This is a genomic window from Paenibacillus sp. FSL R7-0297 (assembly GCF_038009025.1).
In the GTDB taxonomy this organism is placed as follows: domain Bacteria; phylum Bacillota; class Bacilli; order Paenibacillales; family Paenibacillaceae; genus Paenibacillus_AQ.
This window is the reverse complement of sequence record NZ_JBBPAQ010000001.1, coordinates 4,896,490-4,954,160: the sequence shown is the minus strand read 5'-3', so window position 1 is coordinate 4,954,160 and position 57,671 is coordinate 4,896,490. Positions and strand designations below refer to the sequence as shown.

Sequence of the window (57,671 nt, the reverse complement as noted above, 5' to 3'; positions counted from 1 at the left end):
CAATGGATTCAGGTTGATCTGGGTGGACTCACCAGTATTGATCAGCTCGTGCTGAAGATACCTGCAGGCTGGGAAACACGCACGCAGACGCTGGCGGTACAAGGGAGTACGAACGGTTCCACCTTTACAGATATCGTGGCTTCGGCAGCTTATGTGTTTAATCCATCGGCTGCGGGCAACAGTGTTACGATAAACTTTGCAGCAACCAGTACGCGTTATGTGCGCCTGCTCGTAACCGCGAACACCGGATGGCCGGCAGCCCAGTTCTCTGAGCTTGAAATTTACGGTTCCAGCACTCCAACGGCCACCCCTGCAGTCACTCCTACTGCAACACCGGTTCCAGCAGGTACCTATGAAGCAGAATCTGCCGCACTCTCCGGCGGGGCGAAAGTGAATACAGATCATGCGGGTTACTCCGGCACGGGATTTGTTGACGGTTATCTGACCCAAGGACCGGCATCCACCTTCACGGTGAACGTAGCCGCAGCGGGTTCGCGGAATGTTACGCTGAAGTACGCCAATGCGAGCGGAAGCGATAAGACCCTCAGCATCTATGTTAATGGAAACAAAATTCGCCAGTCCAGCTTACCTAATCTGGCGAACTGGGATACCTGGAGCACGAAGGCCGAGCTCCTGACGCTGAACTCCGGCAGTAATACCATCGCTTATAAATATGATGCAGGTGATACGGGGAACGTTAATCTGGATCAGATTGTTGTAGCGGCAGCAGTGACCGCTACGCCGACACCTTCACCTACAACGGCACCTACAACGGCACCTACAACGGCTCCATCACAAACACCGGTGCCTACGGCTACGGTGGCGCCTACTTCCACAACTACACCTGCGCCAACCGCAACCCCAGTTCCGACGGCATCTCCAACGCCGACCGCCACACCGGTTCCAACGCCAACGGCTTCCCCTGGAGGGAACATCGCCATTGGTAAGGCAATCAGCGCATCCTCCAGCACACAGAATTTCGTTGCCGGTAATGCCAACGACAACAATACGGCTACTTACTGGGAAGGAAGCGGTAATCCAAGCTCGCTCACGCTTGATCTCGGTGCCAATCATAACATCACTTCGATTGTACTGAAGCTGAACCCGGCCACGGAATGGGGGACACGGACTCAGAATATTCAAGTACTAGGACATAATCAGAGCACCTCAACCTTCAGCAATCTGGTCTCCGCTCAGGCGTATACGTTCGACCCAGCCAGCGGAAATACGGTGACGATTCCCGTTACGGCAACCGTCAAGCGTGTCCAGATCAATATTGCTTCCAATTCAGGTGCCCCTGCGGGACAGATAGCCGAGTTCCAGGTCTATGGAACACCTGCACCGAACCCGGACCTGACGATTACAGGCATGTCATGGACTCCGGCTTCTCCCGTTGAAACGAATGAGATTACATTGAATGCCATCGTGAAGAATAGCGGCAGTGCCGCAGCAGCGGCCTCAACAGTTAATTTCTATCTGAACAACGAGCTGGCAGGCTCGGCCCCGGTAGCAGCTCTGGCAGCGGGTGCTTCGGCAACCGTGTCATTGAATGCCGGTACCCGAACAGCTGCCACCTACCCGCTCAGTGCGAAGGTAGATGAGACTAATCTGATCATTGAACAGAATGACAGCAACAACAGCTACAGCAGTCCTTCATCACTTGTTGTTGCTCCTGTATCAAGCTCCGACCTTGTAGGTACGACATCCTGGACACCGGGCAATCCGGTAGCAGGTAATAGCGTATCCTTTGCAGTCAATCTCAAGAATCAAGGAACAACTGCTTCCGCAGGAGGTGCTCATGGAATCACCGTAGTATTGAAGAACTCAGCTGGTTCCACCGTACAGACATTCAACGGCTCCTACAGCGGAGCGATTGCTGCAGGGGCTTCTGTGAATGTCTCCATCCCGGGAACATGGAGCGCAGTCAACGGCAATTATACCGTCACCACAACAATTGCTGCAGATGCGAATGAAGTAACGACCAAGCAGGTTAATAATGTAAATACCGTTAATCTAGTTGTATATGCCCTGCGCGGGGCCAGCGTCCCATACAGCCGGTATGATACACAGGATGCAACCCGTGGCGGATCTGCTACACTGAAATCGGCTCCAAACTTCGACCAGATGCTGATTGCTTCAGAAGCATCGGGCCAGAGTTACGTAGCCCTGCCTTCGAATGGCTCTTATGCCCAGTGGACCGTCCGTTCAGGTCAAGGCGGTGCCGGGGTCACAATGCGATTCACAATGCCGGATTCGGCAGACGGAATGGGTCTTACCGGAGCGCTGGATGTATACGTAAACGGCACCAAAGCCAAAACCATCCCGCTTACTTCCTATTACTCCTGGCAATATTTCTCCGGCGACCAGCCTGGTGATGCACCAGGTGCCGGACGCCCATTGTTCCGCTTCGATGAAGTACACTGGAAGATGGATACACCGCTCCAGCCCGGTGATACGATCCGTATTCAGAAGAATAACGGGGACAGTCTGGAATATGGTGTGGATTTCCTGGAAATCGAGCCTGTCCCGGCAGCGATTGCCCGCCCGGCCAACTCGGTATCGGTAACCGATTACGGTGCAGTTGCGGGTGACGGCCAGGATGATCTTGCAGCCTTCAACAGCGCGGTTACAGCAGCCGTGGCCGGCAACAAATCACTCTATATTCCAGCCGGAACCTTCAATCTCAGCAGCATGTGGGTGATTGGCTCCGTCAGCAATATGATCAATAACTTTACGGTTACAGGGGCTGGTTACTGGCATACTAACCTGCAATTCACCAATCCTAATGCTGCGGGCGGCGGGATCTCGCTCCGCATCCTGGGTAAACTGGATTTCAGCAATGTCTACATGAATTCCAATCTCAGATCACGTTATAACCAGAATGCCATCTACAAGGGAATGATGGATAATTTCGGCAACAATTCAGTCATTCATGATGTCTGGATTGAGCATTTTGAATGCGGCATGTGGGTAGGCGATTATGCACGGACTCCGGCAATCTTCGCTAACAATCTGCTAGTGGAGAACAGCCGTATCCGCAACAACCTGGCTGACGGCATCAACTACTCCCAGGGTACCAGCAACTCGACCGTCCGTAACACCAATGTGCGCAATAACGGAGACGATGGTCTGGCCGTATGGCCGAGCAACACTTTCGGTGCTCCGGATGGGGTGAATAATACCTTCTCGTACAATACAATCGAGAATAACTGGCGTGCCGGCGGGATTGCCTTCTTCGGAGGCAGCGGCCACAAAGCGGATCATAACTACATTATCGACACGGTAGGCGGTTCCGGCATCCGACTGAACACGACCTTCCCGGGTGCGCATTTCAACAACAACACGGGCATTCTTTTCTCGGATACCACGATTATTAACAGCGGCACCAGCCGTGACTTGTATGACGGGGAACGCGGCGCGATTGACCTCGAAGCTTCGAGTGACCCGATCAAGAACGTAACGTTCACTAACATCGATATCATCAACACCCAGCGTGATGCGATTCAGTTCGGATACGGGGGCGGATTCTCCAATATCGTATTCAACAACATCAATATTAACGGCACAGGACTCGATGGAGTAACCACCTCACGCTTCTCCGGCGCCCATAAGGGAGCTGCGATCTATACGTATACCGGCAACGGCTCGGCTACATTCAACAACCTGACTACCAGCAATATTGCTTATCCAAGCCTGTATTATATCCAGACCGGCTTTGGGCTGCTGATACAGTAGACAGAATAGTAAGGGGAGGGGCTCAAGCGGGCTCCTCTTATTTTACATGGAATATTAATATTGATCTTCGATAAATTCCGACAGCGTAATATCTGCCCCCCATGCTATCCTATTCCTAATACATAATGGCTTTACAAAGGGGAAACGTTGATGAAAAGGTTGCTTCATGTCATTTTGGCAATAGGTTTAATGTTGAGTGTAACGCTCACGGGAGGGACGGGCAATTCATCTGCTGCACAAGCTAATACTGTATTGCGTATTGGTCTGGGAAGTCTTCCAGAGGTACTTGACCCGGCAGTAATTGCAGATGACAGTTCAGTTACGGTTGTTAAGGGGTTGTTTGAAGGACTGTTCCGCCTGAATGCTGCCGGCCAGGCTGTTCCGGCAATCGCAAAATCATGGACCCTATCGAATGATGGCCTAATCTATACCTTCACCCTTCGTTCGAATGCGAAATGGAGCAATGGGCAGCAGGTGCTGGCCTCGGACTTCGAGTATGCCTGGAAGCGGGCGCTCGCTCCGGAAGCAAAGCATGTCTACGCTTTTAATATGTATATGATTAATAATGCGCAGAACTACAACGAGGGAATTCTCAAGGATGCTGCCAAAATCGGCGTAAAGGCGTTGGATACAACCACTCTTCAGGTCACATTAAAGGAGAAGACCTCCTATTTCATTCAGTTGCTTGCGGAGAGCATCTATCTGCCGGTGTACCCGAAGAACGCAAAAGCCAACAGCCAATGGGCATCAGATATTAAATCTATGGTAACCAATGGTCCCTTTAAGCTGAAGCAGTGGTCCTATAAAGAAATTGTTCTAGGCAAGAATCCGGATTATTATGCGGCCAAAGAAATCAAGCTGTCTGAGGTACGCTTGCTTCTGCCAAAAGCCGGAACAGCAAATCCGACGGCTGCTTTCGTCAATAAAGAGGTGGATTGGGTTGGAGGCGGAGGACAAGAGCTTCTGGATTCATCTTCTTTAGATTACAGAACATCCAAGCTTACTTATGGAGCGCCATATGCAACTAATTATTACTATCAATTCAATCTGAATAAGGCTCCATTCAAGAATCTGAAAATACGTAAGGCATTGGCTATGGCCGTTGACCGCGAAGGTCTGCGTTACGGTACTCCTGCATTTGGAGTTGTTCCCCCAAGCATTCATGGAGCGAAGCTGAATTTCAGGTTAGAGGTCTCCGACAAAGCCTACTTAAAAGAAGACGCTGCAATGGCGAAGGTGCTGCTGGAGGAAGGGCTGCGTGAAGAAGGATTGACCACTCTTCCAGAATTTACAATTATTATGAATGATGAGGGCAACCATGATTCCATCGCAGAATCTGTCATTTCGGATTGGAAAGAGAAGCTTGGCATTCAGGCAAGTCTTGAGGTGCAGAGCTGGCCGGAGCTGATGGATAACCGGGCGAATCAGAATTTCTCGGTGGCTAGAGCAGGTTGGGGAGCAGATTTCAATGATCCGGCATCTATGCTGGAGCTGTTCACCTCATGGAGTCCGGATAATGATACAGGCTGGAGCGATGAAGGGTATGACGCTTATCTAAAGGAAGCCCGGCAAACGGCAGATCCTGTTATACGCATGCAAATCTATACGAAAGCCGAAAAAATGCTTATCGACCAAATGGTAATTCTCCCGCTGTTTTATTGTGTTTCCGGTGTACTGCATAATCCTTCAATCCAAAATGTACACGTTGACTATGACGGGTCTATAGCGTTTACAAGAGGGTTTTGGATGTGAATCTATACAGGAGCTCGGTATCTTACCGCAGCTCCTTTTTTGCACCTAAACGCATCGCAAGACAAGGTATGAATAGAAGTGGTAAAATTTACTCAACTGATTTCACAGGAGGCAAAAGATGATGCGGATTGAACCCAGAGAGCTCAGCTACAAAGCATTCCCTGCATCGGAAGCGACAGCGGTGGGGATGAAAGTCCTGCCTATGAATCCTGACGCGGTCTATTGCAAGGTGCTGCACAATCATACCTATTGCGAGAGAGACGGCCGGCCCCTGCATATGCATCTGATATTACCGTCACAGCATGAACGTCCGGATGCAACCTGGCCGCTGCTGGTGTTCGTGCAAGGTTCGGCATGGAGACAGCAGCAGCTGGATGCGAATCTCGCACCGCTGTCATGGATATCCAGACAAGGCTATGCAGTTGCAATCGTGGAATACCGCCCGTCAGACCTAGCGCCGTTCCCCGCGCAGATCCAGGATGCTAAGACAGCTATACGGTATCTCCGGAAGAATGCCGGGCAGTTTAATATTGATCCGGAGCAAATCGTAATTTGGGGAGACTCCTCCGGCGGTCATACGGCAGTGATGACGGGGATAACTCCGCAGGACAAGACGCTCGATACGGATGTGTACAACGGATTTTCCTGCGAAGTGAAGGGAATCATCGACTACTACGGTCCTGCAGATATTACCCGGATGAATGAGGCGCACTCAACGATGGACCATGCCGGAGCAGATTCTCCCGAAGGCCTGCTGATCGGAGGTCTGAATGTACTGGTGAATCCGGAGCAGGCGGAACCAACCATTATTATGAATCATATTTCGCAGGAAGTGGACATTCCGCCCATCCTAATCATCCATGGCAATAAGGATCGTCTGGTCCCTTTTGAGCAAAGTGTGCTGCTGTATAACGACCTGAAGCAAAAAGGTAAGGATGTTGAGTTCTACAAAATAGAGGGAGCCGATCATGGCGGCCCGGACTTCTGGTCTGATGATGTGCTCGGTATTGTTCAAGCTTTTATTATACGGGGAGGGTGAGGTCATAAGCGGATAACGCTTGTGGCCTTTTTGCAGGTCTTCACTAATCGTTCAAGATCAAGCTGTATCCGGCCAGACAACGAAGCATAACTATGTTATTATATGCAATGAATGAATATATTTATATTCATTCACAAAAACAAGTCCAAAATATAATTATGATCTCATCACTACTCTGGAGGGACAGTCATGAAGAAAGTCACCGCAATCATTGGTAATCAGCAAAAGCATGCGACGTACAGAGCAGTCTGCGAATTTGAAGCTCAGCTAAGGACATACGGGGAGATTGAGTTTGAGTACATTTTCCTGAAGGATTACAGGCTAGAGTTCTGCCGGGGCTGCAAGGTCTGCTTCAGTAAAGGCGAAGAATTGTGCCCGCTCAAAGATGACCGGGATGTACTGATCAGGAAGATGGAGCGCTCCGATGGTGTTATTATGGCCACTCCGAATTATGCATTCCATGTATCGGCAACGATGAAGAATCTGCTGGACCGGCTGGCTTATGTATTCCATCGGCCGCAGTTCTTCGGCAAGACTTATATAGCGGTCGTCAACCAGGGCATTTACGGCGGCAAGGGTATCGTCAAATATCTTAGCAGTATGGGAGAGAATCTGGGCTTTCAGGTGACCCCGGGCTGTGTGCTTCATACGATGGAGCCGATAACACAAGCTGCCCAAGAGAAAAATTCACAGCAAATCCGCAAGGCCGCCGCCAGATTCCACAAAGGGCTTATGCGTCCGTCACCTCCAGCGCCCACGTTATTTAGACTGATGCTGTTCCGCTTGTCCCGGACCAGTATTCATAATATGCTGGATGACAAGTCCAAAGATTACCGGCATTACAAGGACAACGGCTGGTTTGAGTCGGCTTATTATGTTAAAGTTCCGCTGGGGCCCTTCAAAAGACTGGCCGGACGCCTATTTGATCTGATCGGTCGAAGAATGGCTAAGAATGCTAAACAATGAATGAGTATAATTATATTCATTCACGGAAAATGGGGGTGCGTTGGATACGCTGACTTGGCTGAGGCTACTTCAATAGCACAATTAAAAAAGAGCTATGCCTCCTGCAATAGCAGAGGTCATAGCTCTTCAAGACTCACGCAAGAAATCAGCTGTTCAGCAGCTCAGATTTCTTGCGGTCGAATTCCTCTTGCGAAATTACGCCCATATCCAGCAGCTGTTTGAACTTCAGCAGTTCATCCGCGGCACTAAATTTCTCCGGTTTCGCAGCAGCTGTTGTTGCCGGTTCTGGTTTGGAATCAAACCCTAAGTCAAAGAATTCGCCTTCAATTACATTAATCTCCGAATCTGCAACCGCACGCTGCACCTTATCCCTATCCTGCGCCAGCTGAGCTTCTGAATAATGATCGCAAGCATCGTACAAAGCTTCCCGCAGGCGGTGTCCCATAGGTTTCATGGAGAAATAGGTCATCCCACCGGAGAGAAGTCCGCCCAGAACAGGTATGAACTTGGATGCGCCTTGGGCGAAGGTTTTCTTGGTAATTTTAATCCCGATATAAGAAGAGATTTTCTTCAGCAGCGGGTAATACATCGTTTGGGCGAAGTCTTGCCGGGTCTGCTCATTCAGTAGCTGCCGGGAATTAGGTGCGTTCAGAATGCGCAGCATCGGAGCAGAGCCGGCCACTCCAAACATAACTCCCAGATATAATGTAAGCTCACGGCTAACCTGCTCCGAATCCGGGTTGTTGCCTTGCCACAGAGCTGCGCCCCCATAAAGGTAGGCTAATTCCTGGGACAAGCGCATGGCTACGCCAAAAAACTGCAGGGTGTCTGCCGGAATGGTCGCTGCCATGGCTAATCCGCCCGGAAGGCCTGCTGCTGTGGAAGCTGCTGTACTCAAGATAGTACGCTTTTCAATTAGCGTCTTGGCTAGTTTGTCAATGACCGATAGGCTGATCCCGGCTTCAAGCGGTCCCCGCTCCAGTATGGTACTCATATTTCCATAAGTATCATATTTGGCAAACTGCTGTGCAAGGAATTCACTCCGGTCAACCTGTACCCCGGGAAGCTTCACTGCTCCAGCCAAAATCATCTCCATCGTCCCTTGTCCAGATTGCTGTTCGTTGGTCATCTCAGATCTCCTTAGAATCGGTATGTTGAATTATTTACTCTACAATATTCTGCACCGCCCTGCGGATCACCTCCTAAATGATGCCATCCATCACCTCATCTTAATGCAATCTTAATGCCACAGCCAATTCCATAATGTCATGCTGATTGTGCACATGATATACTGACGCTATCATAAAGAGTACGAACGCACGGCATGATGCTTATATAGGAAGGAACCATTCGAATGGCAGGATACACACCGGCTGAGAATCAGCGGGGCAGGCTGAAAATATTCTTCGGCTACGCACCCGGTGCAGGCAAGACATGTGCTATGCTCTATGCCGCGCATGAAGAACAAAAGGAAGGTCTTCAGGTGGCCGCAGGCTTTATTGAATCTCATAACAGAGCAGATACGCAGGAGCTGCTGAACGGGCTGGAGCTTCTGCCACCGCTGGACATATCTATTCACGGGGAAAGGGTCCGGGAGTTTGACATTGACCTCGCGATCCGCAGAAGGCCGCAGCTGATCCTGGTCGATGATCTCGCCCACACCAATGCTCCGGGAGGCCGCCACAAAAGAAGATATCAGGATGTGGAGGAGCTGCTGCGGGCTGGAATTCACGTATACACCACGGTAAATGTTGAGCATATAGAGAGTCTGACTGATGTCGTGACCTCCATTACAGGTATTCCTGTGCTGGAGCGTATTCCGGACAGCGTATTTGACCGTGCAGATCTGGTGGAGTTTGTGGATGTCGGACCCGGCGAGCTGATTGAACGTTTCCAGAAAGGCCGGATATACCCGGATGAAGAGCTGCAGCAGAGACATGCAGGTTTGTTCATCCCCGAAAAACTGCTTGCCCTGCGGGAAATTGCACTGCGCTATACAGCTGACCAGCTGAACAGGATCGCCGTACAGCTTGGGGAGAAGGCGGTCAGTGCTACCTTTTATACGAAGGATCATATACTGGTCTGCCTGTCCTCGGCAATCTCCAGCAAGAAGGTGATCCGCACTGCAGCCAGAATGGCCGATGCCCTGCATGGAACGTTCACGGCACTGTATGTGGAAACGTCTAGGACGAAAGAATTAACAGTCAAGAACAAGGCAGAGCTGCGAGAGAATCTGAGATTGGCAGAACAGCTTGGAGCACAGGTCGCGACAGTCTATGGGGAGGATGTTCCCGGACAAATTGCCGAATACGCCAAAACAAGCCGGGTCTCCAAGATCGTTCTGGGGCGTTCTCAGCACAAAACCCGCTGGCCGGCCAAATATACCATTGTCGACAAGCTGTCGGCGTCCGCTCCGAATATTGATATTTACATTATTCCGGATAATGGGCCTTCCTTGTACAAAAAGTTCCCGCAATATGCCAAATCTCCGCTTCTGACGCTGGCTGATACCGGTAAAACGATAGGCATCCTGCTGGTCTGTACATTGATCGGGTTATGGTTCAAGTATCTCGGCTTCAGTGAAGCGAATATTATCAACGTGTATATCCTGGGTGTTCTGCTGGATGCGATGGTTACGAAAGGGCGGCTGTACAGCGCAGCTACTTCGATTTTGAGTGTGCTTGTATTTAATTATTTGTTTACTGAGCCTTTATTCTCTCTGCAAGCCTATGATTCCGGTTACCCAGTGACTTTTCTGGTCATGCTGTCAGCCTCGTTTATCACGAGCACACTGACCTTGCGGGTGAAGGAACAAGCCAGGGAATCCGCACAAAAGGCTTACCGGACTGAGGTTCTGCTGGAGACCAGCCGGAAGCTGCAGCAGGCCAAGGATACCCCGGCGATTATCAACGAAACGGCATTGCAAATGCTCAAGCTGCTGGACCGGAGCATTATTATTTATGGGGTAGTGGAGGGTGAGCTTGCCGAACCACTGATTTTTGCCAAGGAGGAAGCCGCAGTTGATCCGCAGAGCTGTATCTTCGATGATGAACGCAGAGTTGCGGAGTGGGTGCTGCAAAATAACAAACGGGCAGGAGCTTCAACAGATACTTTCTCAGCCGCTCATTGTCTGTATCATGCGGTGCGCGGAGGGGATACGGTCTTTGCGGTGGCGGGCATCGTAATGGAGCAGGAAGAACCGCTGGAGGTTTTTGAGAAAAGCCTGATGATTGCCATGCTGGGTGAATGTGCCCTTGCCCTGGAGAAAGATAAGCTGAATGAGAAGCAAAAGGAAATCTCTCTGCAAATCCAGCAGGAACAGCTGCGTACCAATCTGCTGCGGGGCATTTCACATGATCTGCGCACACCGCTTACGAGTATTTCCGGCAATGCGGGCATACTGATCGGCAACTCGATGGTCCTGAATGAAGAGCAGAAGAAGGAACTGTATAACGATATCTACGATGATTCCATGTGGCTGATCAATCTGGTGGAGAATCTGCTGTCCATTACCCGGATCGATAACGGCGCTCTTCACCTGAATTTTCAGGCGGAGCTGCTGGAGGAAGTGATTGCCGAGGCGCTGCTGCATGTAAACCGCAATAAGGATGAGCATCATATTGAGATCCGGCTGGAGGATGAGCTGCTCATGGCCAGAATGGATTCACGGCTGATTATTCAGGTCATCATCAATCTGGTGGATAACGCGATTAAATATACTCCGCCCGCGTCACAGATAACGGTATCCGCCAGACGCGAGGCGGGCTGGGTGGTAGTGGAGGTCGCTGATGATGGCCCCGGCATTTCACCTGAAGCCAAAGCCAAGGTGTTCGAGATGTTCTACACGGCAGACAACGTGCGCGGAGACGGCAGGCGCGGATTAGGCCTAGGACTGGCACTCTGCAAGTCGATTATCCACGCCCATGGCGGTAATATTGAATTACGAGATCATGCACCGCAGGGGACGGTATTCAGCTTCACCCTGCAGGCAGAAGAGGTGAATGTCCATGAATAAACCTTTGATACTTGTGGTAGAGGATGACAAACCTATCCGCAAGCTGATTACGACAACACTGGAGACCCAAGGCTATAAATATCATACCGCAGAGACAGGGGAAGCTTCGATTCTAGAGGCCGTGTCCAGTCAGCCGGATATCATGATTCTGGATTTGGGGCTGCCCGATATGGATGGTGTTGATATTATCCGAAAGGTCCGGGCCTGGTCCAATATTCCGATTATTGTGGTCAGTGCGCGCAGTGAAGACCGGGACAAAATTGAAGCGCTCGATGCGGGGGCTGATGATTATCTGACTAAGCCGTTTAGCGTGGAGGAGCTGCTGGCCAGGCTGCGGGTTAGTCTACGCCGGATCCGGGGAGACAGCGAGAAGCTGATGAAGGATTCGTCTGTTTTTACCAACGGGAATTTGCGAATCGATTACTCGGCAGGCTGTGTCTGGATGGAGGATGAAGAAATCCATCTGACGCCGATAGAATATAAGCTGCTGTGCCTGCTGGCCAAGAATGTGGGTAAGGTATTAACCCATAATTACATCCTGCATGAAATCTGGGGCAGCCCTACGTATGATATTCCGGCACTGCGTGTATTTATGGCTACACTCCGGAAGAAGATCGAGAGTACACCCTCACAGCCGAAGATTATCCAGACGCATATTGGTGTCGGTTACCGGATGCTTCAGGCAGGAGACGACAGCAAGGTGATCTGAACCGGCTGGCGGAATTCGCACAGCTGCGGTCCCCAATAACATTCTTAACCATGTCCTTAACAGACATGGTTATTTGTCGTTCCAGCTATGGAGGCGCTAACTGGAGCGGTTGTGCTACCGGCATTTTAACGAAATCTTAATTCGCTGAAGCAAACCCTAACCCTGAATTAATGGCATGAGTGGTACGCTGAAGCGGAAGTGATACACAGAAGAAGGAAGGCAATGTAAATGGATCTGATGTTTAGAAATATTGGTCTGCTCACGGTCATAACAACATTACTGGTTCTGATCAAAAAGAGATACGACTGGATCGGTCTGCAGCAGGAAGGCTGCTATGAGAACTGTGATGTATATAAAGCAGCGGACCGGTTCGCTAATGGAGCGTCTCCAGAGGAGGTCAGGGCGATTCTCGTTGACAGCTTCGAGTTCGATCTAAAGGGGCCGGAACAGATTCTTGCCCGGGCGTTGCCCCGCAGAATGGAACCGGACGGAGGACATCGGGCTTTTATCCAGGCGGTCAATCAGGAGCTGGGTGAGGAAATTTACCGCTCATAATTCAGAAGAATGCACACGGATAGTCATGGTCCATTCGCAGAAAAGCCCCTGTAGGAGAAGCAATCATCGGCCAGTCGCGCACACCTCTATGGCGTGCGTTGTGGAATGAAGAAGATCCGCTGGGCCTGGGCCCAAGCTTATTAATAGACAATCACCTGCACTATGTTCATAAATGTACAGACATGCCCGCATTGGCAATTGCGCATCATCCCCTCTGCTGATAATCTAATGAACAGATGTTCAGAAAAGAACAAATGTTTGAAGATGAGAGGGGATTAATGATGCGGATATTAGTTATTGGAGCAGGTGTACTCGGCAGTTATTTGGCACATGTGCTGGTGCGTGGCGGGAATGACGTAACGGTGCTCGCCCGGGCGAAGAGAGCGGCCCAGCTGCAGCAGGACGGGCTGGTGATCCGGCATTATTTTCAGCGTAAAACGACTGTAGACCAGGTGAAGGTTATTACCGGACTCCGGACGGAGGATGTCTATGATCTGATCTTCGTGGTGATGAAGTACAATGACTTCCCGGCGGTGCTGCCGCTTCTGGCGGACAACCAGAGTACCAATATTGTTCTGGTCGGCAATAACGGAGATACTCACGGCATGCAGCGGTTCTTCAAGGAGAACAGCCGAATTCCACAGAATATCGTGTTCGGGTTTCAGCTTAGCGGAGGGATCCGGGAGAAGAACGGCCGTGTGATCAGCATTCGTATGGGTGTTCAAATGGTGCTGGGCAGCCTGGAAGGGGAGGTTCCCTTCAAGTCCGAGCTTGCGCAGGCCTTCCGGCAGACGAAATACAAGCTTGATTATCCGGAGGATATTACCGCATGGTTGCTGAGCCATATTGTTCCAATTGTAGCTATCACTTCAGTCAGTTATCTTCATAACGGCGATTTGGCAAAAGCAACAAAGGATAACGCCCGCTGGAAACAAGCCGTTGCGTTGATAGATGAAGGATTCAGTGTGCTTGACAAGCTTGGCATTAAGACGAATCCGGCAGCACTCGTGAAAGGGGTTAAGCGGCATCCACGGCTGGTCTATCAAGGAATGAAAATGGTCCACAAGCTGCCATTCATGAAGCTGGTGGACGGCTCCTTCAGCGAGATTTCCGCACTTTATCAAGCGTTTGAACCGCTTAAACAGCAAGCGGGTCTGCCTACTCCGGCCTGGGATGATTTCAAGCAGCAAACGTTCACGAAATATGCCCTGGAGCAGAAATGACAAACTAACCAGAAACAACTCATGAAGAGACCGCTGCTGCGGAGCTTTATGAGTTGTTTTGTTATGCGGCTTGACAATTCCCTGAATAAGGGTATACAAATGTATACAACTGAAGGAGTGAACATAAACCATGACAATCATTGATACCATCCAGACCCGCAGAACAATTAAAGTCTTCAAACCGGAGCCAATCCAGGAGAACGATGTGAACTCTTGGCTGGAGGCGGCAAGCTATGCCCCGAATCACCGGATGAACGAGCCCTGGGAGCTGCTGTTTATTGGACCGGAGACAAGAGCAGCGCTGAACCATAAGACAGATTTCGGCGGAGCTCCATTGTTAATTGGCATTCTCTCCAAGCCTGCCGCCAGCCAGATGGAACGCGATGAGAACGTTATGGCCGTCTCCTGCTATATCCAGAATTTCATGTTGGCTGCCCATGAAGCAGGTGCAGGTGTGTTCTGGTCGTCCCTGGGCGCTTCAGTCCGGGGCCGTGAGATTCTTGGCGTTCCGCAGGAGCATGATGTGATAGCTGTACTCGCTGTGGGCTATCCGGCGGAAATCCCTGCTGCCAAGCAGAGAACGCCAATCGCTGATAAAATCACATACTTGCCGTAAACGGACGACTGATGAGATGAAGGTGACCTGAATGTGGAAACTCAGGGGGTTCATGAAGCCGTATGTACTCTGGTGCGTGCTCGCCCCGCTGTTAATGGTAGTTGAGGTAGTTATGGACCTGCTGCAGCCGGCACTGATGGCCAGCATCGTGGACAAGGGCCTGATGATGAATGATCTGCCGCATATTATTTCGACAGGCGGGATCATGCTTGGGGTTGCAATCATAGGTATGGTCGGCGGTGTAGGCTGTACTGTTTTTTCAAGTATCGCTTCACAGAATTTCGGGAATGATCTGCGGATCAAGCTATTTGAGCATATCCAGACCTTCTCTAACCGGAATCTGGACCGGCTCAAGACCGGATCACTGATCACCCGTTTAACGAATGATGTGGTACAGCTGCAGACTTTCATGCAGATGATATTACGGATGTTTGTTCGATCTCCACTGCTGCTGATCGGCAGTCTGGTGATGGCGATCCGGATCAGTCCGTCGCTGGCGCTAATCCTGCTGGCTGCGGTCCCGCTGCTGTTCATTCTGCTATACGTGCTGATCCGTCTATCTTTTCCTTTGTTTGCTAGAATGCAGGAGAAGCTGGATGGGGTAAGCAATGTGCTGCAGGAGAACCTATCCGGCATCCGCGTGATCAAAGCTTTTGTCCGCGCGGGACATGAGCAGAAGCGGTTCGATACCGCTAACACAGACTATACCAATACCGGAATTAGAGCCATTCGCCTAATGGCGCTCAACATGCCTCTGATGATGGCTATCCTGAACGCAAGTATTATTGCCGTCCTCTGGTTCGGCGGGCTGCAGAACTGGAGCGGCAAGCTGCCGGTGGGTGAACTGATCGCATTCATTAACTATGTAACCCAGCTGCTGATGTCCATGATGATGCTGAGCAACATGCTCGCGTTTGTATCACGGGCTAAGGTGTCAGGAGACCGGGTGAATGAAGTGTTCGCAACCACAAGCGAGATTACAGAAGCACCTTCGGCGAATAGTGATGTAATTACGTATGGACGGATCGAATTCAACCAAGTCTCGTTCGCCTATAACCGGGCAGATGAGAATCTTGTGCTGGAAGATATCAGCTTTGTTGCGAACCCCGGCGAGACAGTTGCTATTCTGGGGGCTACCGGTGCCGGCAAATCCACGCTGGTCAGCCTGATTCCACGGTTCTACGAGGTGTTGTCCGGAGCTATTGCCATTGACGGAACAGACATCCGGCAGATTGGCATTGATCATCTGCGCAGCCGGATCGGCTTCGTTATGCAGCAGTCGCTGCTGTTCAGCGGCAGCATTAGGGACAATATCCGCTACGGCCGTCCGGAAGCCACAAATGCAGAGGTAGAGCAGGCAGCTATAGCCGCCGAAGCACATGGGTTTATTAATACACTGCCGGATGGTTATGACACCTTGCTCGGGCAGCGTGGGGTTAATCTGTCCGGCGGACAGAAGCAGCGGCTGTCCATCGCGCGTGCGCTGCTGATTCAGCCCGTAGTTCTGATTATGGACGACAGCACCAGTGCGCTGGATGCGGTAACGGATGCGCGGATTCGTCTGCTTTTGAAGACTCAGCTGCGGAACTGCACCATAGTTATGATAGCTCAGCGTGTATCGTCGATCATCGATGCGGACCGGATCCTGATCCTGGAGAATGGCCGGATTGCTGCCCAGGGCACCCATAAACAACTGATGGCAGGCAGCGAGATTTACCGGGATATCCGGGAGTCGCAGCTGAAGGGAGAGGAGGAACCTTATGTCCAGTCATCCTAATCAGACACAGGCACCCGTCCGCCCAGGCGGGTTCGGCGGGGGGCCTCCCGGCGGACGAGGAGCTGTGGTGCCGAAGGTTCGCGCGAAGAACCGCATGGCTACGATCAAGCGCATCTGGTCTTATCTGAACCGTCAGCGTACGGGACTTATTATGGTCTATGTATTTACAATACTTAACGCCGTAGTAGCACTGATCGGGCCTTATCTGCTCGGAAAAGCGATAGACTCGGCAATCATTCCCCATGATTATGGGCGGCTCGTCCGGTTCTGTATCATGCTGGGCGGTGTTTACCTGCTTGGCAGCGCCGTCTCCTGGGTGCAGGCCTACGTAATGACTTCCGTGTCCCAGAGAACGGTGTACGAGCTGCGGCGTGATCTGTTCGCTAAATATCAGGAGCTACCTATAGGCTTCTTCGATACGCGTGCCAATGGTGAGCTGATGAGCCGGGCAACCAATGACATCGACAACGTGTCGAACTCATTGAATCAAAGTGTGACCCAGCTGCTGAACAGTCTCATCACATTAAGCGGTTCGCTGGTCATAATGCTGATGCTGAATGTTCCTCTGACGGTTATCGCTTTGGTGACGATCCCGCTGGTCCTGCTGGCCAGCCGTAAGATTACTGGCCTCAGCCGGATCTATTTCAAGAACCAGCAGCAGCATCTGGGTGAACTCAACGGCTTCATTGAAGAAGCGATCAGCGGCCAGAAGGTGATCAAGCAGTACCGCAGAGAAGAAGCTGAAACGGCAAGGTTCCGCGGAATGAGCGGTGAACTTAATAAGGTCAGCATTAAGGCGCAGATTGTATCCGGGCTGGTCGGTCCGGTCATGAACCTGATTAACAACCTGGATTTCGCGCTGATTGCCAGTGTGGGCGGATGGATGGCATTCAAAGGCCTGGCTACAGTCGGAGTAATTGTCAGTATGCTGAACTACGCCAAGCAGTTCAGCCGGCCGATATCCGAGCTTGCGAACCAATACAATCTGATCCAGTCGGCAATTGCCGGAGCGGAGCGTGTATTCGAAGTGATGGATATGCCTTCGGAGTACATCGGCGAGCAGCCGCAAGAGCTGCCCCGGGTGCACGGGGAAGTGATATTCCGTGATGTCGTCTTCGGCTATCAGGCGGATGCTCCGATCCTGAGCGGTGTAAGCTTCGTAGCTAAGCCTGGCGAGAAGATCGCACTCGTCGGCCCGACCGGGGCAGGGAAGACTACTATTGTTAACCTGCTGACCCGCTTCTACGAAATGAACAGCGGAGAGCTGCTGATCGACGGAAGAGATATCCGCGAACTGAACAAAAATGAGCTGCGCAGCCAGTTAGGTATGGTACTGCAGGACGCGCATGTATTCTCTGGAACAATTCGTGAGAATATCCGGTTCGGCCGCCTGGACGCTACTGACAGTGAGGTTGAAGAGGCCGCAAGCCTGGCTAACGTCAGCGGGTTCATCGCAAGATTGCCGCATGGATACGATACGATGCTTGGCACGGACGGAACATCGCTCAGCCACGGCCAGCGCCAGCTGTTGACGATTGCCCGTGCCATCCTTGCCGATCCGGCTATCCTTATTCTCGATGAGGCAACCAGCAGCGTGGATACCCGGACTGAAATGCATATCCAGCAGGCGATGCGGACCCTGATGCAGGGCCGGACCAGCTTTGTGATTGCCCATAGGCTAAGCACGATCCAGGATGCGGACAGGATTCTCGTCATCCAGGGCGGTCAGATCGCCGAGCAGGGCAGCCACGAGCAGCTGCTTGCTCTAAAAGGTGTGTACCATGAGCTGTATAGCAGCCAGTTCAAGCATGCGGTTCAGGCAGGCTAAGGCAGCAACAGTACATTTGAATAGTTACATTTCAGGAGGGCAGCGCAATGCGCTGCTTCTTTTTCTTAGAAAATTTGAATCAGGGCACATAAAGGACATACAACTCGACTATGCTGAGTGGTATAAACGGGGGGAAAGCGGGGACTACATTGAAGAAGAAATTGCTGCTCGTCGAGGATGAGCTGCGTATCCGTGAACTGGTATCGGATTATTTCATCCAGAACGGCTGGGAAGTGCGCGAAGCCGACAACGGACAGGATGCGCTCCTCTGGTTCGATTCACTTCTGCCGGATCTGCTGATTCTGGATATCATGATGCCCAAGATGAATGGTTTTGAAGTCTGCCGGGAAATCCGCAAGCAATCAGCGATCCCCATTATTCTGCTGACCGCCAAGTCTGCAGATGACGACAAAATATACGGCTTTGAATTAGGTGCAGATGATTATGTAACCAAGCCCTTCAGTCCCAAGGTACTGGTGGCCCGGGCAAATGCGCTTATGAAACGGGCCCAAGGCACACATCTGCCGGATTCGGGCATTGTGAAGTTTGGGTCGGCGATCTTCAATACGCCGGCCCACCGTCTGGAGTTAGAGGGTGCAGAAGTCGAGCTTACCCCGAAGGAATATGATCTATTAACGCTGCTGATCCGGAACAAAGGGATGGTGATTTCCCGGGATACGATCCTCAGCCGGGTCTGGGGAATTGAATTTGAGGGAGACTCCCGTGTCGTGGATAGCCATATCAAGAAACTGCGCAGCAAGCTGGGTTATGAATCCCGGTTTATCCGTACGGTCATCGGTACAGGGTACAGGTTCGAGGTTGAGGAATGAGAAGACGCGGAATTACCTTTAAGCTGTTTGTGATGACTGTAATCTTTTTTGTATGTTTTTACGGGATGGTGATCTTGAGCCAGCTGCTGTTCTTCGACAGCTTCTACCAGAGCCAGAAGGAGAACAGGGTGGAGAAGCATCTTAAGAGCTTCGGGACGGGCTATACGGAAGAATCCTGGGGGCGTAGCCGTACGTCCCGCGAACTGGTCCGCTTCATGCTGCGCAATAAGACTCAAATGGTCATTCTGAAGCTGGATGGCCGAATGAAGTCAGAGGACCCGTTCCGGATGAAGCTGACGGATGAGGCGGGCAAGATTCAGGTAATTCCGATGTCCCTGTTCATGAACGAGTACGGGGATACGCTTAGGGCAGCCAATCTGAAGGAAAATGATCAAGTCACTGTCCAGGGAGAACGTCTTGAGGAAGACAATGACTCTGGGAATCTGATCTATCCGCTCACAATTACAAAGCAAGGCGGACCGCAGATAGGCGAGGAGCCCGACGACGGGATGAGCACTATTTCCGGGACAATCACTGAACTTGTATTACCGGATCTGAAGGTCTGGAATCCGCGGCAGGGCATCCTCTTCGAGGCCTTGGAGGACTGGTTTCCTCTGACTCTTGAGCAGAATGAAGAGCTCCGTAATCTGAACATACTGAAAGAGGAGTGGACCGCTCCCTGGAGCGGCATCCGGAATTCAGTCATCATTCTTCCGGTCAAGCAGGCGGACGGGGAGATTGAACTCTTATTTACGGTCACCTCCCTGCAGGATGTTAAGGATTCGAATGTAGCGCTGCGCTGGTTCTTTTTATATCTGGGGATCGGCGGGTTTGTTCTGATACTGGTCCTGTCACTGTTCTATTCCAAGATGGTTACCCGTCCGCTGATTAAGCTCAATAATATCGCGAAACGGATGGTATCGCTGGATTTCACAGGTCATTCTTCGATCCGTCAAAAGGATGAGCTGGGCAGCTTGTCCAAAAGTATGTTCACTTTGTCGCAAAGTCTGGATGCTGCACTGGGTGACCTTCGTGAGGCGAATCAGCAACTGGTTGAAGACATGGAGCAGAAGAAGAAAATGGAGCAGATGCAGCAGGACTTTTTTGCGAGCGCCTCTCACGAATTGAAGACTCCGCTCAGTATTATCAAGGGATTCGCCGAAGGTCTGGAGGATGGGGTAAGCGCCGGCAAACAGGATCATTATATCAAGGTCATTATCGAGGAAGCCGACAAGATGGAGTTTCTCGTCAAAGATATGCTCGATTTAGCCAAGCTGGAGTCCGGGACCATCAAACTCCGCAAAAGCTCCTTTATGCTGAGTGAAATGACGGAGAAGGTGACGGACAAGCTGATCCATTCACTCGGTGACAAGCAGCTGAATGTGGTTATTATTCCGGCGAATGAGCGGCCGCTTTATGCAGATGTGTCATGGATTGAGCAGGTAATCAGCAACCTGCTGACCAATGCGATCAGACATGCGGAGCATGATAGTACAATAACAGTAGCTGTGGAGGGTCATGAGAAATCACTCTCATTCAACATACACAATAAGGGTGAGAACATCCCCGAAGATCAGCTGGAGCAGATCTGGGAGCGCTTCTACCGGGCGGAGGCTTCACGCAGCCGTCTGACAGGAGGAACCGGACTCGGGCTTTCGATTACGAAGCAGATACTCGATATGCACGGCTGCCGGTATGCAGTGATAAACACAACGGACGGCGTCTGTTTTAGTGTGACCTTTGAAGGCTGAACGGACTCCTTACAACCTGTCAAGAATTCTTATATTTTGAGAAAGGAGTGAAACAGCATGAAATGGAACTGGCTGCCTTCAATGTGCACACTGGGAAACCTGGGACTTGGATCAGTTTCCTTGCTTTTCACCATTCAAGAACGTTATAATCTCGCCTTATTAATGATACTGCTCGCGGCAATATGTGATGTCATGGACGGATTGCTGGCAAGAATGCTCCATTGTACCAGCGATTTCGGCAAACAACTGGATTCCCTGGCAGATATTATTTCCTTTGGGCTTGCTCCAACCTTCCTCATATTGTTGTACAGACTGGAGAATATGCAGTGGCTTGGACCTGTTGCTGCGATTACCTTCCTGATCTGCGGGGCGCTGCGCCTGGCCAGATTTAATCTGTCTGCACCTTCGAAGGGGTTCACTGGGATGCCGATTACAGCTGCAGGCGTTATTTTATCGATGATTACATTGGTGGATGAACGGATGAAGCCGGAGCTGGTCATCGCCGTAATGGGACTGCTGTCACTGCTCATGGTAAGCCGGATTCCATTCCCGTCGTTCAAAAAATACGTCAACAGGAAGTGATGCCTTATGCCCTGGATCATGGAGATGATCTCGCAATACGGATATATAGCTATATTTGCACTGCTCGCGCTGGGACTTCTTGGACTCCCGGTTCCCGACGAGCTGCTGATGCTGTTCGTGGGCTATCTGTCTTCGACAATGGTGCTTGATTTCTCAGTTTCGGTGCTGGTGTGCTTCATCGGCTCCATAACAGGTATGCTGATCAGCTATACGATCGGTCTGAGACTCGGGCAACCGGTGGTGGATAAATACGGGAAGTGGATAGGACTTACGCCGAAGCGGTTCGCGAGTGTGAAACGATGGTTCTTCCGGTTCGGAAACTGGACGGTCTTCATCGCTTATTTCGTCCCGGGCCTCAGACATGTTACGAGCTATATCTCCGGGATCAGCGCAATGTCTTTCAGGAAATATCTGGTTGTCACCGTTGCCGGTGCATTTATCTGGTCGCTTCTGTTTGTCTCTATCGGGTATCTGGTGGGTGCAAGGTTATCCTTTGCATAGCTTGTTCATAGTTTTGCAATGACCGGAGCGGGCACGGTATGATGATAGCTATAGGTAATAATCTTTTATAATCAAAGAAGATATTACTATGGTTAAACCTTCTATTATATACTGTAAAAAACATCCACTTTTTGCCGTGTGTGTACATTGCATTAGGTGAGAAGCTATAGTGATCTGAGGAGGGAATATCGTAATGCCGGAAACACAAGACATCGTCATTGAAGAATACGTGCCTGCCAAACATGCCGCATCCATTGCCGAGATGTGGAATCGGAGCTTTGAGAGCTGGGGCGGGGATAATACTTACCGGACAGAGGAAAGTGTGCTCCGTGAACACGAGAACAGCACGCTGCTCAAGGTATTTCTGGCCGTTGCGGGCGGAGAGGTTATCGGATATTGCAGCTTCTCCCACTACAAAGAGGATACAGGCGCGCTTTATATACCACTGCTTAATGTCAGACCGGATTTCCATGGACGTAAGGTTGGCAAGAGACTGGTGAGACATGCTGTCGAGGAGACGATTCGGCTTGGCTGGGCGCGGCTGGATTTGTACACCTGGCCGGGCAACGTCAAAGCGGTTCCTACCTATAAGAAAAGCGGCTTTTTCTGGGAGAAACGGGACGATACCACCCACCTGATGAACTTCATCCCTTCAGTGCTGCAGACCGGAGCGGTGAAGTCTTATTTCGGGAAGATCGACTGGTATAACGACAGCATCCGCGAAATCAACGTTCAGCCTGACGGGCAGGGAGACAACGGATTTGACTATTTTACATATGAATGGCTGAAAGACGGCCTGCGGCTGACAATGCAGTTTGAGCGGAGCGGCCGCGGCCTGCGCCTGATTGAGACGGAGGATTACCGGATACAGGCAACGATTCCTGAACGGCATGAGCTGCCTTTCGGAGCCCGATACCCCATTGTCTATGAAGCTGTGAATAAAAGCGGAAAGCCGTTGGCTCTGGAGATTAAGGGCATAAGCAATCCGCAAATCAGCTTTGAGCTGAACGAAGCGCAGGAAATTGAATCCGAGGCACGGATCGAAGGCAGCTTCTTCATCCATCCGGCAGAAGAGGAACAGAGTATCTATCAGACTCATCCGGTTGTTGAGGCTGAACTGCTCATTAATGGCCTGCCCGCCGTATTCAAACTCGGGGTTGAACCCAAGTTCCCGGTCAAAGTCCAGCTGCAGCTGCCGGACAGAATAGCTTATATAGGCGAAGAGCTTGAGATTGATGTGATTGTCGAAAATGAATACAACGCAGATACGGTGTTCGCCTTCGACCTGCCTGATGATGCTATACTCTCTTTCCGGCAGTCTGCACTTAAAGTCGAAGTTCCGGCAAAGGGCCGGAGAACGGTGACTGTACAAGCGCGGCTGCAAGCCTACGGTATTTGGCATCATCATGTGAAGATCCTTAATTGGGGCAGCAGTCCTGCGAAGGCCGCTTCATTAATTCTCCAGCAGGAGATGAGCCTGGTCTTCCCTGGGGCAGATGCTGCCTTTGGCGGCAAAACGGAGAAGGAATGGATCATCAGCAGCGGAAGATATTCGGCAGTCCTGGAGAAATCCGGCAATACGCTGAAGCTATATGACGGACGTAAGAATGTCGTTAGCCTGCCCTATCCGAAGTTCGGTCTGCCTTATACCAATGAGTTCAAGAAGGTATCGCCTGTTGAAGTGCAGTATGATACAGATGCTGGAGCCATTGTGCTTGAAGCCGTCTATGAACTGACAGCAAGAAAGGGCATGCTGCTGACCATGGTGGTGAAACTGAACAGCAATGGGCTCATCTCGCGGCATTTTAGGATTCATAACCCGCTGGAAACGGATCAGGAGGAAGAATTGATCTTGAAGGACAGCTTCGAGTTCAGTCTTAGGGGAGGCGTTATTCCTTATAACGGCAAGTATCTGGATTTGAAATCAGGCGCAGAAGCTTCCAGCCCGGACTACTGGGATGTGCAAAAGTTTACAGAGAACTGGATGTTCGCTTCCCATGGAGCAATCACGCGGGGGATCAGCTGGCCGGCAGAATTAGAGCTCATCCAGGAGTCTTGGCTGCACGCCGTTGAGCATTCGCTGGGCCGGATTCCGGCTGGAGGCAAGCTGGAGACAAGTCCGCTGCGGATTGCATTGGGGACCTGGAACACCTGGCAGGATTTCCGTTCATTCGCACTGCAATGCAGCAACACACGCGATCTGAATGCTGCACAACAGCTGGAAGTGAAGCTTAATCAGGGTAACCCGTTCATCAGCGGTCCGCTTACACTCTCCATTCTGGAGCAGAAGAAGAGTTATTTGGACGGCGAGATCACTGTTTCTTCTTGTGCAGGCAGCATTGAGGAGACCTCGGTTACGGTACAAGGTGAACACAAGCTCTCGGAAATCAGCCTTCCGCTGACCCGTTCATTAGGCTCTGAGCCTGATCTCCTTACGCTGCAGCTGGATATGGATATTTATGAGAGCTCAAGAGCTTTCCTTGTCTTTCCTGTGTCGGATCAGGTTATCCGCCGTCAGACTCTGGAGATTGAGCAGTCTCAGGTGCTTGCCGTAGACAACGGAATTCTGCGGATACAGGCCAGCAGCCATTTTGCTCCGGGATTATTCTCGCTGGAGTATCATGGCCAGGAGTGGCTGGATTCCTCTTTTCCACAGCCCATAGCTAAATCCTGGTGGAATCCCTGGGTGGGTGGGATTTTAACTTCGATCAATGACATGTCCTTACGCAGCTTCATGGAGGATCCGCGGACCGCTGAGTTCGCTGAGCTCACGGACAACAAAGGTAACCGCTGGTCGGGCATACGCATGAGCGTTACCATTAAGCAGAATGATAAATATAAAGGGCTAACCCTTCATCAGTATTTCATGCTGCTTCCGGGTGTACCTGTGCTTGCCTCTACTGTACACATTGAACAGAATACAGGGACGCCGTTATATCCGCTCGAGCTTGACACCTCGTCCCATTACCGTGCGGCCGCCGATCTTAAGGACAGCAGAGGGTATCTGAAGAACAGCAGTGGTGAAGAGCTTGTGTATAAGGCAGGAAGAGTCCAGCTGGGGGTTAGAAGTACTAACGGAATCCTTCAGGTGGGCTCCACAGAACGTAAACAGCGCCTGACTCTAGTTACTGCAAAGGATCTTACTTCTACAGCCTTCATGGCCAACACTCATGCGGCACTGTCTTATGCCATAGACCCGCTGTATCTTCAAGACGGGGAAGAGCGGTTCAGCAAGCCTCAATTCTATCTTATCTCGGATCTGAAGGTTCCTGAGCAGGCCTACGCCGATCTGCTGACAATCCGGTTCAACAAATGAGCTGAAGAAAGGAAGCACCCATGAAAATCATTGACGCACATGTGCATTATTCGAATATTGATACCTTTCACGAGACAGCCCGGACTTTAGCGCATATCGATTATACCGGCAAAGGACTCCTGGAGGAGTTCCGCCGCTCCGGTGTTGTCGCCGGAGTCGGTATGGGCGTAACGGAGACGGCCGCAGGTAGCTTTCCGGATTCCGAAGCGCTTAATCCCATGCTGCTTGATCTTAGCGGGACACTTCCTGACAATTTGTTTACCTGTGCCGGAATTAATCCGCTGACTCTCCATCTGGACGGGCAGCTGGAGGCGCTGGAACAATCGCTGCAACAGAAGGATGTCGTTGGAATCAAGCTCTATGCCGGCTATTACCACTTCAATGTGGGGGATGAGATCTATGATCCGGTCTACAAGCTGGCCTCTGCTTACAGACTGCCGGTCGTTATTCATGGAGGGCTTACTTACTCTGACCGGGGACTGCTCAAATATTCGCATCCGCTGTCTATGGAAGAGACGTTCCTGAAGCACCGGGACATTACCTTTATGCTCTGCCATCTGGGCGATCCCTGGGTTATGGACACAGCGGCGCTTTTGGAGAAGAATCCGAATCTCTATACCGACCTGTCGGGCTGGATCGTCGGAGATCAGGCGAAGGTGGACCGTCTGCTGACCGAGCAGACCTACACCGATCATTTCCGCCGGGCGATTGTATTCGCCGAGAAATATGACCGGCTCGTCTTCGGTACCGACTGGCCGCTGGTTCCGCTGGATGCCTACATTACATTCGTGAAGCATCTGATCCCGGAAGCACACTGGGAGGATGTATTCTATAATAATGCGCTCCGCGTGTTCCCTAAGCTGGAAGAGCGGATTAGAGAACTAGATTTGGCGGAGGCGTAAACGATGCACAGAATCTCTGACGAAGATGCTTATAAGTATGGCATTGAAACCAGACATGATCTTATGGATAGCGGTGAGCGCAGATTCAGATTAATCTGCTCAGCAGACGGAAGCTCCTATTGCCGGACGGTAGCCTCTGAGAAAGGTGCCTGGCAGAGCAGTCATTATCATAGGTCCGTCTCTGAGATCTACGTCGTACAGTCCGGCTGGATGGTGTATGCGGAACTGAAAGAAGAAGATTTCAAGCTTCGCGTATTACGGGAAGGAGAGACAGTCTCGTTTGCGCCTTTCGTGCATCATAATATTTATTTGTCCTCCGAGGCAGTCATCCATACGATTAAATACGGCATATCAGAGGACAATGACTGGTATGCCTCCCCGGAGCTGGATAGCCGGACACAACACTTCTCTTCGGAAGTACTTTTATCCTTGTGAAACTAAGAACAGTGATCCTCCTCTAACCGGGGGATCGCTGTTCTTTTTGTTTTTGCGTGAAATGGGTTGGGGCCAGGGTTTACTCCCGCCTGATGCTTGATGAGGCAACCTGTGCTAAGCTATTAAGGGTCATACTTGCCGAAATATAATAATTTCCTACAGATGGAGGGTAAGCATCATGCCTCATGTGAAAGTTAAAGATCTGGAATTGTTTTATGAAAAAATGGGTACCGGAGAGCCGATTATTTTTCTGCACAGCAGTTATTCGCGCGGGTTATTGGCCTTTTCTAGTCAAATTCTGGATTTCCAAAATAAGTACACCTGTTATTTCATTGATTTCCGCGGTCATGGCAGAACCAGGTGTGAAAGTCTCGAATGGTCTACACCTCAGCTGGCAGATGATATCATAGCCTTCATGGATTGCATGAATATTGAAAAAGCGCATCTGATCGGTTACAGCATGGGTGCAAATGTCGGGCTATACCTCGCGGTGAATAATCCGGCAAGAGTTGCTACACTGACGACAATAGGAACGGGAGGATTCTGCGATCCTGCCGGAGCGGAGGAATTTGAGCCGGAGCGTCTGCTGGAGCTTGGGCAACATGGCATCATCCGTCAGATGAAAGAGAGGCATGAAGAAGCGCATCAAGGGAACTGGCAGGAATTCATGCGTCAATCTGCTAATGACTGGCGTAGATACCCGGACCTGAGCGTAGCACAGTTAAGCAGTATCAGCTGTCCGGTTCTAATCATTGCAGGAGAGCACGATACATACGCTGCAGCGGATAAGATCATTCAGCTAGTCTCGCTGATCAAAGGATCACAATGCCTGATCGTCCCTGGTGCCGGCCACCGGCCGCATATGGGAAGAGAACAGCCGGTGCTGGTGAACGATACGATCCTTGGATTTCTCGCACAGAATTCTAACCTCAAGTGAAAGGGCTGTACATAGCTTATGAAGAAAGTCATCGTAATTGGAGCAGGGATTCTCGGGGCTTCTACAGCTTACCAGCTGACAAAAATGGGGGCAGAGGTGCTGATTGTCGACCGTAAAGATCAAGGACAAGCCACGGATGCGGCCGCAGGCATCATCTGTCCCTGGCTATCCCAGCGGCGCAATCAGATCTGGTACCGGCTGGCAAAGGCTGGTGCACGATTCTATCCTCAGCTGATCGCCGAACTTGAGCATGGAGGCGAAACCCATACGGGCTATGCCCGGGTAGGTGCGCTAAGTATTCATACGGATGCAGGCAAGCTGGATAAAATAGAAGAGCGGGCGCGTCTGCGGCGGGCAGATGCACCGGAAATCGGAGAAATTACGCGGCTTACGGCTGAAGAAACCCGTGAACGGTTCCCGTTGCTTGCTGAAGGGTATGCCTCTGTTCATATCAGCGGGGCTGCCCGGGTAGATGGACGTGCCCTGCGGGATGCGTTACTTCACGCTGCGCAGCAGCAGGGTGCCACCAGAATTACCGGAGATGCGGCGCTTCAATATGGGCCAGACCGGGTGACCGGGATTACAGTAGATGCGGAGTATTACCCGGCGGATGAAGTTATTGTATGCGCAGGCGCCTGGGCGAACCCGCTGCTCCAGCCGCTTGGCATTGATTTCAAAGTCAGTTACCAAAAAGGGCAAATCCTACACTTGCAGGTTTCCGGTCATCAGGTGACGGAAGCATGGCCGGTAGTCATCCCGCCGAGTGATCAATATCTGCTCGCTTTTGACCAGCAGCATATTGTAATTGGGGCAACTCATGAGAATAATGTAGAAGGATATAATACCAGAGTAACCGCTGGCGGCATGCAGGAGATTCTGAATAAAGGGCTGGACGTGGCACCTGAGCTGGCAAACAGCACTTTGGGAGAAGTGAGGGTAGGGTTCCGCCCGTTTACACCAGGCTTCCTCCCGGTCTTAGGTACTGTCCCTGGATGGAAGGGGCTGCTCGCAGCCAATGGACTGGGAGCTTCCGGACTCACGATGGGCCCGTTTATTGGCAGCCAGCTGGCGAAGCTGGCATTAGGCAGAGAGACCGATATGGATATTAGCGCTTATGACCTTCAAGCAGCGATGGAGAGCAGATGATTACGAATTCATTTCCTGCAATGGAAGGATTAGATTCACTTCTGACGCTCAAATGAACTTTTGTTTGACAGGAGAAGATGTGTAATCCATAATACAATCCATACTAAACATATATGATTTAATAGGAAGGGTGGATCACACGTGACCAAGTTAAATGCAAAATTTAGAAAAACGATTGGAATGGGGACACTGACAGTAATGTTTGTAATGCTACTGGCAGGCTGCTCCGGTTCCAACAACAATGCGGACACCCGTAATGGCGCTCAGGCAAGTGCGAGTCCAGCCGCAACGGAAAGCACAAGCACAGCAGAACCTGCTGAAGGAGGTACTTTTACCTATGGCCGGCCGGCTTCAGTAACCTCGTTTGATCTGCATAACCAGATCACCTCCAATAATGCGTTTGCAATTGATAAAGTGTTTGAATCACTGGTCGCTTTTGACAGCAAGGGTGAAATTAAGGACTTTCTTGCAGAGGCGCACACGATCAGTGAAGATGGCTTGACGTATACCTTCGTATTGCGTGACGGTCTGAAGTTCTCGAACGGAACGCCAGTCACAGCAGAGGACGCCGTGTTCTCTCTGAACCGTCATTTGACGGTAGAAGGTCCGCTGGCGATCTCGGCGACGGTCGAATCCTTCAAGGCACAGGATGACAAGACGCTGGTAATTAAGCTGAAAGAACCGTACACACCGTTCATCTCTGAGCTGTCGAACTTCTCCAACGGTATCATCCCGAATAACTTCGGCGGCGTCAGCGAAGAAGAGTTCTTCAAGAAGCCGGTAGGCACGGGACCTTTCGTAGTTGAAACCTGGGACCCTGCTGGTGATGTTACCTTCACCAAGAACACAAACTACTGGCAGGAAGGCAAGCCTTATATCGATAAGCTTGTCTATAAACTGATTGAAGACGACAGCCAGGCGATCAACCAGCTGAAGGCAGGAGAAGTGGATGCAGTAGAAGCTCTGTCCCTTCAGAATGCAGGGGAGATTAAGAACGGCACAGACACTACTGTCGTAACGAACGGCAGCTGGGTAACGGAGCAATTGTTCTTCAACACGCTGGATGAGCATTTCTCCGATGTGCATGTGCGCCGTGCACTGGCGCTGGCGCTAGACCGTGACGGTCTGACCAAAGCATTAACCTTCGGATATGCACAGACCGCCAATTCTTTGCTGCCGACAACAATTCCATACAACGCCAATGATACCCTTAAGTCATTGAACTTCGATGCCGCCGCAGCCAAGGAAGAGCTTGCCAAATCTGCATTCCCTAACGGATTCTCAACCAAGCTGCTTATCGCTTCCGGCAACAGCACAAGAGCCCAGGAAGCACAGATTATTCAGGCAGCAGGTCAGACCATCGGAATCAAGATTGAGATCGAATCCGTTGAACTGGCTACCTTCCGTGAACGCTTCTTCGCCTATGATTTCGCGGCGATGCTGAACAGCGGTCAAGCCGACTCTCCGGAAGCGAATTCGATCCTGGCGTTCCAGACCGATCCGGAAGGCTTCAGCAAATCGTACTGGACGCATTACACGAATGGTAATGTAACCAAGCTGCTGTATGAGGGTCAAAAAACAGCAGACGGCGATGCCCGCGCAGCCATCTACACCGAACTGCTGCAGACGCTTGCCGATGAAGTGCCTTACATTCCGCTCTACTACCCGGATATCCTGATTGGTGCCCGTTCTTCGGTGGATGGACTGGTTGTTCTGCCTAACGGCAGTATCCGTCTGGAAGAAGTGCGCATAAGCAAATGATGAATTCCAGGCAAACCTTAACCGGTGCGCAAGGAAACAATGGTTCTTACAAGTGGCTGGGGATAGCACTTGTAAGAGCCTTAATTGTTATCCTCTGCGTGATGACGGCAGTCTTTTTCCTCATACGTATTGTACCCGGCGATCCTGCCAAGATGATTCTCGGAGAATACAGTACGCCCGAAGCGCTTAAGAATATGCATCACACCCTGGGGCTGGATCTCCCGCTATGGGAACAATTCATCCGGTTTATGAAGACCTTGTTTACGCAAGGGGATACCGGCAACTCCATTATTATGGGCACCTCGGCACGAGAGCTGATTATGCAACGGGCTCCTGTGACTTTGCTGCTTATCCTGATTGCCTGTGTGCTGGCAATTATTACTGCACTTCTTCTTGCTACTGCTGCAGCCACACATAAGGATAAACTGCTGGATCATCTGATCCGCATCTTTCCTGCGATCACTCTCGGTATGCCAATCTTCTGGGTTGGCATCCTTTTGATTCTGCTCTTTAGTGTCCGGCTGGGCTGGTTCCCTGTCGGGGGAATAGGCGAAGGCTTCACAGGGACGCTGCGTAGCCTGGCGCTGCCGGCGATAACGGTTGCTTTTTCACAGATTCCTACGCTGGTCCGCTCGCTCAGGGCGCAAATGCTGGAGGTACTCGAATCCGACTTTGTGGTCACGCTGAGAGCAGCGGGTATACCCTCCAGAGTTATTCTGTTTAAGCATGTCCTGCGCAACTCTGCGTTACCGACACTGATGCTGCTGGGAGTCAACATCTCTTATCTCATCGGAGGTACGCTCGTCGTCGAGCAGGTATTCGGTATCAAAGGGATCGGCAGCCTGCTGTTCACTTCAATTTCGAATCGGGATTTCCCTGTCATCCAAGGAATAGCCCTATATTGTGCGCTATCTGTAGTGATCATCAGTCTGCTGATTGAAATCATCTCCTGGTGGCTGGATCCCAGAACGAAGGGGAAACAATGACAACTACAACGCCAGATATACAATTGCCAGAGGGCAAGAAGCAAGTAAACGGTCTAAGACGGATATGGAATACCCCATCCCTGCTGATCGGAATTATTATGTTTGCCGTGCTTATCCTGCTGGCTCTGTTCATCCCTTACTTAAGTCCGTATCATCCGACGGAGCAGAACTTGAGCGCCTTCCTGCAGCCGCCGTCTTCCACCCACTGGCTGGGTACCGATCAGCTGGGGCGTGATTTGTTTACCAGACTGATCTATGCAGCGCGGACGGATCTGACTATCATGGTTCTGGCCGAGATCATTCCTTTCTGTACCGGTGTATTATTGGGAATGCTGTCAGGGTATTACGGCAAATGGACCGATAGAATTATTGCACTGATTACAGATACATTTATCGCTTTCCCGTTCTATCTGATCGTAATTATCGTGGCCTTCGCCAGCGGTGCCGGGGAGCGGGGGATTTATATCACTTTCATTCTCGTGGGCTGGATTGTATTCGCCCGTGTGGTCAGAGGTCTTAGCGCATCTTTCCGGGAACAGGAATGGGTGGCTTCTGCCCAGACCCTGGGACTGCCCGGCAGCCGCATTATTCTGCGCCATCTCCTGCCTAATGTATTGCCGCAAGCCGTTGTCGTGCTGATGACGGATATGGTCGGGCTGCTTGTAGCCATTGTTACACTGGGTTATCTGGGTATCGGTATCGCACCGCCTACACCGGACTGGGGGACAATGATCTCAGACGGACAACCCTTTATTACCACCGCCTGGTGGCTGTCAGCAGTTCCGGGATTCGCCGTGGTATATACGGGGATAGCGTTGTCTCTGTTAGGGGATGGCCTGGCCGATATTTGGAGGAAAAAATAATGTCAACTGAACCTGTGCTCGAAATAGAATCACTGACACTTGCAGCCAAGTCGAAAGAGATCCTCGTCAATAATATCAGCTTCTCACTTGGGCGCGGGGAGAGTCTCGGGCTGGTAGGGGAATCAGGCTCGGGCAAGTCGCTGACACTGCGTGCAATACTCGGTCTCCTTCCACGAGGGGTGGAGCAGACTGGAGGGAGCGTCCGGAGTAAGGTAAGCAGTGCGATGGTATTCCAGGACCCGAGAGGGGCACTGGACCCGCTCTGTCCGGTTGTGAAGCAGCTGGCAGAAGTTGTGTATTACAGACAACAAGTCAGCCGGAGAGCTGCACGGACGATTGCGCTGGAGCTGCTTGAAAGACTGGGTCTTCCGGATTCTTTGAGAAAAAAGGACCGCTACCCCAGCCAGCTGTCAGGCGGCCAGTGTCAGCGTGTTGTTATCGCATTGGCTCTTGCCTGTAAGCCCGGCATTCTGCTCTGCGATGAGCCGACAACCGCCCTGGACGTCACCGTTCAGCGGCAGATCATCGAGACGATCACCAGTCTGCAGCGTGAGCTGGGCTTCGCCATGGTCTTCGTTACACACAATCTGGCAATTGCCGCTAACCTCTGCTCCAGATTGTATGTCATGAAGCAGGGGCAGATTGTCGAGCACGGCGAGACGCTTAGTCTATTGCAGCATCCGGCTGATCCCTATACGCAGATGCTGATCGATTCGGTGCTTCCGTTGCCGGAGCTTGAGCTTGAAGGGAGCGGACAATAATGGATTTAGCTTTGCAGGTGCGGGATGTAACGGTCCGTTACGGCGGATTTACCGCGCTCGACCATATTCAGCTGGATTTGGAGCAGCATACGACGCTTGGACTTGTAGGAGAGTCCGGTTCAGGAAAGTCTACGCTGGCGCGGGTCATTGCCGGGCTGATCGCTCCGGATGAGGGGCAGATTCTGCTGGGTTCCCAGGAATTGCGCAAGAAGAGAAGCAGAGAGCAGCATAAGAAGATTCAGATGATCTTTCAGAATCCGGATGCCTCGCTGAATCCCAAGCATTCTATCCGGCAGATTCTGTCTGAAGCCCTGCTGTTTCACCGGATTGTCGACCGTTCCCAAGTGGAGACAAGAAGTAAAGAGCTTCTTAGCCGGGTGCAGCTGGAAGCCAGGTCCCTGGACAAATATCCGCATGAATTCTCCGGCGGCCAGCGCCAGCGGATTGCCATTGCACGCGCTCTAAGTGTGGAGCCGAGCCTGCTGATCGCCGATGAGCCGACAAGTGCACTCGATGTATCCGTGCAGCGGAGCGTATTGGAACTGTTCCACACGCTCAAGGCTGAGCTTAATCTTACCGTGTTATTCATTTCTCACGATCTCGGGGTTATTCATGCGGTCAGCGATACCGTTGCCGTCATGCGGCAGGGGAAGCTGGTAGAGATCAATACCAAGGATCTGTTCTTCATCCGTCCGGAGCATGAATATAGCCGCGAGCTGTTATCGGCGGTTCCGAAGATGCCACAATGACACAATACCATCAGGAGGTCTATATGAACCGAGAAGCACAAGGATTTGTCCCGCTGACCCTGTCAGAGTTCAATACATTAACAGGACAGCTCTCTAATCTCTTATCCACCCAGTACCCTCCAGTGATCATTCCGGGGGAAGCCATTTTAGGCATTGAAGCGGTAGCTGCAGGAATTGCTGCACCCGGCCGGACCATACTAAATGTAGTGACTGGCCCTTACGGCAGTTTGTTTGGACAATGGCTGGAGCGCGGCGGAGCGACGGTGATCGAAGTGAAAGTTTCCTTTGATGAAGTCATTACTGTGGAAGAGGTTGCGTCTGCAGTTGAGCGGTATCATCCGGTTGCTATTTCTTTCGTACAGGCAGAAGTAGTTACAGGCGGCTCTAACCCTGCGAAGGAAATCTTCGGGCTTGCACGCCAGCATAATCTCCTTACGGTGACGGATTCTGTATCAGCAGTAGGCGGAGAGGCTCTGCTAGTCGATGAGTGGTCCGTGGACTTTGCCGTAATGGGTGCGCAAAAAGCGCTCGCCGGACCTAACGGTGTCAGCGCAGTCAGCATTTCACCACGCGGCTGGGCCTTCCTGGAGTCGAATGAAAGAGCGCCTCGCAATTCCATTCTATCCTTGCTCGATCTGAAGCCGGCACCGGATGGCACGCCGCCGCTTCGTGTCCCGCCGAATATTCCGGTACTTGAAGCCAGAGCGTTGATCCAGGCATTGACAGCTGTTGCCGAAGAGGGGCTGGTGCAAGTGATCAAGCGCCATGAACTTGCAGCAGCTTCTGCTATAGCGGGGATCACAGCTCTGGGTCTTGAACCCTGGCAGAAGAACAGCCGGCATTATTCCACATTGACCACGACTGTTCGAGTGAACGGGGAGCAGAAGCTGCTGATCAAGCAGCCTATCGGCATCGTGGCTCCCGGAGACGGGGAATTATCCGGTCAGCTGCTGCGAATCAACCATTTCGGCGCCAATGCCAGCAGGGAAGGTGTTGAAGGCGGAGTGCAGACGCTTGCCGGATTACTGAAGCAGGATGCGGAGCAGGCAGTACAAGCTGTCCGTCAGGTTTGGGGTGAAGCCCTATGATCCTTAAGCATCCGCAATTCCAGGCGTACAGCGGTATCCACATTGCAGGTATCGAAGGCAAACCGTTCGATATTGAAATTCAGAATGGCCGGTTCACTTCGGTTAAGGAAGCAGAACCGCAACATGTACAGGCGGAACAACCTCAGCAGAAGCTATGGATCAGTCCGGGGATCATTGATCTGCATACGCATCTGGCCTGGACCGACTTCGATCATGCTGACCAGCTGAACCGGGACAGCCGGGAGGTTGAAGTGATGCAGGCAGAAGCCTTCGCAGCCACTTTACGCACTGGCGTAACTACTGCGCGTGATGCCGGCGGCATTCTGCCAAGCACCATCCGTCATCTCGTGAAGTATTATCAGCAGCCGTTACGGGTGCAGACCAGCAGTGAAATGCTGGGCGCAGCGGATGCCAAGGGGGTTAAGCATCTGGAGGGCCGCCTGGCAGATATCTACGCTACCGGAGCAGGCTGGATCAAAATCATGGCAACAGGCGGTCTTGGCGCACCTACCGAGAAGGTAACGGAGCCGAACTTCTCTGAGGAAGAGTTCGCCTTCATCGTCCATCATGCACACGCGAACCGGAAGAAGGTTCTGGTACATACCTGGGGCGGCGTGACGATTGACTGGTCCATCCAGACCGGAGTGGAATCCATAGAGCATGGGATGTTCCTGACCTGGGATCAGGCAGGCCGACTGGCCGAGTCCGGCGTAGCCTTCGTGCCTACAACTTCGATCTACCGGATCGCTGCCGATCCCAAAGGTGTACTGGCGCTGAGTCCGGTCATTTGTGAACGGGCTGCCCGTGCCGCCGATGCTCATGCCACGGCCATTGGATATGCCAAGCGGGCGGGAATACGTCTTGGATTCGGTACGGATTACGCAACTCCTTCACTGCATGGCTACAACCTGCAGGAATTCGATACGCTGTTCGATTACGGCCTGAACCGGGCAGAAGCATGGAAGTCCGCTACACAAGACGCCGCAGAGATCTTTGGAAGCGGTCATGAGCTGGGGCAGATTGCCGAGGGCTATATTGCGGATGCGGTAATCTTTGCTGCCGATCCCTATCAGGCACAGAATGCAGATCAGCTGCGGAAGAGCATCATCTCGGTGGTTACCGGGGCGCAGGAATCAGATCTGATCCAGACAAATTGATCGTGCTCAGCATGCTAGGACTGTCCCGTTTAACCATTTCATGGTTTTGGGTCAGTCCTTTTTCACGTTCATTGCTGAAAATAATCCTTGACCTGGAACGCATTACATAAATTATAGTTCAGAGGAACATTACACAAGGGGGCTGGGGATTCATGAGTCAGAGCAGCAGAAAAATAGTCTTCATCGACATTGACGGAACACTTCTCACAGAGAATGGAATCATACCGGAATCGGCGCAGCAGGCGTGCAGACAGGCGCGGGAGAACGGGCATTTGCTCTACCTGTGTACCGGCCGCTCGAAGGCTGAAATCTATGACTCGATCTGGAATATCGGCTTCGACGGCCTGATCGGAGCGGCAGGCGGGTATGTAGAGAGCGGCAATGAAATGCTTTATCACAAAAAAGTAACCCCGGAAGACGCCAAACATCTGATCGATTATTTCCACGCCAATGAGGTGGATTTCATTCTGGAATCCAACACCGCCTTATACGGAAGCCGGAATTTTCAGCCGCATCTGGAACGCAGAATTTATGGTGATCTGCTGAATGATCCTGCAGCACAGGAGCGCAAACGGCTGTCCCCGCATCCTTATATCGCTACACTGACATATGGAAACGAAGAATTATATTTGGATGATGTCAACAAAATCTGCTTTCTGGAGAGCAGTCTGCCCTTTCATCAGATCCAGGAGGCATTAGAAGGGAGGTTCACAGCACTCCAGAGTTCTATCCCCCTGTTTGGAGAGAACAGCGGGGAGCTGATGATTCCGGGTGTCCACAAGGCTTCGGCTATTGCCGATGTACTGAAGCACTTGAACATTCCGCGTGAAGACAGCATGGCGCTCGGTGATGGGCTTAATGATCTGGAGATGCTGGAATATGTCCAGGTAGGTGTTGCTATGGGCAATGCCAGAGAGCAGCTCAAAGAGATTGCCGATGATATCACCGACCACATTGAGGAAGATGGACTATATAACTGTTTCCTGAAATACGGTCTGATCTCTGCTTGAAGAGACACTGTGTGCATACGGCCCGGGTTGATATCCCATAAAGCACATGGTAAAATGCACTTAATTAAACGATTGGAGTTGAATAGTATAGTGTAGGATTCTCTTGCGGTATTAAACAATAAAACAGCTTTATAGTTTTATTCTTTATATGCAAGAAGGGTCTGCATCTTTTCACTCAATCCATATATCCTTATTCAAGTCCGTCCGGGCTGAATTTGCTGTATTTATTTGAGCTGTAAGAAGATAACCTTCTTGCAGCTTTTATTATTTGTACTGGAGGATATTATATGTCATTAATTAATGTGAGCAATCTGACGTTTGCCTATGAGGGCACTTACGATAATATTTTTGAGCATGTGAATTTTCAGCTGGATACCGATTGGAAACTGGGCTTCACCGGGCGCAACGGCCGGGGCAAAACCACCTTCCTGAACCTGCTGCTCGGCAAATATGAATACAGCGGAACGATATCCGCACAAGTAAGCTTTGAATACTTCCCGTTTCCGGTTGCGGACTCCACAAGTCAGACCCTAGATGTAGTCAGTGAAATTGACCCGGATTATGTACACTGGAAATTGATGCGGGAGCTGAACCTGCTGAAGGTAGCAGAGGATGTGCTGTACCGGCCTTTCAATTCGTTGTCGAACGGGGAACAGACGAAGGTACTGCTGGCGGCCCTTTTTATCAAGGAGAACAGCTTCCTGCTCATCGATGAACCCACCAACCATCTGGACATGAAGGCGCGTAAGCTGGTCAGTGACTATCTCAGCACGAAGAGCGGCTATATTCTGGTCTCCCATGACAGAGCCTTCTTAGACAATTGTGTAGACCATATTCTGTCGATCAACAAGACCAACATTGAGATCCAGAAGGGGAACTTCAGCAGCTGGTGGGAGAATAAGACGAGGCAGGATAACTTCGAGCTGGCGGAAGACGAGAAGCTGCGGCGGGACATTAAGCGGTTATCGGCTTCTTCCAAACGGACGGGCGGCTGGGCCCATGAGGTCGAGAAGTCCAAGAACGGCACCCGGAACTCCGGCTCCAAATTAGATAAGGGCTATGTCGGCCACAAGGCTGCAAAAATGATGAAACGCTCGAAATCGATCCAGCAGCGCCAGGAATCTGCGATCACCGAGAAGTCCAAGCTGCTGCGGAACATTGAAAGCTCGGACAGTCTGGAAATATCACAGCTTCCGTATCATAAGCAACAGCTGGTCCAGCTGGATGAAGTTTCGATCTATTACGGGGAGAAAAGCGTATGTTCAGAGGTGAGCTTCACGATTGAGCAGGGGGACCGGATAGCGCTCTCCGGCAGCAACGGCTCAGGGAAATCGAGTATTCTCAAATTGATCTGCGGGGAGGACATTCATCATACAGGTGTCATACGGAAGGACAGCCAGCTTGCCATTTCTTATGTATCACAGGACACCTCGCATCTGCAGGGCAGTCTGACCGAATATGCCAGCGAGCACGGGATCGATGAGAGCCTGTTCAAATCGATTCTGCGCAAGCTTGATTTCTCGCGGATCCAGTTCGAGAAGGAGCTCTCCACCTTCAGCGGCGGCCAAAAGAAGAAAGTATTAATTGCCCGGAGCCTCAGCGAGAAGGTGCATCTGCATATCTGGGATGAGCCGCTTAACTTCATTGACGTGGTCTCCCGGATGCAGATTGAAGAGCTGCTGATGGAGTTTGCCCCAACTATTCTGTTCGTGGAGCATGACCGGGAATTCTGCACGAATATCGCAACGAAACAGGTTTATCTGGATTGAGCCTGGCCGATACCAGGGTTTGAATTTCAAAAAAAGCATCTGCCGTTACTAAATAGGCAGGTGCTTTTTGGTACGCGGATGAAGGCGATCCACAATGATGGGTAAGCGCTTTAAATATCCAATCAGAGCAATAGATATCCAACCGCTGTTATATATGAAGTGATCCCCCGTTAATTTATGATAGAACTATCAAGGAGGGGATGCACATTGTACGCAAAGTTTTACAAGTACCGCTGGCAATATTTAATGATTCTACCGGGAGTAGTCCTGCTGCTGTTGTTCAACTACATACCGATGGCAGGGATTCAAGTGGCCTTCCGGGACTTCCAGATAGGCACTTCAATCTGGAACAGCTCATGGGTAGGGCTGAATAACTTCTCCTTCCTGCAGGACCCCCAATTTTTGACCGTGGTCAAAAACACGCTATATATATCGGTGCTTAAGTTCATCTTCGGATTCCCGGCACCAATTCTGCTGGCGCTGCTGATTAATGAAGTCACACGGCCGGTCTTTAAGCGTTTCGTTCAATCCGTCAGCTATCTGCCACACTTTTTCTCATGGATTGTAGTCGCTTACATTCTACAGTCGTTTATGACACTGGACGGGGGCCTGGTCAATGAGCTGATCGGCAAAGCAGGTGGAGACCCCATATTCTTCCTGGGTTCGACAGACTGGTTCCGGCCTATGGTTATCTTTAGCAGTTTGTGGAAGGAGACCGGTTGGAACACGATTCTCTATCTGGCCGCCATCACAACGATTGATCCGCAGCTCTATGAATCTGCCAAGGTTGAGGGTGCAGGCAAGCTGGCCCAGATCCGGCATATCACCATTCCGGGTATGCTGCCGACAATCTCAATTGTCCTGATCCTGAGCATTCCGAGCCTGATTACCGTAGGGATGGATCAGATTTATCCGCTGATGAATTCGGCTAACCAAGGCGTAGCGGATGTACTGGATACTTATATTATCCGTAACGGATTGCAGCAGGGATACTTCGGGATGGCTACCGCCGTAGGGCTGTTATCTTCAGTACTCAGCCTAATACTGGTTGTCTCAACCAATCAGCTGTCCAGAAGAATAAACGGGGAAGGATTATGGTGAAGATTCATGAAGCTCAGCAGAGGTGAAAAAATAGCCCAGCTTATCATCGTCATCATTTTGGGCGGGCTATGCTTGTCTGTCCTGTACCCGTTCCTGTATATGCTGGCCATTTCTTTAAATGATGGGGCAAGTGCAGCCAAAGGCGGCGTGTATTTATGGCCAAAGGATTTTACTTGGATTAACTATGAAATCGTACTCGGCAATCAGGTCATCCGCCAGTCATATCTGATCACGATTGGCAGAACCGTAATAGGCACGTTTGCGGGACTTATTGTTACGCTCTTGGTAGCATTTGGCTTGTCCTACCGGGGACTGCCTTTAAGAAGCACCATTCTTGGCTACATTCTCTTGACCATGTTATTTAGCGGTGGGCTGGTTCCCTTTTATATTCAGCTGAACAATCTCGGGCTTATCAACACGTTCTGGGTTTATATTTTCCCCGGCCTGTTCTCGGTCTGGAATATGTTCGTCATGCTGAAGTTCATCCAGGGAATTCCGGAAGCGCTGATCGAGTCCGCGGAGCTGGACGGGGCAGGCCCCTTCCGCACTCTGATACAGATTGTGGTTCCGCTCTCTCAGCCGATGTTAGCCGCTCTTGGGCTGTTCACCGCAGTAGGTCACTGGAATGACTGGTTCGCCGGTGCCTTCTATGTCACAAGGCAAGATTTAATTCCTGTACAGACCTTCCTGCAGCAGTTGCTGGCGGCTCAGGATCTATCCGCTGTCCTCGGATCAAATACAAACCAGGAAGCGCTGGCCAGAAGCTCACAGATGGCGAACATAACGCTAATGTCGATTAAAATGGCAGTCGTTATGGTAAGCGCTCTTCCGATTCTATGCGTGTATCCGTTTCTGCAGAAATACTTCGTAAAGGGGGTACTTGTAGGTTCAGTGAAAGGATGAGGTACAATAAGAACACAGGGGGAGTTATTTAATGAAGATCAAGAGATCAGGACTAACGGTCCTGGCAGCCGCAGTCTTACTGACAACCATTACGGCATGTTCCGGAAACAGCAAGGATACACCTAACAATGCTGCTTCAGGCAACAAAACCGCAGGCAATACGCCAGCGAGCGGTTCAACCTCCTTCAATCTCTGGCTGGGCTGGACCGCAACTCTTAACAACGACAGCCTGGTTCAGAAGTATTGGCGTGAGCAGGAGCCGAAAGTGGATGTTAAGCTTGAGACTACACAAGGTGATGCTATGACAGCGCTTAATCTCAAAATCAATACCGGCGGGTTCGAGGATGCTGCCATCTTCAGCCGGAATGAAACGGTGAAAAGTGCGATGCAGCGTTCCAAACAGCTGATGCCGCTTGAGCAGTATTTCGACATGCCCGACAAATATCCGGGACTGGCCTCCATCCCTAAGCAGTATCTGGACCTGATGAAGGATGATGAAGGACATATCTGGTCCATTCCGACCTGGTTTGACCAGAACCCTGAAGAGCCGTGGCCGGGTTGGGCTTCACAGGCTTGGATTGTGAGAAGTGATGTCCTGGAGAAGACAGGGATGACCAAAGAGGATCTGTCTACGCTTGCCGGGGTTGAGACCTTCCTTAAAAAAGCTGCCGAGCAGAAGGACGCTTCGGGCAAACCGCTGATTCCGCTGTCCTTCCTGATGGATACCAGCGATTCCATAGGCTGGAGTGACGAGAACGCCATTCTGACCGCCTTCGGTGTGAGCACCGCAGGTAAGGGGGTCGACAAACGCGGCGATGAATTTGTATTCGCTTACGATGATCCTAACTACAAAGCCGCCTATCAATGGATGAATAAGATGTATCAGGAGAAGCTGATTGATCCTGAGGTAGTAACCAGCAAGAAGGAGCAGTACGGGGAGAAAAATAAGTCAGGCCGTGTTGCCATGAATGCAGGCAGCTTCTGGAACATTCCTTCCTCCGCTTGGGAGACGCTGGACGGACCAACCGAACCGGGCTGGTTCTATGAAACGATCCCATTCCCTAAAGTGGATGGTGTAGAGAAGCTGGGTATTAATCAGGTTACTAATCCGAATCCGGGTTATGATGTGTATATCAGTGAAAAAACTAAAAACCTGGATGCCATTCTGAAATTCTTCGATTATACGCTGCAGCCTAAACCGGAAATGCAGCAGATTATCAATGAAGGACCGGCGGGTCTGTATTGGGACTGGAGCGATCAGCCGCTGGGCAAATGGAAATTTATCGACGAAACATACGAAACAGGCCGTAATTCAGGAGATGCTGCACAAAAGGCAAAGGTTACACCTGAGCTCTACATGGCTTCCTCATACAGTAACGCATGGTACCCTTGGTGGAACACGGAGGATGGCGGTAAAGCCGGAGCCGCTAAGACAATAGAGTTCACCGAAGCCATTGGTAAAATGGGTACTATACGCGTAGCTGAGCCTTACGATCTGTTCCCGATGAAGGAAGGCGGCTCATGGGAGAAATACGCCCCGGAAATCGAGAATATCCGCAAGGAATACCGTGCCAAGCTGCTGATGTCCAAGGATGCGGACCAGTTCGAGAGCAACTGGAAGGACTTCCAGGCAGCGTTGGAGAAACGCGGACACTGGAGTGAAGTCAGACAGGAATGGCTGGATACCTACAAGGAAGAAGTACCAGCCCAATAAGATATTAAGTACGGAGCACCTCTCGTTAAGAGGGGGCTCCCTTTGCACTTCATGGGGGGACATATGATTAAACAACATATAGAGAAATGGATCATCCGTATGACCCGTTCCATGAATCTGAGGAGCAAGATCGTCTTATTCTATAGTCTGATTGTATTCATCCCTACCGTAATGCTCGCGGCAGGCGCGGGTTATATGATGCTGCATACGGTACGGGCAAATTACCTGCTTACCATCCGCGAGGCGGTGCGGCAAAGTGCGCAGAGCATCGAGTTCCGCAAGCAGAGCTATGATCTTCTGGCCACCAGGACAGCTACGGACGGGGAGCTGATCTCCAGGCTGTCCAGGGATTACGGAAATATCGAAGAGCAGCTGGCGACCGTAAATTATGTGGACCGTTCGTTCCTGCTTACGAGCAAATACCTGCCGGGCATTGAGAACTTCCGGATCTATCATACCAACGACACCCTTGTGCAGGATGGTGGCCTTCTATGGAAGCCGGAGGACCGGCTGCTCTCCGGCGTACGTGAGAAGGACTGGTATACGCAGATGCTGAATACCCCGGACAATCTGGTATGGAGGAATGCCGCCGATGACAAAACAAAGCTGGTGGTGTCCCACAAGATTCTGAATGCGTACGGCGATGTCTACGGAATAGTCTATCTGCTGCTGGACTATAACGGTGTGTTCATGGAATCCTTCGACCATCCCTTTGACGGGGCCGGGCAAATGTATATCGTAGACGACAACCGGCAGATTATTGCCTCCTCCGAGCCTGCGAAGATAGGCAGCCGCCTGGATTCCTCCTCCTTAGGGCAGTATTGGAACGGTTCTGAGCCGTCCACGGTCACCCGGAACGGAATGATGCTGATCACAGAAGAGATTAAGTCCGGCTGGACCGTTGCTGCGCTTGTACATCTCGACCGGCTCGAAGAGCAGTCTACGCGTATTATGTACTATATTGCAATAGGCATTGCCTTCTTCCTGCTGATATCCATTTTTCTGATCATGATTGTCCTCAAAAATGTCATCTGGCGGATACGCAAGCTGGGGATCCGGATGACCGATATCTCGGAAGGGTATTTCGAAGCGACCGTCAGGAACCGTGACAATGATGAACTCGGTGAGCTTGAGGTACTGTTCAACTCCATGTCCGGCCGTTTGAGAAAGCTGGTAGAGGAGCATACAGAGGCCATGCTCAAGGAACGTGAGCAATCATTCCGGGCGCTGCAGGCACAGATCAACCCTCATTTCATTTATAATTCCCTTAGCCTGATCCGTTGGCGGGCTATGGATCAGCAGGATGATATCCAAATCCGGACGATAGATGCCTTGACCACCTTCTACCGGCTTGCGCTCAACAACCGGGTTAATGTGACCCTAATCCGTGATGAAATTGAGCATCTGAAGGCGTATATTGAAATCCAGCAGCTGCGGTATCCCGGTCAGGTGTCGGTAGAATGGCAGGTGGAGCCTGAGGTATTGGATCTTTACAGCATTAAGCTGATCCTCCAGCCCACGGTAGAGAATTGTTATCTGCACGGCTGGATTCCGACCAGGGCGCATGCTTTTATACAGATCACGATCAGGAGGGTTGGGAATCGAATTCAGTTCCAGATTTTTGATAATGGCCAGGGGATCAGCCGGGAGAAGCTGGAACAGATTCGTTCCGGCAGCTACAGGGGAACCCGAAACGGATTCGGCATGAACAATATCCGGGAGCGCCTGGCGCTGTATTTCGGTCCGGAGGGCCGTTTTGAAATTGACAGCACAGAAGACGAATGGACCAAGGTAACCATATCTATCCCTGTCTGCACGGATAGTCCTGAGATTAAATAGGGGGTGCTTTTATGCGGGCAATAATTGTTGACGATGAACCTATGCAGATTCAGGGGCTTGTCCGGCATATCAGCTGGAAGGCCCTGGGATACGAGGAGCCGCTAACCGCGCAGTCTGGTGAGGAGGCACTGGCGATCCTGCGGGAAACTCCGGTAGATGTAATGATTACGGATGTCTCCATGCCCGGTATGACCGGAATTGAGCTATTGGCCATATGCAAAGCGGATTATCCGGCACTGCAGTCTATGCAGACAGTGATGATAAGCGGATATGACGAATTTGAATTTGTGCAGGAAGCTATACATCTGGGGGCTAAAGCCTACGTTCTGAAGCCTGTCCGGACAGAAGAGCTGGAGTTGAAGCTTGCGGCGTTCAGGGAAGTGTATGAGAAGAAAAAACAGATCGAACAGGAAACCGCCTTGCTTAAGGAGAAGGTTACAGAGAGCTATGAGGTATTGCAGGAGCGGTTCGTCAAGGATATGATCGAAGGCTGGATTCATAATGAAGAACTGCTTGAATCCTGGCGGCGGCTGCTGGAACTGCCGGATGGGGAATGGCAGACTTCGTTATTCCTCTTCGGCTATGACCGTCTGTTCCGGGACAATCCGCATGATGCCAAGGAGCGGATTATGCATAGCGAAGGGCTCTTGAATTGTGTGAAGCTTGGGCTTGCGGGATTCTCTACTGTTTATATCGGCAAGACTGGGGCGGATGAGCTGGCGGTCATTGTACTGAATGCAACACCCTTGGTCCGGGCAAGACTTGAGAAGCAGCTCACGTTCATCCAAGATATTCTAAAGGAGCAGTACACTGCTTCCGTTACAGTCGGAATCAGCAGGGAGTGCCATACCTGGACGGAAATACCGCTGCTGTACAAGGAAGTAAGGCATATGATGTCCGGTGCCAGACTGGCCGGGTACGGGCAAATCCTATATTTTGACCAGAGCCTGATGAACGAATATCAGGACTTCCGGCTACGTGAGGAATATATTCCGGAGATCGTGAAGCTGCTGGACAGCGGAGAGGGCGAGAAGGCAGCTGTGTATTTCAATCATGCATTTGAAAGGCTGCTAGCGCGTGAGCCCGTATCCTTTTCTTATGTGCAGGCTTTCGGTATGGGCTTGCTCAGTGAGCTGGCGCGTAAGACGAAGCGGCTTCAAGAGACGGATACAGAGATGAATATTCTCATGTGGCAGCGGTTGATCGACTGCACCGGAGTGAATGACGTCAGGAAGGTATTACTGGAATATTTGGCGCAATATGCTAAGCTTAGTCAGGGAGAACAAGTCGCCCAGCAGCATAACCTGATTCAGCGGGTTGCCCGCCAGCTGGAGGAACGTCTCCAGGAGAATATAACAGTGAAGCAGCTGGCCGAGCAGTTTCACCTGAATCACAGTTATTTAAGTGTTCTGTTCAAGAAAGAAATGGGCCGGACGATTTCTGATTTCACGCAGGAAGCAAGAATGAACAAGGCCAAGGAGCTGCTCCGGGACCCGAATGTTAAGGTCTATGAGGTTGCAGAGCAGGTGGGATTCCAGACCGCGGCTTATTTCACCTTCCTGTTCAAGAAAACTACCGGTACCACACCGCAGGAGTTCAGAGATTACCATTACTAGGAGTGAGGATTTTGCAGACAAAGATCAGCCTCGAAGGCGAATGGAAGTTGCAGTTAGACGAGAGTAAGCAGGGACTTGTATTACCTTACACAGATGTAATCACACTGCCGGGAACAACCTCCCATGCACGCAAAGGACCGAAGAATGAGGAGTTTTTGGTAAGCGCTCTTACGGATGAATATATGTTCGAAGGACCCGTCTGGTACTCCAGGGAGATTAACATTCCAGAGGAGCTGGCCGGCAAGAGCAGTTATCTATATTTGGAACGTACACGGCTTACAACGCTGTGGGTGGACGGGCAGGAGATTGGCAGCCGTGACAGTCTGAACACTGCCCATGTATATAAGCTGCCGCAGCTGTTGCCGGGAACGCATACAATCACGATCCGGGTAGACAACACGGGTTACCCGACCAAAGGCGGACATCTGACTTCGCCGGATACCCAGACGAACTGGAACGGAATTACCGGCCGTATGGAGCTGCAATTCTACGGAGAGTCACAGCTTAGCGGCATCCGCCTGGATTCGGAGCTGGCTGCACGTTCCGTCCGCATCACAGCAACTCTGGAGAGTAAGAGCGAGACTACTCTTGTGGTATCTGCCAAGAGCTTCAATTGTGAGGATTCACACACGGTAGAAGAGCAGGAGTACATAGTAGCACCAGGTAAGTTCTCAGTAGACTATGCGCTCGGTCATGAGGCGCTGCTATGGAGTGAATCCGCTCCCAATCTGTATAACATCCTCCTGGTTCTGAAGGATGGCGAAGGCAATGTCATAGACAGGCAGGAGGTTATCTTCGGACTGAAGGAATTCCGGGCAGAAGGTGACAAGTTCACGATTAACGGGGAGAAGACCTTCCTCCGCGGCAAACATGACGGTCTGATCTTCCCGCTGACCGGCTATGCTCCGACAGATGTTGAAGAATGGGTTAGAATTCTTGGCATCGCCAAGTCTTACGGGATCAATCATTACCGTTTCCATACCTGCTGTCCGCCGGAGGCTGCTTTTACCGCTGCAGATATGCTTGGGATCTACATGCAGCCGGAGCTTCCGTTCTGGGGTACGATTACGGTAGAAACGGACGAAGGGCATAATCAGGCAGAGCAGGATTACCTGATCAGTGAAGGCTATGCCATTCTAAGGGAGTTTGGCAATCATCCATCCTTCGTAATGATGTCTCTCGGCAACGAGCTGTGGGGCAGCAAAGAGAAGATTGATTCCTTCCTGAAGGACTACAAAGCGTTCGATGACCGGCCTTTATACACCCAAGGCTCCAATAACCACCAATGGGTACCGGAGGTTCTGGAGCATGACGACTTCTTCAGCGGGGTTCGCTTCACCCGTGACCGGTTGTTCAGAGGCTCCTATGCGATGTGCGATGCTCCGCTGGGACATGTCCAGACCGCTGTGCCCGGCACGATGAAGGATTATGACGACCAGATCGTTCCTCCGGATTTCCTGAATGGAGGAGGACAAGCTGCTGCTGCAGGCGGTGAGATCCAGATCCAGTATGGCACCGAAGCCAAAACGGTGAAGGCTGGCGGAGAATCCGGCGAATGGATTCCGCAGGTTCCGGTAGTCTCGCATGAGATCGGACAATACGCTACGTTCCCTAATTTCGAAGAAATCGCGAAATACACAGGTTCGCTCAAAGCTGAGAACTTTGTAATTTTCCGTGAACGGCTGGAGAGCAAGGGACTGGGACATCTGGCATCGAAATACTTTGAAGCCTCCGGCCAGCTTGCGGTAGCCTGTTATAAGGAAGAGCTTGAGGCTGCCTTCCGCTCGCGGCGGCTGGCCGGCTTCCAGCTGCTGGACCTGCAGGATTTCAGCGGTCAGGGAACTGCGCTGGTTGGCGTGCTTGATGCCTTCATGGATTCCAAGGGACTGATCAGTGCCGAGGAATGGCGTACGTTCTGCAATGATGCGGTGCTGATGGCACGATTCCCTAAGTATAATTATACTGCGGGTGAATTGTTCACTGCCCATGTGGAGCTTAGCTGCTTCCGTAGCGGTATGCCGGATTCCGCTCAGCTGCTATGGCAGCTTGCAGGAGAAGGTAGCGTAATAGCCGAAGGATCAACCTTAGTGGCGATTCCGGCCGGAAGCCATTATATCGATATCTGCGATTTGGCGGTAACTCTTCCTACCGTAAAACGGATGAATAAGATCGTATTATCCCTTTCCATCCAGGGAACGGATATCCGCAAGAGCTACGACCTGTGGGTATACCCTGAGCAGAGCAGCAACCCGCTTGAGGACATTCACGTATTCACGGAGTTGTCCGAAGAGGCGCTTGCACTGCTGGAGAAGGGTGGGAATGTGCTGCTGATGCCAGAGCCGGACTCTCTCCAGAATGCTGTAGAAGGGTATTACTGCACCGATTTCTGGTGTTATCCGATGTTCCGTTCGATATCGGAGAGCATGAACCGGCCTGTACCTGTCGGTACAATGGGTCTGCTGATTGATAACAGCCACCCGGTACTTCATGAGTTCCCGGGTGAGGAGCATTCGACCTATCCATGGTGGAGCATTGTGGAGAATTCGAAATCGCTGATTATGGATGATGTTGACCGCAGCTGGAATCCCGTTGTGCAGACCATTGATAATTTCGAACGTAATCATAAGCTTAGCTTCCTTACGGAATGCCGTGTAGGCAACGGTAATCTGCTGGTATGTGCACTGGATGCAGGTAAGGTGAGCGAGACCCCTGAAGGCAGACAGTTCTTGACCAGCGTGGCTAATTATATGAAATCTGCTGAATTCAAACCGCAATATGAGGCAACTGTTGCCGAGCTTCAGGCGCTGATTCAATAGCAGGAACGAAATAATAACACAAAGGAGCGATTCTCCATTCCGGGAGAGTCGCTCCTTTGTGTCTTTTTCAAGATTATAAGCCCTCATCTATTCAGACTTCAGTCGAACCTGCTGAATATAATCCAGAAACCGTCTGGAGGCAGGAGACAGGTAACGGTCATGACGCCATTTCAAGCCGACCTCCCATTCCCAGCCCTCTTCCTCAATCGGAATCCAGACCAGGCCGTCCAGCATTAAGCCCAGCGTCTGCGGCAGTACAGAGACTCCAAGCCCGGCTTTGATGAAGCCGGCTACCGTAATCAGGTCCTCTGCTTCATAAGTCGAGGCCAGCTCGAAATGGGTGTTTTTGAATAGCGAGCTAATCGTAGCTTTGAGTCCACAGTTCGTTTTCAAGCCGACAAAGGGTTCACCGGACAGCTCAAACAAACTCAGACTGGAGCGTGAAGCAAACCGGTGCTGAGTGGAGACCACAATAAAGATCGGCATTCGCCGGATAATCATCCATTCGTCATCGTTCATTGTGGTTTCTCTGGAAGTGATCAGCATATCCGAAGTGCCAGTCTCCAGAGCTTCATCGATATCCCCATGATTTCCCTGATACAAATTAAACCGTACCTTGGGGTTGTCCGCCTGATAATCCCTGATCAGTGAAGGCACCAGGTCAACACCGAGAATATTCAGATACGAAATGTGGATGACACCGCTCTCCGCATTCGACCATTCTCCGATTTCACGTATACCGTTGCCGATATTGTTCATCGCTTCTTCTACCCATTTGCTGAACATAACCCCATACCTATTCAACTGGACATTGCGTCCTTTCCGCTCAAACAGAGGAACGCCCAGCTCACTCTCCAGCTTGGAGATAGCATGACTCAGCGCGGGCTGGGTAATTCTAAGCGCCTTGGATGCGGAGGTCATATGCTCAAGCCGAGCCACGGTCAGGAAATATTCTAATTGGGTAAGCTCCATTTCAGACGGGTCTCCTCATTACATTAATATTAATAATAGATTTAATGAAAATAATAAATTAGACGCATAACTTAATCAAGCTTAAAATTATTATAGACCTTGAAGGACTGCACCCGGCAGCTTGAACGAGGAATCACTAATGAAATGAGGCTGCAACAATGACTATAACTTATGCAAACCCGCTGACAGAATACGAGGGCAAAAAAATACTGGTGACAGGTGGCACCAAGGGTATGGGGGAGGCCATCGTTAACCGGTTTAAAGCAGCCGGTGCTGAAGTGATGACTACTGCCCGCACACTCCCGTCTGGATTGGCGGATGCTGACTTGTTCGTACAAGCAGATCTGTCTGCCAAAGAAGGCGTGGAGAAAGTGATTGCTGCGGTTAAGGAACGTTTCGGCAGCATCGATATCGTAGTGAATAACATCGGAGGCAGCTCTACACCTCCCGGCGGGTTTCTTGCGGCAAGCGACGAGCACTGGATGGATGCGCTGAATCTCAACCTGCTTGCGTCGGTCCGGCTGGACCGGGGCCTGATCCCCTTAATGCTGGAACAGGGAAAAGGTGTGATTATTCATATCTCTTCAATTCAAAGAGTGCTGCCGCTGGTCGAATCCACTATTCCTTATGCAGCCGCTAAGGCAGCGCTAAGCAATTACAGTAAAAGCCTCTCCAAAGAATTCTCTCCACAAGGTATACGTGTAAACCGTGTTGCCCCTGGATTCATTCAAACGACAGCGGCAGATGCCATGATGGAGAATATCGCCAAGGTTACGGGCAGTGCTGAAAGCGCGCTGCAGTCTGTAATGGATGCGCTGGGCGGGATTCCGCTGGGCCGTCCCGGCTTCCCCGAGGAAGTAGGCGAGCTGGTAGCTTTCCTGGCCTCCGACCGCGCAGCATCCATTACAGGTGCTGAATATGTGATAGACGGAGGAACCGTGCCTACGGTATAAGCATCAGACGTACTTTCACTTTCACTGGCAAGCAGGAGCAAATCTGCGCTAAAAGATAAAGAACAGACCGGGAAGCGGCTTAATGGCTGCTCCAGGCTGTTCTTTTTGTCTTATTCGGGATATCATTTCTTAAGAAAAGCAGCATTAATCTTTAGCTATTCTTTAGATTTGGTTTAGACTGGATTAAGAATGGCAGGCTATAGTTACAGTTAGCGCAGCTTGCACAACTAGATAGAGGGGGATTTCACCATGTATACCATTCTCATAGCTGATGATGAATCGGAGATTGTAGAGCTTCTGCAGCTGTATCTTGAGAAGGAATACAACATTCTGCAAGCACAGAACGGAATCGAGGCGCTGAAGCAGATGCAGAATAACAAGATAGATCTGGCTATTCTCGATATTATGATGCCGGGGATGGACGGGCTGCAGCTGCTGAAGCGGATTCGTGAGCATGAGCATTTCCCGGTGCTGTTCCTGTCAGCCAAGAGCCAGCATCATGATAAAATCTTAGGTCTTGAGCTGGGAGCAGACGATTATATCTCGAAGCCCTTCAATCCGCTGGAGATCGTTGCCCGTGTCGGGGCTCTGCTGCGGCGGGTGCATCAGTTCGATGCCAAGGCTATAGAAGAAGAACAGACGAAAGAACAGATTGTGCTCGGACGGTTAACGCTTGACCGGAGCAGCTGTCAGGTTGAGGTATCCGGCGAACCGGTAGCGCTGACTTCTACCGAATACAAAATCCTCGAACTGCTGATGGAGCAGCCGGGCCGGGTATTTACGCGCAAGAAGATTTATGAGGCCGTCTGGGAAGACTTCTATGTCTATGAGGACAACAGCATTATGGTGCATATCAGCAATATCCGCGATAAGATCGAGCGTGATTCCAAGAAACCGGAATACCTGAAGACGATCAGGGGATTGGGGTACAAAATTGAAGCACCCGTGGAAAAGTAGAGATAACCGCCCGCTGCAAACGTCGCTGACGATCGACTTTCTGCTGTTCAACTGTATGCTGGTGATGCTTGTACTGGTGGTCTATCTGTTCATCCAGAAGGATATCACCCACGTCATCATGGAGAAACTGATCCCCGATCCGGATCTGTCGGTCGAAGCCGGAGATTACCGTAACGAGCTGGGCCAGGGACCGGAGAGCGACCGGTTGCTGCAAAGCGGAGGGTGGCTGGAGCTGCTCGATTCGGGCAAGCAGGTTATCCGCGTTATTGGAGATAAGCAGGATCAGACTATGGGCTATGATGAGAACAGTCTGTTCCAGGGGCTGGAGAACCGCAGCGATCAGCCCTATTACTACTCCATTTCTCAAGTGGATAGTGACAGCGGAGTGGCTTGGCTGCTGCTCAAGATTCCCCGCCATGTGGTCAGCGTATCCATTAACAACGAAATGCTGATGGCCTATCTGAACCATTCGGTGTTCTTTTATGTGTTTGTGGTCAGCGGTCTGATTCTAATGCTGATTTTTGTATATAGCTACTGGGTCTCCAGAAGGATCAAGAAGCCGCTGCGGGTTCTAAATCTGGGGATGAACCGTATGATGGAAGGGCACTACAATACACGGATTGCCCTCTATGCGGAGACGGAATTTCTGCGGATTGGCAATAGCTTCAACTATATGGCGGATGTCATTGAGCGGACTACGGAGGAGAAGCGGCAGGCCGAGAAGAGCAAGCAGCGGCTGATGGTCGATCTGTCACATGATCTGAAGACACCGATTACCAGTATTCAGGGTTATGCACAGGCGCTGATCGAAGGACGGGTTACGGACCCTGAACGGCAGACCAAATACCTGAATTATATTTATACCAAATCCGTACAGGTGACGAAGCTGATTCAGCATATGCTGGACCTGCTCAAGCTGGAATCACCGGACTTCATTCTTCGCGTGGAGCGGCTGGAGCTGGGGGATCAGCTGCGGGAGATTATCGCCGATACCTACGGTGAAATTGAGCAAAAAGAGTTCGAGCTGCAGCTGCAGGTGCCTGAAGAACAGGTGTATGCCCATTATGATCCGGAGCTGTTCGCAAGCGTGATCAACAATCTGATCTCCAATGCGCTTGCCTATAATCCTGAAGGGACACGCATCCGTGTGACGGTTATTCCGGAGGATACAGATGTCCGGATCGAGATTGCTGATAATGGAGTGGGCATTCCCAAGGAGCTCTGGTCCACGATCTTTGATCCGTTTGTACGGGGAGATGAAGCCCGGACGACAGCAAGCGGGGGGACAGGTCTAGGGTTATCCATAGCCAAGAAGAACGTTGAGAAGATGGGCGGTTCTCTGATCCTGGAGAGCCGGGAAGGGGAGCCGACGGTGTTCATGATCCGGATTCCCAGATAAATAACTTTCAGGAGGAATAATAATGAAGCAGGATACGTTCAAGGGGCTCGTGGAGATTTCTGACCGGGTGATTTCAAGTATAATCCGCTATGCAGTTACCGAAACACCGGGCATTGCCGGAATGTCCGGCAACCCGGTCAGCGGGAATCTGGCCCGGCGCCTAAGCGGTAAGATTGGCACCAATGGATTATCAGTGGATGTTACGGATGAAGCCGTGGCGATTCAGCTGGATATCATTATTAACTACGGATACAAGATTCCTGAGGTATGCCAGATTCTTAAAGATAACGTCCATCAGGCTGTTGAGCATATGCTGGGTCTGACTCCGCCAATCGTGAATATTAAGGTTGATAAGCTCGCTTTTCCCAACTTATAGCTCTGTTTTCACGTCATCGGTGTAGAAATCCTTCACGACCTGCCGGGCAGCCAGTTTATTCTTCGAGTAGTTAATTCTATAGATGCAGGAATAGATGACATTTAGGACATATTCAAAGGCAATCTGCGAGGAAAAGGTGCCGATCTTGGCATGCTTCACTTCATCCTCAGGCACTTGGATACACAGTGTGCTGAGCTTGGCCAATTCCGTACCATGAGCAGCGGTGATGGTGATAAAGGGAATGCTGTTGCGCGTGAAGTACTTTGCCGCCTGCAAATTATTTGCCGATAACCCGTGATAGGTTAAGAAAATGGCACAGTCCTGCTGCGTAAGATTAACCGTATGATATTCCCACTCCGACAGCTCCGTCGCAATCACGGCGTATTTATTGATTTTGATTAATTTATTCTGGAAGCTCTTCGCCCGGATCTCGGAATCGCCCAGCGCATAGATGAAGATCTTGCCGGACCGGTCCAGAATTTCTGCGGCCTTAGCAAGCTGGGCGTCCTCCAGGAAGGCAAAATTCTTCTCAATGGTTGCCTTCATTACTTCCGCAATTTCTTTGGCTACCTGGATGGGAGTTTCACCATGCTCAAACGGATAGTTAACATCCACATTAGAAATGCTATGGACATCCATTTGGAACTCCCGGGCCAGCTTTAGAATGAATTCCTTATAGCCCGCAAGTCCGAGTTTATGCGTCAGGCGGTTAATCGCCGAATGCGAGGTATAGGTAGCTTTGGCGAGCTCCTGTATGGACATCGGCAGTATACTTTCCTTATGGGTCAGGATATGCGCAGCAATGCTTCGTTCGTTGGGGGTAAAATGGTTCATTTCCTTTAATTGCAGCAGCAGCTTCATGACTAAGGCTCACCTCAAGAATTGAATTTCTAAGCTATAACAGACCCGGCTCTGAACATAATGTTCAAGGATTTATACCGGTAATTACATATGAACGGATAATTGTACCGTTATGCCTGCTAAGTCTTCACGGCGGGTCTTTTTTTTCTATAATTAATGAAAGAGAAGAGGAGGAATTATGATGTTAACACTCGGCTATATCGGCAACGGCAAAAGCACCAACCGCTACCACCTTCCATTTTCCATGAACCGCGATCACTTAAAGGTCAAGACGATCTATGCCCGTACGCTTACGAAAGCGGAATGGCCCAGAGTGCCCGGGATTGAATACACGGACGATCTTGAATCCATAATGAACGACCCGGAGATCCGGCTGATTGTAGTGTGCACCAACACCGATTCCCACTATCATTATGCCAGAATGGCGCTGGATCACGGCAAGCATGTTTTGGTGGAGAAGCCTTTTATGCTGACGGAAGAAGAAGCAGTCTCTATCTTTCAGTATGCCAAAGAGCGGAATCTTGTCATTCAGTGCTACCAGAACAGACGTTATGACTCAGATTTCCTCACCGCACAGCAGGTTATAGAATCCGGTAAGCTTGGAGATCTGCTGGAAGTGGAAATGCACTTTGATTACTATCGTCCCGAGGTTCCGGCTTCAACTCCATTCTCTGTGTACTACAGTTACTTGTATGGACATGGATGTCATACCATTGATCAGGTGCTGTCATACTTCGGCAAACCGGATACCATTCATTACGACGTCCGCCAATTGCTGGGACCGCAGCAGATGAACGATTACTTCGATCTGGATTTCTTCTACCCTTCGCTAAAAGTATCGGTTAAATCCAGCTACTTCCGGCTCAAAGAGCGGCCAAGCTTCGTACTTTATGGTAAAAAAGGTGTGTTCGTCAAGCAGACGAAGGACCGTCAGGAGGAGCATCTAAAGTTATTTCACCTGCCTGAGGGTCACAGTGACTTCGGTATTGACCTGCCGGAGCATTATGGTATTCTAACGTATCTCGATGATGAGGGCAAGTACCATGAAGAGAAGGTCTCCTCAGCCAAAGGCGATTATGCCAGGGTGTATGACGGGATCTATGATGCCATCGTCCTCGGCACGGATAAATTGATTAAGGATGAAGAGACCATAGGCGTTATGCAGATTCTGGAGCAGGGAATGAAGGGGTGCCGCTAAATGAACCTAGGAATAGCCGGAGCCGGAATGATTGTCAAGGATCTGCTCAGCTTCATCGGAGAGATTCCGGGAATATCACTGACAGCCGTGTTCGCCAGACCCGGCAGGGAAGGCGCTCTGCAGGAGCTGCAGGACCAGTACGGGATAGCCAAGCTCTATACTGATTACAGCGCTATGCTTCAGGATACAGACGTGGATACCATCTATGTAGCACTGCCGAATCATCTGCATTATGCCTTCACGAAGGAGGCGCTGCTTAGCGGCAAGCATGTCATCTGCGAGAAGCCGTTCACGTCTAATCTGGCGGAGTTTCTGGAGCTGAAAGAGATCGCTGAACACAGGGAGCTTATCCTGGTTGAAGCCATCTCGAATCAATATTTGAACAATGTTACGGCGGTGAAGGAGCAGCTGGCTGGTCTCGGTTCCATTAAAATGGTGACGTGCAATTATTCGCAGTATTCTTCCCGTTATGATGCTTTCAAACGCGGTGAGATACTGCCTGCATTCAATCCGGAGATGTCCGGCGGCGCCTTGATGGACATTAATATCTACAATATCCATCTGGTTGTCGGCTTCTTCGGAAGTCCACAGTACGTGGAATACCGGGCGAACATGGAACGGGGAATCGATACGTCGGGGATGCTGCTGCTGGACTATGGAGATTTCAAATGCGTCTGCATTGGTGCCAAAGACAGCTCAGCTCCAGGTGCAGTGAACATTCAGGGGACGGAAGGGTACATTCAGATCAATGGTTCTGCCAGTGGATGCGACTCCTACGATTATGTCCTTAACCGGGAGAAGCCCGTCCGCGTGGATCACAAGGATCACCCCCACCGGATGTATGACGAATTCCTTCACTTCGAACGATTCATCCGAGAGCAAGACAGAAAGACGGCCGCGGAAATGCTCGCACACAGTGAGCGGGTGATGCGGGTTATTGAGCAGGCGAAGGCCAGCGCCGGGCTTGTATTTGGATCAGACCGCGGATAATAAAGAGTAGGGCTTCTTCCGGTTGGGGGGGAAGCTCTGTTCTTTTGTTTATCTTTTCAGAGGAATGTCACCGGAAATCTCATCAGCAGAGAACTCTTCAAGGCAGAGTGTAATGGAGAAGTGGATTCAACTAACGAAGCAGATAAAACAGCAGGTACCCCGGAATACGTTCCACAGGTGCCAGCTGTTTTATGGCTGTAGACAACAATTTTGGATTTGCGCCGATATTACGAGGGAAATGTTGTATTCTGTGCTACAGAAAGTTGATGAATCAAGGAACAAGCAGGAAATAATTAACTTATTGTCGAATTATCTGATTTGAGCTAATCCAGCGTACAGCCAGGGGCAGCTTATATCCATTGGGGGAAGGAACTAGAACAACTATGAAAAAGATTGTATTACTGCTCACTACACTGTTGCTCATGATCGGACTGGGGTATCCGGGAGGCACCGGACAGGCAGCGGCAGCCGCAGCATCGAAGTACACGGAGATTTCCACATTTGTGGACGGGACACTTATGATCTCGGCATCCAAGTCTGTACTCGTCAATGGTTCGGCTTATGTCCCTGTGAAGCTGCTGAATCAGATTCCCGGCTTTACCGTTGCTACCGCAGCCTCTGTTGTGACAATCACCGGAAGTAAGGGAAGCGCGAAGTTGAACAAGGACAATTCCATACTGTATAAAAACTCCAACTATGTCGCGTTCAAAACACTGCTTAAGCTTGGAGCCATAGACGGCAAGTATGCCACCAGCTCGTATACACTGTTCATCTGGAGTACGGAAGAAGGCAAAATAAAGAGCAACAGTATGCTCTACGCCATCAGCAAGCTTCCAGGAACAATGGGCCAGGCTGTGGGCAAGAAGGTCTATCTATATGCACATCCCGGCAGCCACTGGGTGACCGATGTTCAATACGCGGATGATACTAATACTTCTACTTTCACCATGCTGAGCGAAGCTGGAATAACCTGGACGCTAGATCTGGACGACAGTGAGACCGACACGTTGTACACGGAAGAGAATCTCTTTGCTTTCAAAGAGAATTTCAACGGTGATTCGGCATGGGCTGTAAATGCAAAGATTCCGGAAAGTCCTTTTAAGAACATGGAGAAGGTTACGGTCAAAGATTTCCGTTCCAGTCCCGGTGATGGCGGTTTAGAGGTACAGATCCGCCGGGCGAACGGTCAGGAAATCTATATCAGTCTAGACACGACC

At 50.9% G+C, this 57,671-nt stretch carries 45 protein-coding genes (2 of these 45 only partly in view); 42 read left to right on the top strand and 3 right to left on the bottom strand.

Going from position 1 to position 57,671, the window contains the following annotated elements; genetic code table 11:
* The 4 genes from MKZ24_RS21585 to MKZ24_RS21570 all read left to right on the top strand — a co-directional run.
* On the top strand, positions 1–3,735 hold the 3' portion of the coding sequence (locus MKZ24_RS21585) for a discoidin domain-containing protein (protein ID WP_340786274.1). 222 nt of this gene lie to the left of the window's left edge; the window shows 3,735 of its 3,957 coding nt (coding positions 223–3,957); its start codon lies off the left edge, out of view; its stop codon occupies positions 3,733–3,735.
* Positions 3,736–3,885: 150 nt separating this feature from the next.
* Positions 3,886–5,487, top strand: a complete 1,602-nt coding sequence (locus MKZ24_RS21580) for a peptide ABC transporter substrate-binding protein (protein ID WP_340786271.1) — start codon at positions 3,886–3,888, stop codon at positions 5,485–5,487.
* Positions 5,488–5,605: 118 nt separating this feature from the next.
* Positions 5,606–6,526 (top strand): alpha/beta hydrolase, encoded by a 921-nt coding sequence (locus MKZ24_RS21575; protein ID WP_340786268.1) that lies wholly within the window; start codon positions 5,606–5,608, stop codon positions 6,524–6,526.
* A 189-nt stretch (positions 6,527–6,715) separates the two neighbouring features.
* Entirely contained in the window at positions 6,716–7,492 is a 777-nt protein-coding gene (locus tag MKZ24_RS21570) for an NAD(P)H-dependent oxidoreductase (RefSeq protein ID WP_340786266.1), read from the top strand.
* Between the two features lie 145 nt (positions 7,493–7,637).
* Here the strand turns inward: MKZ24_RS21570 and MKZ24_RS21565 are convergent, their stop codons facing one another.
* The gene (locus tag MKZ24_RS21565; protein ID WP_042236371.1) at positions 7,638–8,621 is read right to left on the bottom strand and encodes an SHOCT domain-containing protein; all 984 of its coding nucleotides are present in this window, start codon (positions 8,619–8,621) and stop codon (positions 7,638–7,640) included.
* 225 nt (positions 8,622–8,846) lie between these two features.
* Between MKZ24_RS21565 and MKZ24_RS21560 the strand changes: the two genes are divergently transcribed.
* From MKZ24_RS21560 to MKZ24_RS21410, 31 genes are all read left to right on the top strand, one after another.
* Complete coding sequence (locus MKZ24_RS21560) at positions 8,847–11,507, top strand: sensor histidine kinase KdpD (RefSeq protein ID WP_340786262.1); 2,661 nt, start codon at positions 8,847–8,849, stop codon at positions 11,505–11,507.
* A complete protein-coding gene (locus tag MKZ24_RS21555; RefSeq protein WP_042236373.1) occupies positions 11,500–12,216 on the top strand; it encodes a response regulator in 717 nt (238 codons plus the stop codon). Before MKZ24_RS21560 ends, MKZ24_RS21555 begins: the two co-directional genes overlap by 8 nt.
* 228 nt (positions 12,217–12,444) lie before the next feature.
* Complete coding sequence (locus MKZ24_RS21550; protein WP_042236375.1) at positions 12,445–12,771, top strand: hypothetical protein; 327 nt, start codon at positions 12,445–12,447, stop codon at positions 12,769–12,771.
* A 278-nt stretch (positions 12,772–13,049) separates the two neighbouring features.
* Positions 13,050–13,994, top strand: coding sequence for a ketopantoate reductase family protein (locus MKZ24_RS21545; protein WP_340786257.1), 945 nt, complete (start codon positions 13,050–13,052; stop codon positions 13,992–13,994).
* Between the two features lie 130 nt (positions 13,995–14,124).
* Complete coding sequence (locus tag MKZ24_RS21540) at positions 14,125–14,610, top strand: nitroreductase family protein (RefSeq protein ID WP_340786254.1); 486 nt, start codon at positions 14,125–14,127, stop codon at positions 14,608–14,610.
* A 31-nt stretch (positions 14,611–14,641) separates the two neighbouring features.
* Entirely contained in the window at positions 14,642–16,387 is a 1,746-nt protein-coding gene (locus tag MKZ24_RS21535; RefSeq protein WP_340786251.1) for an ABC transporter ATP-binding protein, read from the top strand.
* Positions 16,371–18,215: an ABC transporter ATP-binding protein gene (locus MKZ24_RS21530; protein ID WP_340786249.1), complete on the top strand. Its 1,845-nt coding sequence runs from the start codon at positions 16,371–16,373 to the stop codon at positions 18,213–18,215. The genes MKZ24_RS21535 and MKZ24_RS21530 overlap by 17 nt, the downstream gene beginning before the upstream one ends.
* 149 nt (positions 18,216–18,364) lie before the next feature.
* Positions 18,365–19,045, top strand: a complete 681-nt coding sequence (locus MKZ24_RS21525) for a response regulator transcription factor (protein WP_042236381.1) — start codon at positions 18,365–18,367, stop codon at positions 19,043–19,045.
* Entirely contained in the window at positions 19,042–20,796 is a 1,755-nt protein-coding gene (locus tag MKZ24_RS21520; RefSeq protein ID WP_340786246.1) for a sensor histidine kinase, read from the top strand. The genes MKZ24_RS21525 and MKZ24_RS21520 overlap by 4 nt, the downstream gene beginning before the upstream one ends.
* 57 nt (positions 20,797–20,853) lie before the next feature.
* Complete coding sequence (gene pssA, locus MKZ24_RS21515) at positions 20,854–21,378, top strand: CDP-diacylglycerol--serine O-phosphatidyltransferase (protein ID WP_042236385.1); 525 nt, start codon at positions 20,854–20,856, stop codon at positions 21,376–21,378.
* A gap of 6 nt (positions 21,379–21,384) precedes the next feature.
* Complete coding sequence (locus tag MKZ24_RS21510; RefSeq protein WP_042236387.1) at positions 21,385–21,879, top strand: DedA family protein; 495 nt, start codon at positions 21,385–21,387, stop codon at positions 21,877–21,879.
* Between the two features lie 193 nt (positions 21,880–22,072).
* Positions 22,073–25,195, top strand: a complete 3,123-nt coding sequence (locus MKZ24_RS21505) for a GNAT family N-acetyltransferase (RefSeq protein ID WP_340786242.1) — start codon at positions 22,073–22,075, stop codon at positions 25,193–25,195.
* A 20-nt stretch (positions 25,196–25,215) separates the two neighbouring features.
* Entirely contained in the window at positions 25,216–26,097 is an 882-nt protein-coding gene (locus tag MKZ24_RS21500) for an amidohydrolase family protein (protein WP_042236391.1), read from the top strand.
* 3 nt (positions 26,098–26,100) lie between these two features.
* Entirely contained in the window at positions 26,101–26,532 is a 432-nt protein-coding gene (locus MKZ24_RS21495) for a cupin domain-containing protein (protein ID WP_340786239.1), read from the top strand.
* A 178-nt stretch (positions 26,533–26,710) separates the two neighbouring features.
* Positions 26,711–27,469, top strand: a complete 759-nt coding sequence (locus MKZ24_RS21490; protein ID WP_340786236.1) for an alpha/beta fold hydrolase — start codon at positions 26,711–26,713, stop codon at positions 27,467–27,469.
* A gap of 18 nt (positions 27,470–27,487) precedes the next feature.
* Positions 27,488–28,615 carry an NAD(P)/FAD-dependent oxidoreductase gene (locus MKZ24_RS21485; RefSeq protein WP_042236395.1) on the top strand — a complete coding sequence of 376 codons (1,128 nt, stop codon included), beginning with the start codon at positions 27,488–27,490 and terminating at the stop codon, positions 28,613–28,615.
* A 198-nt stretch (positions 28,616–28,813) separates the two neighbouring features.
* Entirely contained in the window at positions 28,814–30,376 is a 1,563-nt protein-coding gene (locus MKZ24_RS21480; RefSeq protein ID WP_340786233.1) for an ABC transporter substrate-binding protein, read from the top strand.
* Positions 30,373–31,362 (top strand): ABC transporter permease, encoded by a 990-nt coding sequence (locus MKZ24_RS21475; protein ID WP_231637665.1) that lies wholly within the window; start codon positions 30,373–30,375, stop codon positions 31,360–31,362. Before MKZ24_RS21480 ends, MKZ24_RS21475 begins: the two co-directional genes overlap by 4 nt.
* Positions 31,359–32,225, top strand: a complete 867-nt coding sequence (locus MKZ24_RS21470; protein ID WP_081956529.1) for an ABC transporter permease — start codon at positions 31,359–31,361, stop codon at positions 32,223–32,225. The genes MKZ24_RS21475 and MKZ24_RS21470 overlap by 4 nt, the downstream gene beginning before the upstream one ends.
* Positions 32,225–32,986 carry an ABC transporter ATP-binding protein gene (locus MKZ24_RS21465; RefSeq protein ID WP_042236398.1) on the top strand — a complete coding sequence of 254 codons (762 nt, stop codon included), beginning with the start codon at positions 32,225–32,227 and terminating at the stop codon, positions 32,984–32,986. Before MKZ24_RS21470 ends, MKZ24_RS21465 begins: the two co-directional genes overlap by 1 nt.
* The gene (locus tag MKZ24_RS21460) at positions 32,986–33,735 is read left to right on the top strand and encodes an ABC transporter ATP-binding protein (RefSeq protein WP_340786228.1); all 750 of its coding nucleotides are present in this window, start codon (positions 32,986–32,988) and stop codon (positions 33,733–33,735) included. Before MKZ24_RS21465 ends, MKZ24_RS21460 begins: the two co-directional genes overlap by 1 nt.
* A gap of 23 nt (positions 33,736–33,758) precedes the next feature.
* Entirely contained in the window at positions 33,759–34,823 is a 1,065-nt protein-coding gene (locus tag MKZ24_RS21455; protein ID WP_340786225.1) for a pyridoxal-phosphate-dependent aminotransferase family protein, read from the top strand.
* The gene (locus MKZ24_RS21450) at positions 34,820–35,980 is read left to right on the top strand and encodes an amidohydrolase family protein (protein WP_340786222.1); all 1,161 of its coding nucleotides are present in this window, start codon (positions 34,820–34,822) and stop codon (positions 35,978–35,980) included. Before MKZ24_RS21455 ends, MKZ24_RS21450 begins: the two co-directional genes overlap by 4 nt.
* 152 nt (positions 35,981–36,132) lie before the next feature.
* Entirely contained in the window at positions 36,133–36,990 is an 858-nt protein-coding gene (locus MKZ24_RS21445; RefSeq protein WP_042236403.1) for a Cof-type HAD-IIB family hydrolase, read from the top strand.
* Between the two features lie 287 nt (positions 36,991–37,277).
* A complete protein-coding gene (locus tag MKZ24_RS21440) occupies positions 37,278–38,759 on the top strand; it encodes an Lsa family ABC-F type ribosomal protection protein (protein ID WP_340786216.1) in 1,482 nt (493 codons plus the stop codon).
* Between the two features lie 207 nt (positions 38,760–38,966).
* Positions 38,967–39,860 carry an ABC transporter permease gene (locus MKZ24_RS21435; RefSeq protein ID WP_340786214.1) on the top strand — a complete coding sequence of 298 codons (894 nt, stop codon included), beginning with the start codon at positions 38,967–38,969 and terminating at the stop codon, positions 39,858–39,860.
* 6 nt (positions 39,861–39,866) lie between these two features.
* Positions 39,867–40,763: a carbohydrate ABC transporter permease gene (locus MKZ24_RS21430; protein WP_340786211.1), complete on the top strand. Its 897-nt coding sequence runs from the start codon at positions 39,867–39,869 to the stop codon at positions 40,761–40,763.
* 31 nt (positions 40,764–40,794) lie between these two features.
* Positions 40,795–42,477: a hypothetical protein gene (locus MKZ24_RS21425; RefSeq protein WP_340786209.1), complete on the top strand. Its 1,683-nt coding sequence runs from the start codon at positions 40,795–40,797 to the stop codon at positions 42,475–42,477.
* Positions 42,478–42,540: 63 nt separating this feature from the next.
* Positions 42,541–44,316 carry a cache domain-containing sensor histidine kinase gene (locus tag MKZ24_RS21420; protein ID WP_042242531.1) on the top strand — a complete coding sequence of 592 codons (1,776 nt, stop codon included), beginning with the start codon at positions 42,541–42,543 and terminating at the stop codon, positions 44,314–44,316.
* 11 nt (positions 44,317–44,327) lie between these two features.
* Entirely contained in the window at positions 44,328–45,932 is a 1,605-nt protein-coding gene (locus MKZ24_RS21415) for a response regulator (protein ID WP_340786207.1), read from the top strand.
* A 2-nt stretch (positions 45,933–45,934) separates the two neighbouring features.
* A complete protein-coding gene (locus MKZ24_RS21410; RefSeq protein ID WP_340786204.1) occupies positions 45,935–48,748 on the top strand; it encodes a glycoside hydrolase family 2 TIM barrel-domain containing protein in 2,814 nt (937 codons plus the stop codon).
* 87 nt (positions 48,749–48,835) lie between these two features.
* On the opposite strand, the gene MKZ24_RS21405 is transcribed toward MKZ24_RS21410, so the two are convergent.
* Complete coding sequence (locus MKZ24_RS21405) at positions 48,836–49,720, bottom strand: LysR family transcriptional regulator (protein ID WP_042236410.1); 885 nt, start codon at positions 49,718–49,720, stop codon at positions 48,836–48,838.
* A 158-nt stretch (positions 49,721–49,878) separates the two neighbouring features.
* On the opposite strand from MKZ24_RS21405, the gene MKZ24_RS21400 reads away from it, so the two are divergent.
* The 4 genes from MKZ24_RS21400 to MKZ24_RS21385 all read left to right on the top strand — a co-directional run bounded on the left by MKZ24_RS21400 (position 49,879) and on the right by MKZ24_RS21385 (position 53,405).
* Positions 49,879–50,673, top strand: coding sequence for an SDR family oxidoreductase (locus MKZ24_RS21400; protein ID WP_042236411.1), 795 nt, complete (start codon positions 49,879–49,881; stop codon positions 50,671–50,673).
* 249 nt (positions 50,674–50,922) lie between these two features.
* On the top strand, positions 50,923–51,630 hold the full coding sequence (locus tag MKZ24_RS21395; protein WP_042236412.1) for a response regulator transcription factor: 708 nt from the start codon (positions 50,923–50,925) through the stop codon (positions 51,628–51,630).
* On the top strand, positions 51,608–53,029 hold the full coding sequence (locus MKZ24_RS21390; protein ID WP_042236414.1) for a sensor histidine kinase: 1,422 nt from the start codon (positions 51,608–51,610) through the stop codon (positions 53,027–53,029). The genes MKZ24_RS21395 and MKZ24_RS21390 overlap by 23 nt, the downstream gene beginning before the upstream one ends.
* Positions 53,030–53,051: 22 nt before the next feature.
* On the top strand, positions 53,052–53,405 hold the full coding sequence (locus MKZ24_RS21385; protein ID WP_340786198.1) for an Asp23/Gls24 family envelope stress response protein: 354 nt from the start codon (positions 53,052–53,054) through the stop codon (positions 53,403–53,405).
* On the opposite strand, the gene MKZ24_RS21380 is transcribed toward MKZ24_RS21385, so the two are convergent.
* Entirely contained in the window at positions 53,400–54,266 is an 867-nt protein-coding gene (locus MKZ24_RS21380) for a MurR/RpiR family transcriptional regulator (protein ID WP_340786196.1), read from the bottom strand. The two genes, MKZ24_RS21385 and MKZ24_RS21380, sit on opposite strands and share 6 nt — an antisense overlap.
* Before the next feature lie 181 nt (positions 54,267–54,447).
* Here MKZ24_RS21380 and MKZ24_RS21375 point away from each other — a divergent pair, with 181 nt between their 5' ends.
* From MKZ24_RS21375 to MKZ24_RS21365, 3 genes are all read left to right on the top strand, one after another.
* A complete protein-coding gene (locus MKZ24_RS21375) occupies positions 54,448–55,464 on the top strand; it encodes a Gfo/Idh/MocA family oxidoreductase (protein ID WP_340790201.1) in 1,017 nt (338 codons plus the stop codon).
* Positions 55,465–56,454, top strand: a complete 990-nt coding sequence (locus MKZ24_RS21370) for a Gfo/Idh/MocA family protein (RefSeq protein ID WP_340786194.1) — start codon at positions 55,465–55,467, stop codon at positions 56,452–56,454.
* Between the two features lie 383 nt (positions 56,455–56,837).
* On the top strand, positions 56,838–57,671 hold the 5' portion of the coding sequence (locus MKZ24_RS21365) for a hypothetical protein (protein WP_340786192.1). 246 nt of this gene lie beyond the right edge of the window; 834 of the gene's 1,080 nt are visible here — the first part of the coding sequence; the start codon lies at positions 56,838–56,840; its stop codon lies beyond the right edge, outside the window.

Coding starts and splice junctions, on each gene's coding strand:
- MKZ24_RS21545 (WP_340786257.1), top strand. CDS start 13,050: ATGATGCGGATATTAGTTATTGGAGCAGGTGTACTCGGCAGTTATTTG.
- MKZ24_RS21560 (WP_340786262.1), top strand. CDS start 8,847: ATGGCAGGATACACACCGGCTGAGAATCAGCGGGGCAGGCTGAAAATA.
- MKZ24_RS21475 (WP_231637665.1), top strand. CDS start 30,373: ATGATGAATTCCAGGCAAACCTTAACCGGTGCGCAAGGAAACAATGGT.
- MKZ24_RS21575 (WP_340786268.1), top strand. CDS start 5,606: ATGATGCGGATTGAACCCAGAGAGCTCAGCTACAAAGCATTCCCTGCA.
- MKZ24_RS21510 (WP_042236387.1), top strand. CDS start 21,385: ATGCCCTGGATCATGGAGATGATCTCGCAATACGGATATATAGCTATA.
- MKZ24_RS21580 (WP_340786271.1), top strand. CDS start 3,886: ATGAAAAGGTTGCTTCATGTCATTTTGGCAATAGGTTTAATGTTGAGT.
- MKZ24_RS21555 (WP_042236373.1), top strand. CDS start 11,500: ATGAATAAACCTTTGATACTTGTGGTAGAGGATGACAAACCTATCCGC.
- MKZ24_RS21400 (WP_042236411.1), top strand. CDS start 49,879: ATGACTATAACTTATGCAAACCCGCTGACAGAATACGAGGGCAAAAAA.
- MKZ24_RS21425 (WP_340786209.1), top strand. CDS start 40,795: ATGAAGATCAAGAGATCAGGACTAACGGTCCTGGCAGCCGCAGTCTTA.
- MKZ24_RS21485 (WP_042236395.1), top strand. CDS start 27,488: ATGAAGAAAGTCATCGTAATTGGAGCAGGGATTCTCGGGGCTTCTACA.
- MKZ24_RS21530 (WP_340786249.1), top strand. CDS start 16,371: ATGTCCAGTCATCCTAATCAGACACAGGCACCCGTCCGCCCAGGCGGG.
- MKZ24_RS21505 (WP_340786242.1), top strand. CDS start 22,073: ATGCCGGAAACACAAGACATCGTCATTGAAGAATACGTGCCTGCCAAA.
- MKZ24_RS21500 (WP_042236391.1), top strand. CDS start 25,216: ATGAAAATCATTGACGCACATGTGCATTATTCGAATATTGATACCTTT.
- MKZ24_RS21460 (WP_340786228.1), top strand. CDS start 32,986: ATGGATTTAGCTTTGCAGGTGCGGGATGTAACGGTCCGTTACGGCGGA.
- MKZ24_RS21570 (WP_340786266.1), top strand. CDS start 6,716: ATGAAGAAAGTCACCGCAATCATTGGTAATCAGCAAAAGCATGCGACG.
- MKZ24_RS21405 (WP_042236410.1), bottom strand. CDS start 49,720: ATGGAGCTTACCCAATTAGAATATTTCCTGACCGTGGCTCGGCTTGAG.
- MKZ24_RS21415 (WP_340786207.1), top strand. CDS start 44,328: ATGCGGGCAATAATTGTTGACGATGAACCTATGCAGATTCAGGGGCTT.
- MKZ24_RS21565 (WP_042236371.1), bottom strand. CDS start 8,621: ATGACCAACGAACAGCAATCTGGACAAGGGACGATGGAGATGATTTTG.
- MKZ24_RS21535 (WP_340786251.1), top strand. CDS start 14,642: ATGTGGAAACTCAGGGGGTTCATGAAGCCGTATGTACTCTGGTGCGTG.
- MKZ24_RS21440 (WP_340786216.1), top strand. CDS start 37,278: ATGTCATTAATTAATGTGAGCAATCTGACGTTTGCCTATGAGGGCACT.
- MKZ24_RS21395 (WP_042236412.1), top strand. CDS start 50,923: ATGTATACCATTCTCATAGCTGATGATGAATCGGAGATTGTAGAGCTT.
- MKZ24_RS21385 (WP_340786198.1), top strand. CDS start 53,052: ATGAAGCAGGATACGTTCAAGGGGCTCGTGGAGATTTCTGACCGGGTG.
- MKZ24_RS21370 (WP_340786194.1), top strand. CDS start 55,465: ATGAACCTAGGAATAGCCGGAGCCGGAATGATTGTCAAGGATCTGCTC.
- pssA (WP_042236385.1), top strand. CDS start 20,854: ATGAAATGGAACTGGCTGCCTTCAATGTGCACACTGGGAAACCTGGGA.
- MKZ24_RS21420 (WP_042242531.1), top strand. CDS start 42,541: ATGATTAAACAACATATAGAGAAATGGATCATCCGTATGACCCGTTCC.
- MKZ24_RS21550 (WP_042236375.1), top strand. CDS start 12,445: ATGGATCTGATGTTTAGAAATATTGGTCTGCTCACGGTCATAACAACA.
- MKZ24_RS21465 (WP_042236398.1), top strand. CDS start 32,225: ATGTCAACTGAACCTGTGCTCGAAATAGAATCACTGACACTTGCAGCC.
- MKZ24_RS21470 (WP_081956529.1), top strand. CDS start 31,359: ATGACAACTACAACGCCAGATATACAATTGCCAGAGGGCAAGAAGCAA.
- MKZ24_RS21430 (WP_340786211.1), top strand. CDS start 39,867: ATGAAGCTCAGCAGAGGTGAAAAAATAGCCCAGCTTATCATCGTCATC.
- MKZ24_RS21450 (WP_340786222.1), top strand. CDS start 34,820: ATGATCCTTAAGCATCCGCAATTCCAGGCGTACAGCGGTATCCACATT.
- MKZ24_RS21540 (WP_340786254.1), top strand. CDS start 14,125: ATGACAATCATTGATACCATCCAGACCCGCAGAACAATTAAAGTCTTC.
- MKZ24_RS21520 (WP_340786246.1), top strand. CDS start 19,042: ATGAGAAGACGCGGAATTACCTTTAAGCTGTTTGTGATGACTGTAATC.
- MKZ24_RS21490 (WP_340786236.1), top strand. CDS start 26,711: ATGCCTCATGTGAAAGTTAAAGATCTGGAATTGTTTTATGAAAAAATG.
- MKZ24_RS21380 (WP_340786196.1), bottom strand. CDS start 54,266: ATGAAGCTGCTGCTGCAATTAAAGGAAATGAACCATTTTACCCCCAAC.
- MKZ24_RS21375 (WP_340790201.1), top strand. CDS start 54,448: ATGTTAACACTCGGCTATATCGGCAACGGCAAAAGCACCAACCGCTAC.
- MKZ24_RS21495 (WP_340786239.1), top strand. CDS start 26,101: ATGCACAGAATCTCTGACGAAGATGCTTATAAGTATGGCATTGAAACC.
- MKZ24_RS21445 (WP_042236403.1), top strand. CDS start 36,133: ATGAGTCAGAGCAGCAGAAAAATAGTCTTCATCGACATTGACGGAACA.
- MKZ24_RS21455 (WP_340786225.1), top strand. CDS start 33,759: ATGAACCGAGAAGCACAAGGATTTGTCCCGCTGACCCTGTCAGAGTTC.
- MKZ24_RS21480 (WP_340786233.1), top strand. CDS start 28,814: ATGTTTGTAATGCTACTGGCAGGCTGCTCCGGTTCCAACAACAATGCG.